Below are 44,427 nucleotides of genomic sequence, written 5' to 3'. Positions count from 1 at the left end.
CTAAGGTAAAATGTTTGTAGGGCATATTGTTTATCAAGTTAATTATTGATTGCTCAATAATCATTTTACTTGAAAACGTGTGCCCCTTTAAGTTGTCTTGATGTTTCACTTCGGAGTAGAATGCACCTATTTTTGCTTGACATTTTAAATTATTTATGATATCATAAATTAAAGTAAATAAAAATGTTCTTTTAAAAGGAGGCCAAAATTGGCTAAACAAAAGAGGACAAAAATTCCGTATGTAGTTGTTTATGGAGACTGGACAAATAGGATTGTTTTTAGAAAAAACGGTAAACCAGTAATATTTCGTTGTTGTACCGAGTGGAAAGCCAGAAAAATGGCAGAAAAACGTATGGGTATGTATCTACCGGCAGAAAAATATTGGTTTATTCCAGTTTGGGAATGGCAAAAAAATATAAAGCCAAAAGAAAAAAAGTTAGAGGCGCCAAAACCGTCATCAACACCATCAACGTCTCTAAAAGAACGGAGAAGGAAATGCATGGCCGAAGAGCCATCACTTTTCGACTAGGACTCGTAGAACGCGAGTCCTTTTTTATTTTTTTAAATTACACTTTATTATATTTTACTGTTCTTGACAAGAATTTTAATTTATGCTAAGATGTAGATAGTAAATTAAAAAATTAATCTGCACATAGTTGTCTACTAGTGACAAACACGAAACAACCCTCCTTAGTTTCGTTAGTAGTCGTAAGATAAGGTGATTTAGATTATTCTAGATTTCCTTGCGCTAGTGGACAGCTACGTGTAGATTAAAATAAAAAAAATTAAAAGAGGAGCAAGAATGAGAAATTGGATGTTCATTACAATTATTATGTTGGGTTCCGTGTTTGGAGCTAAGCCAGTTTTCGAGATTAATACCGAAACTGGCAAAAACATTCTCGACATTTACAACGTTCGAATGAAATTCGAGCGAACTGAAGATGAAAATTCTTTATACACCTGTTACCGGGTTCTTCTCGAAAAAAACGTTATAGAACGGCGTTATGTCCGTTTTACTATTGAGAAGAAAACCACCTTCGGTTATACTGAAGAAATTTTACTGGACGTTGAATTGCGCGGAAATTCTCATCAGGCTGATCAGCAAGTTGAAGGTTTTTTCAAGGTTGATCCGGGCACTCGTATTAAAGTTAGCGTAGCTAGTGCGCTTACTGACAGAGAATGGTTGAGAATAGAATCGTCGAGTAACCGAGGTAGGGGAAAAGTTTTTAGACACGAACTACCTGTTGTGGTCTATATCAATGTGGATTAAAAAATACTCTATAAATAGAGGAGGCCTAATCAGTCTCCTTTTTTAATTGAAACTGTTTTTAGTTTCTTCTAGCGTGTGGGTAATTAAAAATTCAACAGCTTGAATCGTTTTATCAAAAGCAGATTGTAAAAGTTTTTTTTCAGCACCATTAAAATTTTGCAAAACAAATTTTTCAGCTGGGATTTTTTCTAATTTATCAGTTTTAATCCCAAGTCTAAAACGAATAAAATTTTGACTATCTAAATATTGAATAATAGATTTAATTCCATTGTGACCAGCTGAGGAAATATTTTGACTAATACGGAGTTGACCTAGTGGGAGATCTAAATCGTCATGGATAATAATAATTTTATCTAAATCTAAATTATGTTTTTGCTGAAAAGATTTAACAGCCATGCCGGAATTATTCATCATGGTTTGAGGTTTTAATAATTCAACTTCTTGATTTTGCAGTTGAAGATGACAATGTTCAGCTTTAAACTTGGCGTTAGTATGCCATTTGTTTCCACCAGCCAAAAGATCAACAACCATAAAACCAACATTGTGACGGGTGTTTTGATATTGACGTCCGGGGTTGCCCAGACCAGCGATTAAAAACATATTATTTATTAACATCTTTAATAATAATTTTGATGGGCGTGCCAGATAAATTAAAATTTTGATAAAGTTTTTTTTCAATAATATTTAAGACAGCTGGTGCTAAATTTTTTTGACGAGAGACATATAAATTAAAATGTGGTGGATTGGTTTCTGTTTGGACTAAGTCATGGATTAAACTATTTTTTTTATTTTTATTTTTAGATTGAGGTTGATTAAATCTGATATTTTGAATAAAATTTTTCAGTTCATCAGCCGGAATTAAGCGTTGGCGATTATTTTTAACCATTAAAACTTTTTCTAAAACTTGTTGCAGATTAAAATTAGTTTTAGCTGAAATAAAAATCATTGGTGCAAAACTTAAATGTGGAAAATTCTTTTTAAAATATATTTCATATTTTTGAAGTATTTCGGTGTCTTTTTCTGGAATCAAATCATATTTATTGGCTAAAATAATAACACTTTTTTCTGAAGCAACAATTAAATCAGCCAGACGTTTATCTTGAGCGGAAACTTTTAAATTAACATCAACCACAAATAAAATAATATCAGCTTTTCTTAAATATTTTAAACTTTGGTGTACGCCCGCTTTTTCTAATAAATCAATAATTTTAGATTTACGACGAATACCAGCGGTATCGGCGATTAAAATTTGATTCCCCTTGTAATTTAAAAAAGCATCTTGAGGCTCGCGCGTTGTATGGGGCATGGCCGAAACAATTGCCCGATCTTCATTTAGAATTTTATTTAGCAAAGATGATTTACCGACGTTAGGTTTGCCAATAATACTAATTTTAATCGGTTTTTCAATAGATACATTTTCTGCTTCAGGCGCAGGTAATAATTTAATTAAATCATCTAACATATCACCAATACCACTGCCATTAGCAGCTGAGATTAAAAAATAATTTTCAAAACCCAATTTGCCAACTAAATTTAAATCTAGATTTTCGCGAAGTTGAGGATTATCAATTTTATTAATAGCTAAAACAACCGGCTTGTCGGTTTTGCGTAAAAGTTGAGTAACATCTTTGTCAGCGGGTAATAAGCCAATTTGGCCATCTATAACTAAAACAATTATATCCGCTTGTTTTAGGGCAGTTAAACTTTGATTTAAGATATCACGTTTGAGTTTATTTTCACTATTGATATTCATTCCGCCAGTATCGATTAAATGAATTTTTTGACCACGCCAAAAACAAATACCATAATTACGATCACGAGTGGTGCCGGAAATTTGAGAAGTAATCGCTTTACGTTTTTCAATTAAACGATTAAATAAGGTTGATTTGCCAACATTTTCTCTGCCTAAAATAGCAACAGTGGGTAAGTTATTATACATAAATATTTTTTTATGGTTGAATGTGATTTAAACCTAAAACAATAATAAAGTCAGGCTTTAAAGCAACTAAATCTTGTAAGTAAGTGGGCGTTGTGTCAGATATATTCGCTTCAAGTTCTTGTTTAAGTAATTTTAAATTTTCTGGTTTATTTTCAGAATTTAAATTATAAATAACGCTTTTTTCATAATCCCAACGATCGGCATTGCCAATTTTAACAATTTGATAACCCAAGGGGCTAAGTTGGTTGGCTACTTGAGAAGCTAAACCAGTTTGGCCAGAACCATTTAAAATTATAATTTTAGCGTTAATTTTTTCAATTTCTGGTTCAGGTGTTGATAGCGTAGATTTAGTTTCAAGTTGATCATTTACAGAATCAACTTTATCTTTTTCAATCGTAGAATTATTTTGAAAAATATTGTTAGTCATATCAGCAATTTGACGGAAATTACCAGTTACTGGAATCAAGACATAAGCACCATCAGGCGTGATATTAGATTTCAAATAACCATTTATGCCATCATCTAAAACAACATTAATTAAATTATCTTTATTAAAATTTTTAGCCAAGGTTAATAAAGAATTTATTTGATTGACCGTTAAATTAGTTTTAACGTGTTGATTAATGTTGTCATAGATTTTCCAAATTTTTTGTGGTTGGATTAAAGTATTTAAAGAAAAAACCTTATCTTTGACTGCTAAGATAACTTTTTGTTGCCGTTTACCACGAGCAAAATCGGAACCTTCGCCATTATTACCATGACGCGAACGAGCATAAATCAAAGCCGTTTCACCGTCCATTTTTTGTTTACCAACTTCAAAGCTGATAGTTTGATAATCATAATTTGGCGCTGGATATTCTTTATCAATAAAACTATTATCAACTTCTAAAGTAATACCACCCAGGTCGTCAATTAATTGAGTAAAGCCGTCAAAATCAATTCGAACATAATAATGCACAGGCAAATCTAAAATTTGGCTCACAGTTTGAGCGGCTAATTCACCACCGCCCGTGCCATCAACTTCGCCAAAAGAATTAGCGTTATTAATTTTGCGCCAACCGTAGCTTGGAATAGGCGCATACAAATCTCGCGGAATAGAAATTAAAGCTACTTGATTGGTTGAGGGTTTAATACTAACTAAAATTATTGTATCGGTCAAGTATGGTCCATCGTGTTGAACTCCGCCCATTCCGAGTAATAGAATATTAATTCGATCTTGATCTTCGCCAGATAAATCATTATCACTGGGGATAAAAATTTCTTTGATTTGATTAATAAAAGAAATAAAACCAGTCTTGGGTAAAGACTGATTGGATGAACCTAGCAAACCATTACCAGCGAATAAAATGTTGGTGAAAAATAAAATGGCAATAAATAAAAAAATAAGCGCTAATTTTAGAATAGTTTTTTTAGCTTTTAACCAACCGCTTTCTTGAGGATTAACTTGGCGACGAGAGAAATCAGTTAATAAATCTATTTTACTAACATCATCTATTTTTCGTTCCATAAATTTTTTTTGTTTCTTTTATTATAGATTAAAATCTTGAAAAAGCAAAATGGTTGTGGTAAGATGAAAAGAAGATATAGAATAAAAATGTAAGTTATAAGTTGTGGGTTGTTTGAATATATACCGCTTGGTCGACGGGAAAACAAAAAAAAAGTTGTCATGCTGAATTTATTTCAGCATCTGGGTTAGCGTATAACAGATCCTGAAACAAGTTCAGGATGACAGGTAGAAAACGAATTTAAGATGGTGCTTAAATATCTGTGGCTCAATACCGTCCCCAGACCCCAATTATTATTTATTAGATTAATTGTTTATATTTAAAATACAAATAAAATTAAAATTGGCATAGAGGGCGTATAGCTCAGTCTTGCCCTCACACTTTTATGGGCACATAGCTCAGTTGGTTAGAGCGCTGCGTTCACATCGCAGAGGTCTCTGGTTCGAATCCAGATGTGCCCACCATAAATCAGAATTTTGAATTTAAATATTGTTAAAATGTGAGGGTGAAGTTAGAGCGTTTGATTCACATTCAAAAGGTCCGTGGTTCGAGTCCACGTACGCCCACTAAAAAAACAGTTAACAATTGTTTCAATTTGTTTAGAATGTTATATTAAAGATAGATAAAATAATTTAATTTTTTAATTATAAAATTATGTTTGAAGAAAAATTTGACGAAAGTCTTCACCAAATAACGCCTGATGCTTTAAATAATAAAAAGCGATTTTCATGGCGAGTTTTGGGGATTATTTTTTTTGTTGCGATAATTTTAGGCGTGGGAGGGTATGGACTTTTTAAATATCTTAATTTTTATTTAAACAAAACAGAAAATTTAGTTGATGAAAATTTAAACAAAGAACAACCCCGCAATTTAATTGAAAATATTTTAAAACCAGCTACTGTTTTAGCAAGTAGATTTGCTGATTATGAAGAACCCACAGTTGAAATTAATCCACAGATACCTTTTTATAGTGTAGCCCAAAATTTAGATAACGTAATTAATAAAGATAGATTTAAATTTTCTGATGCAGCTCAAAATTTATTAGTCAAAAATGGATTTGTAGTTATTCCCCAAAATTACCAAGAATTTTTTTCTATCTACGAATTAAATCGCATGCGTCAAATTCCTAATTTTATTACCACTGATTCTATATTGCATAATTATCATTTAGCTTTTGATTATTTATTGAGAGATTTAGAAAAACAGCAATTATTTCAAGAGGTGACTAATTTAACTTATGAAATGCGCAAAGCATCTGAAACTCAATACGAACAATTAAAAGACACCGAATGGGAGAATGCCGCCAAGAGAAATGTAGCTTTTTTTATTGTAGCTAATAAATTGCTTTATCCAGAGGCAGTCATTCCTGATTATGTTAAAACAGAAGTTGAAACAGAATTAAATTTAATTGAAGAGCATCAAGAAATTCAGCTATCGCCAGTGATAAATATAGGTAAAGACCTAGTTCAGGATGCTTGGTTTACAACGCCTCAGGGTATTTTACCTGTCGAGGCCTTAAAAGAAGATTATTCTCAATATAATGTTCGTGGTCACTATACCAGAGATGAAAATTTGAAAAAATATTTTAAAGCTATGATGTATTTGGGGCGGATGACTTTTCGTCTCAAAAGTTTAGATGAGACAAAATCGGCCATTTTAATGAGCATAGCTTTGGAAGAAAATAATAATTTACAGAAATCATGGGATAGAGTTTATGAGCCAACGGTCTTTTTTGTGGGCAAGAGTGATGATATTACTTTTTATGATTATGATGATATTTTAAAATCAGTTTATAATACGGAAAATCTTAATTTAAGTTTAATTACGAGTGATCAAGATAAATTGGATGCCTTTTTACAACAAACTAAAAATTTAGAATCACCGCAAATAAATTCTATGCCGATTTTTGCTGCTGGTATCCAAGAGGACAGAGATCAAGAAATAAAAGGGTTTCGTTTTATGGGTCAGAGATTTACGATTGATGCTTCAATTTTTCAAAGATTAATTTACAGAGAGGTTGGAGATAAAACTCAAGTTTGTTCAAATTATGATCCCAAGCAAACCGGTTGTCGAGCTGGAGCAAGGTGTTTACCTAAAGGATTAGATATTCCCGCGGCCATGGGATCAGTTGAAGCCTTAAATATTTTAGAGCAAGAAGACGAAACAGATTATACTTGCTATTCGGAAAATATGAATAAAATGAAGCAATACGTTGCCTCATTTAATGATAACACTTGGACACAAAATCTCTATTGGGGCTGGTTAAATATGTTAAGGCCGTTATTAGAGATCAAAGGCAATGGCTGGCCGGTTTTTATGCAAAATACTGCCTGGGTTCATAAAGAATTAACTACTTATTTAAGTAGCTGGACTGAATTAAAACGCGATACTATTCTTTATGCTAAACAGGTTTATGCTGAACTAGGTGGTGGCGGAGATAACGAAAAATTAGATGATCGTGGCTATGTTGAGCCCAATCCATATGTTTATGCGCGTCTAGCAGGTTTATTAAAAATGACCAGAGAAGGATTACAGATTAGAAGTTTATTATCCGAAGAAAATACTGAGTTTTTAGATAAAATGGAAATTTTAGTTTTGCAACTTAAAGAAATTTCAGAAAAGGAATTAAATGGAGTCGCTTTGTCAGATGAAGATTATAATTTAATCCGCGCCTATGGTGGAAGCTTAGAACATTTTTGGATTCAAGCTGTTAAAGATATGGGTATAGAAAATAAAAGTCAATTATCTGAGGAGCCGGCAGCGGTGGTAGCTGATGTAGCGACTGACCCAAATGGTTCAGTTTTGGAAGAGGCCACAGGTTATATTGGAGAAATCTATGCAATTGTGCCCATTGATGGTGAATTAAGAATTACCAAGGGTGGCGTATATACACATTATGAATTCCCGTGGCCATTAAGCGATCGTTTAACTGATGAGAAGTGGCGAGAAATGTTAAAAAATGGAGAAGAGCCAGCCATGGCCGATTGGACAGCTTCTTTTGTTGCACCTCAAGAATAAAAAAAGATGAGTAAAATTTATTGGTTAATCTTTTCTATTTTGGTTTTAATTGTTGGTTTAATTTTTGCGTTGATATATTTTAAAAATACTCAATATTTTTTTGAAGATGTTGAGTATTTTTATTCAGCAACTCAAGAAAACATAGAAAATCAAGCTTTAAAAAACGATTCATTAATTAATATTAAAAAAACAGAAAATTTGATTAATCAAAATGAAATAAAAGAGTTAAAAAGACGGATTTTATTAATGGCCGTTGGGGATATTATGTTGTCGCGAGACGTGGCAACTAAAATTCGTCAACATCAAAATTATAAATATCCGTTTTTAAAAACGGCGGAACTACTTAAAAGCGCTGATATTACTTTTGGTAATTTGGAAACAGCCATTACGCCTGGGAAAATTGTTCAAACCGAAAGTATGTCTTTTAGGTCTGATCCGGAAATAGTTGAAGGTTTAAAATATGCCGGATTCGATATTCTGTCTTTGGCCAACAATCATACGCCGAATTTTGGCGAAGCCGGACTTAAAGACACTTTTAAATATTTACAAGATGCTAATATTTCATATATTGGTGCTGGCAACAATATTTTAGAGGCACGTCAACCAGCGATTAAAGAAATTAAAGGCATAAAATTTGCTTTTTTGGCTTATAATGATACAGATGTGGTACCGGATAATTATCAGGCAACACAAGATAGAGCTGGAACAGTTTTTATGGATATTGATAAAATGAAAATTGATGTTCAGCAAGCCAAACAAAAGTCAGATGTTGTGATTGTTTCTATGCATTCGGGCACGGAATATACTCCCGAACCCAGTAGTCGGCAGATAGAATTTGCTCATACGGCAATTGACGCTGGCGCGAGTTTGGTTTTAGGTCACCACCCGCACGTCATCCAAACATTTGAAAAATATAAAAATGGTTTTATTTTTTATAGTTTAGGCAATTTTGTCTTTGACCAAATGTGGTCGCAGGAAACTCGAGAGGGTTTAATAGCTGAGATTGTTTTTGAGGATAAAGATATTGTTGGTATTGAATTTTATCCCACCATTATAGAAGATTTTTCTCAACCGAGATTCGCCGATGCAGAAGAAGAAAAACGTATTTTAAAAAAATTAAAAATAGATTTTCAATCACAGCCAGTCTTTATTTGGGATGGAGAAAACTATCAAAAAAATTGGCGGCAAAATTTATCTTTTAAAAATCAAGAAAATATTTTTAAAACATCCCAAGAGGCAGATATAAATAATGACGGTCAGAATGAAAAAGTTATAATTAAAGATGGGATTTTGTATATTTATCAGGCTGAAAAAATAATTTGGCAGAGTGAAAGTGATTGGCAAGTTGAAAACGTGATTTTAGATGATATAGATAATGATCAAAAAATAGATATAATTGTTTCACTTTGGAAATTTGGGAAATATGGCCCAGATTTACCTTTTTGGTTAGACGAAAATATCAATGATTGGGCTAGTCACCTCTTTATTTATAAGTGGGACGGTGCTAAAATAAAATTGTTTTGGGGTTCGTCAAGTTTGGATGCTCCAATTAGAGAAATGGCGGTTGAGGACGTTAATAATGATCAACAAAACGAATTAATTGTTTTAGAAGGAGATTATCAAAATTTAGCTAACCCCGTGGCAGATTATTTATCGATTTGGCACTGGCATGAGTGGAGTTTTTATAATGATTTTAGAAGCGATTTAAATCAATTTTACAATCTTCAAATTAAAAATTTTGGAGATAAAAAAGTTATTTATGTTCAAAATTAACATTATTTCTAAAAATCAAGATTATGTAGTTATAAACAAGCCAGCGGGTTTATTGGTTCATCCGGCGCCACATAGTCAGGAAAAAACTTTAGTCGATTTTTTAATTCAAAAATATCCTCAAATTAAAAATGTCGGCGACGACGAACAACGGCCCGGAATTGTGCATCGTTTAGATAAGGAAGTTTCGGGTTTGTTAGTTGTGACTTTAAATCAAACGATGTTTACAAATTTAAAAGAGCAATTTCAGACTCATCAAATTTTAAAAGAATATCAAGCTTTAGTTTATGGACAAGTCAAAGACGATCAGGGTATAATTAATTTAGCTATTGGTCGTTCAACTAAAAATTTTGGTCAGATGTCAGTCAACACTTTAAAAGATCTTAAGCCAGCTTTAACCGAGTATCAAGTTGAACAAAGATTTAAAAATTATACATTATTAAAAGTCAGAATTAAAACCGGTCGGACTCATCAAATTAGATTACATTTAAAAGAGTTGGGTTATCCAATCGTGGGCGATTCAATTTATACTTTTAAAAAATTTAAAAACAAAACAGATTTAAACAGAATATTTTTACATTCATATCATCTAGGTCTAAATGATTTAAAAAATGAGTGGCAAGAATTTAAAATCGACTTACCCATTGAATTGCAAGATTTTTTAAATATAATAAAATGACACAAAATTATACCAATAAAATTTTTATAATTTCTGGCCCATCAGGAGCTGGCGAAGATAGTATTATTCAAAAATTAAAAGATTATTTTCCAATCGAAGCTGCTATTACTACCACCTCGCGTTCAATGCGACCCAAAGAATCACCGGGTCATCCTTATTATTTTATTTCTCGTCAAGAATTTAAAGCTGGAATAAAAAATAATCTTTTTTTTGAATATGCTCAACAATATAATAATGAATATTATGGCATTACACATCAAGAAATAGAACGCATTAAAAATTTATCGGATAAAATTGGTATTTGGAAAATTGATTATCAGGGAGTTATAACCGCTAAAAAGTTGATGCCAAAGATAATAGCAATTTTTATTAATGCGCCCTTGGATGTTTTAGAGCAAAGAATAAGGGGACGTAGCAATGTCACGGATGAATACATAAAAGAGAGAATGGAATATACTCGAGAATGGTTAAAATATAGAAACATATATGATTATGAAGTAATTAATCATCAAGGTAAATTAGATCAAGCTATTCAAGAAGTGGTGGAGATTATTCAACAAGAGTTGACAGAGATTAATAATTAAGCTAGGATAAAAGATAATTTTTAAATTTTAAATAATAATTTTATGACCGATCAAGATCAAACAACCGATCAAGTTGTTGAGGAACAAAATAATCAACCAGCTGAAGAAACTGCAAACGCAGAAGCGCAAAATGACACAAAATCACCTGAAGAATCTATTTCAACTGAAGAAGAAGTTGAAGAGGGGGAAAGTGTTGATAATAGTTGGCGTCAAAAAATTAAACCCGGGATGACAGTCCGAGTTTATCAATATATTCGTGAAAAAGACGCCAAGGGTAATGATAAAATTCGTCAACAACCTTTCGAAGGTATTATCATTGCTCAAAAGGGTGGTCAACAACCAGAAGCCACTTTTACTGTGCGTAAAATTGGCGCTAATGGTATTGGTGTTGAAAAGATTTTTCCTTTATATTCACCTAATATCGCTCAAGTTAAATTGATCAAGCAGGCTAGAGTGCGTCGCGCTAAACTTTTCTTTTTACGCAATCTTAAATTTAAAAAGAAATTAAAAGAGAAGAATATCGAAGAATAAAGCACAACACCAATGATACTTATTGAATGCTAATGACACTAATAATTTGTGCCCAGGTTGGAATTATGCGGATGTGGCGGAATTGGTAGACGCGCAAGCTTGAGGGGCTTGTGGGAGAAATCCTGTGGAGGTTCAAATCCTCTCGTCCGCATTTTTAGAATGTGGGTTTCAGCTAGAGGCTGACCAGCTATAGGCTGGCAAGTCCCACTCTGAGCATTTTAAATCAAGATAATTTTCGTGTTAAAAATTTGGACGATTAGCTCAGACTTGCCCTCACACCTATTAAAACTTTAGGACGATTAGCTCAGTTGGTTAGAGCGTCTCGTTTACACCGAGAAGGCCGTAGGTTCGAATCCTACATCGTCCACCATGTCCACCTTTATATTAATAGGTTAATAGGTGTGAGGGTGAAGCTAGAGCGTCTCGTTTACACCGAGAAGGCCGTAGGTTCGAATCCTACATCGTCCACCAAAATATCCATTTTTGGATATTTTTTTATTTTTTAATGAAGACAAGTTATGCACTGTTTTGCTTGACACGATTTTAAATTTATGCTATCATATAGATAGTTATTTAAAATATATAAAAAGTAAAAAATAATTTACTGAAATTCAAAGTTAAGCAACACAATAGAGGAGGTTTGCTATGCCAGACGAAGAGAATCACGAAGAAAAAAAAGGTTTTAGTTCTATCGAGAGGGGAGGTGAAAAACCTGAGCCTGAGGCGGTTGAAAGTGACAGAAAAAGACAACATTTTCTTGGTCAATTCGAATCAATGATAGAAAAAGGCATATCCGCAGAATATCTTTTGGATATAATTGAGGAGGCCGAGAAAAACGTTGCCAAGAAAAGGAAAAATCAACGCTTAGCGGATCTAGAAAAGCTTTACGCCCTTTGGAAAGCTCGGATTAAGGAGATCCTAACTATCCATGGGCAAAAAGCTATGATAGAGCTGATAGAAACCGCTTTAGAGAATTTACGAAAGGTAACAATCGAACGGATGCTGGCTTTATGGGAAGCTCGTTATCCAGACGAAACACTAGGGAGTCTAGCTGCTAAAGGGGTTTATTTAGCAATACCAGTTTTAAACTCTAATGAATGGTTTTCTTCAACAACGCTTCTCTCTTTGGGTGACTGTAATATTAGGTCAGAAATATTCAGTCGAGGGGAATCATTTGACCCACGTCGATTCGCGTTAGAGACAACAGACAATAAGGGAGCGATTTATTTTATTTACCATGTAGTATTGATAAATGAATCTCTCCAAAATGTCTCAAAAATCGGAGGTTTGTCAGTTGGAATTTTCGAACAGGCCTTAAGTTTACGGATATTCGGTTCACTTTTAAATCCGGAATTAGTAAATAAAGGCCTTGATACGGTTTCTCGCTATGGAGAGGGCGATAACGTTAAGTCACCCTTTATAGGTATAAAACCGGGCGATGCTTCAGGTAATTCCGAAGTTTGCTTTATTTTCAACCCAAGGGACAATTTACCAGAATATTATGTTGTAACTTACGGAAATAACGCCGGTCTTGCCTTGGGAGACAATAAATAAAATTTCCTAAAAGAGATAGGTGCGGATTGTTAAACGATCCGCACCCTTTTTTTAAAATATTTTTTTAACTTGTAGTTTAATTTTAAATAGTTTATAATTTAATTAACAATTAAATTTATATTATTTAAAAAATATGTCACAATTTTTCGACAAGATTTTTAGACGTCGCCAACAAATGTATTTATTGCCCCCCAGACGTATTCAAACTGGGTTAAAAATTTTTGTATGGGAACTAGTCAAAATTGTGGTTATTTCTTTGGCCATTATTATTCCAGTCCGTTATTTTTTAATTCAACCTTTTTATGTTAAAGGTGCTTCCATGGAACCAACCTTGTATGATCATGAATATTTAATTATTGATGAAATTAGTTATCGGGTGGGTGAAGTTAGTCGAGGTGATGTGATAGTCTTTAAATATCCCAAAGATCCTACGCAATATTTTATTAAACGAGTCATTGGTTTGCCAGGCGAAACAGTTATTATTAAAGATGGTGAAGTTTTTATAAAAAAATCAACTACGGCTAATGAAATTAAATTAGACGAAACGGATTATTTAGCTCCGGGCACTCAGACGCGTGGTGATATTAAAATAGAATTAAGTGAAAAGGAGTATTATGTTTTGGGCGATAACCGGAATTACAGTTTAGATTCGAGAGTTTTTGGCATTGTGCCAAAGGATTTAATTATTGGTCGAAGTTGGTTACGCGGTTGGCCAGTCGATCGTTTAGAAAGTTTTAAATCACCAATTTACAATATTATTTCACAATAAATTTAAAAATATGGCCCTAAAAAAAATAGTCTCCAAAAAGACATCAGCGGTGTCTCCCAAAAATAAATTTTTTAAAAAAGAAAAAAATAGACCCAAGGGGCGACCGGCAAAAAATTTAAATAAAAATACATCAATCAAGCTAACAAAAAAAAATCATTCCAGCAAGAAAAAACATAATGACAAAATAGAAAACTTGCGTGGCATGCGCGATATTTTGCCGCCCGAACAAAAATATTTTGATTATTTTAATTCCATGGCTTCACGTTTAGCTCAAATTTATGGCTATGAAAAAATTAATTTACCCCTACTGGAAGAAACGGATTTATTTAAAAGAAGTATTGGTGACGATACGGATATTGTGAACAAAGAAATGTTTACTTTTGAAGATCAGGGTGGTGAGTCGATTACTTTAAGACCCGAAGGTACAGCTTCAGTTTGTCGATCATATATTCAACATGGCATGTTAAATTTACCACAGCCAGTTAAACTTTTTTATAGTGGCACGATGTATCGACACGAGCGCCCCCAAAAGGGACGTTATCGTGAATTTCAACAGTTTGGCTTAGAGTCTTTGGGAAGTAAAGATTCTATTTTAGACGCCGAAATGATCTTAATTGCTTTTAAATTATATAAAAGTTTGGGCATTGACGTGACAATTCAAATTAACAGTTTAGGTTGTCAGGAATGCCGGCCCCTTTATCAAGAAGAGTTGGTAAAATATTTAAAAGCCCGTAAGGGTTTATTGTGCGAGGAATGTCAAAAGAGGTTGGACAAAAATCCTTTGCGAATTTTAGACTGCAAAGAAGAAACTTGCCAACGCATCATTCTAGAGGCACCACAAATTGTAGATTATTTATGCCAAGAGTGTAAGGAGCATTTTATTAGTGTTTTAGAATATCTAGACGAGGCGGAAGTTTTATACAATTTAAACCCGCGGATTGCTCGCGGTTTAGATTATTATACTAAAACTATTTTTGAAATTTGGCCCAAGACTGATGAAATTTTAGCTCAGAGTGCTTTGGGTGGCGGTGGCCGATATGACAAATTAATTCAAAATTTGGGCGGACAAAATGTATCAGCTTGTGGTATGGCGATTGGTATTGATCGAACAATTATAGAACTAAGAAAGGTTAAAAATTTATCAATTAATCGTAAATGTCGAGTGTTTTTAATTCATGTTGGCCAGACAGCCAAAAGGAAAATCCTAAAATTATTTGAAACTTTAAGATTGGAAGGCCTAGACGTTGGTCAAGCCTTTTCAAAAGATAGTTTACGTGATCAATTGGAAATAGCCAACAAACATAGTGTTGATTATACTTTAATTTTAGGTCAAAAGGAGCTTTTAGATAACACGATTTTAATTCGCGACATGCAAAGCGGTGTGCAAGAAATAATTGATATTGATAGGGTAGCCGAGGAGGTTAAAAAAAGATTAAAAAGAAAAAAAGTAATAAGTTATAGTGGTTGGACAAGAGAAAAGGATAAATCATCACTCAAAATTAAAACTAAATTAACGGTTAAAAATAAAAAAACATCTAATAAAATAAAAAAAATTAAGCCAGTTGCAAAGAAAAATTTATCAACCAAACCTCAACCCAAAAATAATAATAAATTTAAAACTAAAATTAAGACTAAAGTTAAGAAATTTATTCACAAAAAGAAATGAAGTTAGCGTTTTATAGTTTGGGTTGTAAGGTTAATCAAGCTGAAATTAAAAACTGGCAAAATTATTTAGGTCAAAATTTTAAAATAGTCAATTTTAATTCTCGGGCAGACATCTACATTATTAATAGTTGTAGCGTAACTCAAAAAGCTGAACGTGAATCACGCCAAAAAATTAGTCAAGCTCGGCAACAAAATTCTCGGGCCTTAATTGTAGCGTCTGGTTGTTTATTGGATCATAAATTGCCTCAAATTGATTTATGGATAGATAATTTTAAAAAAGATAATTTGCCATTAATTCTAAAAGATCATTTAAAAATAAAAAAACTTTTATCAGTTAAAAATAAAGCACAAAATTTAACTCGGGCTTTAGTTAAGATTCAATCCGGTTGTGATAATTTTTGTGCTTATTGTATTGTTCCTTTTTTACGGGGTCGACCACAGAGTTTTTCTAATCGAGATATTATTCAACAAATTAAAAACTTAATTAAAGCTGGGCATCAAGAGGCTGTTTTAGTTGGAACAAATATCGCAAAATATGATTATCAAGGCTTTAACTTAGCTGATTTAATTCAACAAATTTTAGAAGAAACGTCTTTACCACGTTTACACTTATCTTCATTATGGCCGAGTCATTTAAATTCAGCTTTAATAAAATTATTTCAGCATCCGCGTTTATGTCCACACATCCATTTATCCTTGCAAAGTGCCAGTAATCAGATTTTAAAAAAAATGGGCCGAAATTATACCCGACGGCAAGTTTTAAAAATTATTCAGCAATTACGTCAGATACAACCGCGGATAAATTTTACAGCCGATATTATAGTCGGTTTTCCCGGTGAAACTGAAAAGGATTTTCAACAGACGTATGATTTTTGTCAGCAGGTTGGTTTTTATAAGATACATGTTTTTCGTTATTCTGTAAGACAGGGAACGCGCTCAGCGGATTTTAAAAATCAAATTAGTTTAGAAACCAAAAAGGCTCGGAGTTTAGAATTAAGACAATTAGATCTAATTTTACGTCAACGAGTAGTTAATAATTTTTTAAACACAAATAGTGAAGTGCTATTTGAAAATAAAATTGGCGATACTTGGCAGGGTTGGACAGATAACTATATTAAAGCTTATTTTAAAACAGACAAAGATTTACATAATCAAACTATTAAAGTTAAGTTAATTAAAAATTTTAAAAACGGAGTGTTAGTAGAAGAAAATGGCTTGACTTAAATTATAAATATAACTATAATGGGAATAGAAATTATTTTAAAGTAATTTATTAATTTTTTTAAATTTTAAAGAAAAGGAGGTGTTTTAAGTGTCCATAGAAGTAAAGAAAAAAGATAACGAGTCAATTAATAATTTATTGCGTCGATTTCGTCAGAAAGTCGAAAGTACTCGCCATTTAATTACTGTTAAATCTGGTCAATTTTATACCAAAAAACCTAACAAGCGAGCTCAAAAAGAGTCAGCTTTAAAGCGCAAACAAAGCCGAGACAAAAGAGAATATCTTAAAAAAATTGGTCAGATTGAAGATGAACCGCGTGGTTATCAATATAAAAAATAAATTAGATTAATATGACTCTTAAAGATAATATCGAACAAAATATTAAAAACGCTATGAAATCTGGCGATAAGTTTTTAGTTTCAACTTTACGCATGGTTAAAAGTGCGATTGCTAATTACGAGATAGAATTACGTAGCTCAAAAAAAGAATTAACTGAAGATGATGTTTTGGGCGTTATAATTAAAGAAGCTAAAAAACGTCAGGATTCAATTCAAGCTTATGAGCAGGGCGGACGTCAAGATTTAGCCGATCAAGAAAAAAAAGAATTAGAAATTATTCAACAATATTTACCAGCACAATTATCTGAAGATGAAGTCAGAAAAATTATTCAAAATACAATTGAAAGCTTGGGCAATGTGAGCTTACAAGATTTCGGTAAAATTATGGGAGCTATTATGCCCAAATTAAAAGGTCAGGCTGATGGTAATTTAGTTAATCAAATTGTAAAAGAAATTTTAGCTGGTAAATAGTATATTTAAATAATAATTTTTCTAGTATTTTTAATATTTTATAATTTTTTAAAACCCCCATGCTTGTCAAAAAATTACCATTTTTAAAAGGTTTATTGGTTAGTTTTGTTTTATCCAGTTTATTAATGCTGGCCTTTTTTATTTTTACGCCGATTGGCCAAGTTTTAGCACAGGAATTACCGTATTTACCTGATTCTAAATATGCAATCTCGGATGACGTCGATATTATGGAAACAATTGAAAAAATTATTGATGGCGTTTTGGCTCTCTTGGGTTTTATCGCAGTCGTTATTATTATTTATGCCGGTTTTCAATGGATGACGGCAGGTGGCAATCAAGATAAAGTTGATAAAGCTAAAAAAACTTTAATCAATGGAGTGATTGGTTTAGCAATTATTTTATTAGCTTGGGTAATTGTGATGGTGGTGTTTAATATTTTAACCGGACAAGGTCCGTGGGGGCCAGATGACCCTCCCGGAGATTGCGAATGTGACATTACTCTAAGTTGTGATCCTGGATGTAGTTGTGACCCCGATTGTACGCCGGTTCATCACTCAACACAGTTGCAAATAACATATAAAGATCCGACAGGTAATAATATAAAGATGTGTCAATATATTAGTCGTCCTGTTCAAGTTGTTTTTGATAGAAATATAGAAAGATCAACCGTAGAAGATAACTTTAGCGTTTTAAAATGCGAAGAAGATTTAACCGGAGATAATACGATCATGGAACATGTTTGCAATACAACTTCTTTGGTTGGTAATTTTGAAATTAATAATAATTATTTTATTTTTCAGGCAGACACTGGCTTATATCAACCTAATTATTGGTATAAGGCAATAGTTGGATCTGGTTTAAGTGGTGTCGATGGAAAGAGTCTAATTGATGACGAAGAGTGGTATTTTAGGTTTTCTGATGAGGTAGATGGGGAAGGTCCAATGGTGGAATCTACTAGTCCGGAAAATTTAGCAACGGATATTCATTTAAGCTGTCCTTTGGATGTAGTTTTTAATGAGTCAATGTATATTAGTACTGTAAATGAATCAAATTTTATTTTAAATCCACCCAGAGAAATTGCAAATATTTTATTTTCGGGTGGTGATGGTTTTACTTTTAGCTTCGGTGAAAATTATTTCGAAAACACTCCCTATGATGTAAAAATAAGAGGAGGAGGGAGTAGGGCAGATGAGTGGAAGGATGCCCGTTTCCCGATGGGTGATGGCGTTAGAGACGTGTGTGGTAATCCATTGGTTAGTGACTATAGTTGGAACTTTGAAACCGGAACTGGAGTAGAATGTTATCCAAGTATTACTAGCGTAACTAACGAAGGTTATCATAATGATGAAATAGTAATTCAGGGAAATTATTTAGGTGCGACCGGCAGATTGATTTTGAATAATGGTATTACTATAGATTCGAGCACAAAATATTGTTTTGATAATGGTATGAGTGGATACTATAAAATAGATTTAAGTTTGCCATGTTTGAATAATTGGGGGCCTGGAGAGATAAGGGTTAAGGCACCAGCGGCTGGTGGGACTTCGAACGGTGTTGTGTCTGGCAAAGTTAAAGTTGTGCGAGGTGATGGCATGAGCATTGTTTCAAATAATTCATTTAAAATTTTAAGTCCACACATTACAGATGTAAGTGGTAGTGACGGAGCTAGAGGCGGTCCAGGTCAATTAATTACAATTTTTGGTTATAATTTTGGAGCGGACGGTGTAGTAAAGTTTATTTCAAATGGAAGTGTATATGATGGAGTTACCCCACCTATCGAATGTGGAAATACTTGGACGGATAAAAGAATAATTATTCAAGTGCCAACCGGTGTTGCTCCCAATACAATAGGAGAAATACAAATTAAACGGGCTGATTTGAGTGGTGCCAATAGTCACAGTAATCTTTTTACGTTTAATTATTTAACAGATGCTGGGCCTGGAATTTGTTATGTTGATCCGGAATGTAATTCGGCCGGAGAAACAGTTAATATTATTATAGGTACACATTTACCGACTAGTGGCCAGGTTTATTTTGGCAGTTTTAATTCGAGCTACAGTGGTGCCACTACGACACGTATTGCGGGAGTAAGTATTCCTAATTCAAGCGTGATTGCTGCGAATGGGTATTACCCAATTAAGGTTGAAGACAGTAATCTTTTAGATTTTTATATTCCGTGTGGGGTAGCACTTTCGTGTGATGGTACCCCAACAACGCCAGGAAGTTGTGATCCGATGCATGACATGTGTCCAGATGGCACTTGTCAGATTCCTGGGTGTACTTGTCTAAATAATCCAAAGGTGATAAATAAATGGCCCAACTGTGGATGTGACGATGGTAGTTGTGATAAACTTGCTTGCACAAATACAGCTTTTAAAGTTAAATTCAATGAAGACATGAATGCAGATATGTTTAATAATTCAAATATTAAATTATTAGATTGTACGACTTTTGACTGTTTATCTCCTACAGAGCTTAGTTTGACTAATTTTAATCCAAGTAGTGGTGAGGGTAATGAAGTAATTTTTGAGCCCGTTGATACATTAAACCCAGATCATTATTACAGAATAGTATTAATGGAAAGCTTAGAATCATCAATGGATTCTATAAGAACTTTAGGTGATTTAAATTATCAATATGGAGCGACTTTTAATAATTCATATTCATGGATTTTTAAAACAAAAAGTGATCCAACTCCCTGTGAAGCAGATGGGGTAGATCTTTCACCCAACAGTAGAACGATTTTTATTGGAAAAAATTATAATTTTCATGCCACACCAACATCGTCGGGAAATTGTAATAATGCGCCGATTATTATTTCGGGATTAAATTATATTTGGGACGTTTTAGATATGTCCATCGCTAACCCAATTTCGTCAGGAGATGAGTGTGAAGTAGAGGGTTTGAAAGTAGGTAGTACCAAAATTAATGTTGAAATTGATGGTACAATTTATAGTGATACAAGTAATATTGATGTGGTGGTTGGTAGCGACATTTTTGATCCAAACGAAGATTGTTCTATTGAGGGTATGTGTGTTGGTGACTGTAGGGGGGATGCTTATAATTGTATGTCTTCTGGCGGTAATTGTAATTGTTGTTGTGAGATTGGAGCTAATACTTGTCCCAACCCATTGGTTTGTACTGAAGCTGGCGAATGTATGGGAGATAACCGAGGCTTGTGTTGTGGTTGTACTCGAGATGATCAATGTGCTTCAGGTGGTAGTGCAGATTTGGGCTGTAGTTTGTTGGATAATTGTTGTTATTCGGCGCCTAGGTTAATTAGTACGCCAAATCCAGCCTTAGAACAATGTAAAAATTCAACTTGGTATTTTAATTTTGATCCTAGTATTTCCATGGATCAATCGAGTTTAAATTCGACCAATATAGTTATTGATGGTCCGGACTCGGGTATTATTATTAGAACAAATTCTTCTGGTTTTTCTATATCAGCTGATGATTGTTTATTGGAACCTGGAGATTATAGTATAACCTTAATTGGAGGTAAAGAAGGCGGAGGTATAAAAAATATTAAAGGGATTTCTTTTAAGGAGGGTGGTTGTGAAGATGCTACATCAAGAGGTGTGACAGGTATTGGTGAGGGAATCAATTGTATTTATGAATTTACGGTGAATGATAGTTTGTGCGAAATAAATAATATTGAAGTTATTCCAACATCAAAAGAATATACAACGGTTGACGCTGGTAGAACATATAATGATGTTTTTAGAGCTGAAGCTTACGATGTTGATGGTGGCGGTGTGTGTGTAGATAATTATAATTGGAGTTCAACCGATCTTTCGGTTGCTAATGTTATTTCCAATATTGATTTGGAAATGGGTATTTCTTTAGCTAGTTCGTTAGATGATGGTGATACAACTAATATCGAGGCCGAGACTAATGGAAAAATTGGCACTGCTTCGGTGAATATTTCTTCTTTTGCCGGTCCGATACCTGGCACATGTACTGATGAGTGGAATAGTTTTCCATTAAATAATATGAATTTTAGCACTTCATATTGTAAAGATGGTGATTTACCGGTGCCAACGAGCGTGCAAACGCCACCTAGTAATACGACAGTCGGTATGTTAGCAAACTATTTAATGCCTTTTGCCTATTGCAGTAATGATCCAACTATAAATTGTAATAATACAATCTGTACCGAAGAACAGGGAGAATGTATTCATAATAGTATTGGTATTCAGGTTTGGAAAAATCCTCTACATTTATCACCTATTAAATGGTCACAACGACAAGAGGGTATTTATACTACCCCAGATTCACATATGCCAGTTGATGGTTATCCATCTGTCCAAATCGGTCGAACAGTTTATATTAATAGTGCTAATGATACTGGATCAAATTTATATACTAATATTTATTTAATTTCTTATTCTGAAGGAGCCTCTGAGCTGGTGATAAATATTTTTAATCAAATGTTAAATAATTTTAAATTAAATACAAATTTAACTAGTTTAGAAGATAAACAAAAGTTAGCTCGTGATGTAATTAGGTTGGCCGATTTAAATGACATAGCTGAAGCTTTAGAAAATTACAGATTGGAATATGGTTATTATCCAAAATTAGAATCAGGTTCTTATATTAAAGGCCAAACTTATAGTAAATGGCCATCATGGCAAAATAATTTAAGTAGTCAGCTGGGCATTAACCTTCCAACAGATCCCAACAATCAGTGGATTTGTACTGCCGTGGGTGATAATTGGAATGAAGAAACCTGTTGGAACAATCTCAGTGAAAAATTTAGTAGCGTTGCTGATGTAAATGTTTATGGTTATCGGATTGAGGGTAGGTGTAAGGACGCAACTGGTTGGGTAGGAACATGTCTTAGTACTACAAAATGTCCGATTTCTTGTTGGAATGATAGCGAATGCTCCTCTGGAAATTGTGATAAAAATTCAAGCTATGGTTTGTTTGTTGTTTTGGAATATAATAACATAACAAAATGGTTGGATCCCAGTGGTAGAATTCTTTATCAGACTGAAGCAATAGATCATGATTATGTCGGAGATTTTAATTTAAAAATTACCCCAGAGGGATGTAAATATACAGGTCCAGCAAGTTAGGATTATAAAATATTTAATTTTTAAAAAATAATTTTATGTTTAATGATAATTTAAACCAAGAACCGGAGGATATTTTTTCACAGCATGATCCGGTTAAAGAAAAAAATAGACCGCAACCAGTCAAGCTTCAAAGCGCAAATCAAAATTCAAATCAATTTTCGTCCCAACCGCAAGTGCAACAAAGGGCAGATGACTTGATTGAAATTCGCGATGAAAATAAGAGTGGTGTTATAAAAAAAATTATCCTAATTGTGGGAGTAATTTTAATTGTCGCTGGTTTAAGTTTCGGGGTTTGGTATTTTTTAAAACACAAATCACCAGTAACTCAAAAAGATTTAGATAATATAAATATTCAAGCTGAAGAAAATTTAATTCCAGATAATCCAATTGCAATACCATTACAAGCGGAAACGCAAATTAGTGATCAAGATCATGACGGTTTAAGTGATGAAGAAGAAATGGCTTTAGGCACAGATTTAAATAATGTTGATTCTGATGGAGATGGTTTGTTTGATCGGGATGAGGTTAAAATTTATGAAACTAATCCGTTAAATTTAGATACAGACGGTGATGGTTATTCAGACGGAGAAGAGGTTAAAAATAATTATAATCCACGGGGCGAAGGTAAATTAAGGGATTTTGAAAAAGAGCTTCAAAAACTCAAAGACACTCAGGGATTTTAAATAATTATTAAATCATTAAGATAATTTAAAAATAAATTAATTTATAATTTATGAAAGAAAATAAAAAAACACCTAAAATTGAAGAATCAGCTTGGCAGTCTGAAATTGATAAAATTAAAACCATGCCAGAACGTTTTGTGGATGCTGGTTATCAATCAGTCGCTAAAGAAAAAGACACCAATATAGGACGTTTATTTTTGTATATAGTTATTGGATTAATAATTTTAGGTTTAATAGCTGGTGGGGTTTATTTTCTTTTCTTTTATAATAAATCTGTTATACCAAAACCATCTTCAAAAGAAGAAATAGAACAAATAGAAAATAATCAAGAATTACCTCAAGAAGAAGTTGAGACGCAACCAGTCGGACCGTTAGAATTATCCTATAATGTTGAGAGCGAAGGAGCTTTTCAGGGTAAGGCAGAATTAAGGTTGAATTTAACCGACAAAATTTCTTCAGATGAAGTTAGTTTGAGTGGACAAATACCTAGTGAGGTTATGCAAAATATTGATTCTAAATATAAAATTATTGGTCCAGTTTATACTTTAATGCCACAAAATATATTTTTAAGTGATCAGTCTGATATTATTTTAACTTATTTACCAGATGAAAAAATAACTGAAGAATTAGAAACAAGATTAAGTATAGCTTTTTTAGTTGAGGGAGCTTGGTTAAAAATTAATTCGAATATAGATACGATTAATAACTCAGTGAGCGCCAGCGTGAGTGCTTTTCTTTCTAATAATTTTTCTTTAGTTATCGATCGGTCTTTATTGGTAGAAGATATGAATATGGAAGGAAAATTACCAGCAACTACTGATTCGGATGGCGACGGTTTAACTGATACGGAAGAAGAGCTATATAACACTGATAAATTAATGGCTGATACTGATGGTGATAGTTATCCTGATGGAGAAGAATTAATAAATCTTTATAGTCCAGTTGCGGGTAATGGAGCTAAATTAGCGACCTCAAGTTTAATTAACATTTATACTAATTTAGTTTATAAATATACTGTTTTTCATCCAGCGGGTTGGCTAGCTAGACCATTAGATGAAACTAACCAAGAAGCTTTAATAACTTCAGCAACCGGCGAAACAATCGAAATTATTATAATGGATAATCCGGACAATATTTCAATTGAAACTTGGTACCGAAATCAAATGGCGGGCATGGATATAGATGAACTTGAGCGTGATAAAATAGATGGACAAGATGCAGTTTGGAGTATTGATGGCCAAACTCTTTATACGGCCTATGCTGGTAGAATTTATAGTTTAACCTATCATCACGGCAGTCACGAAAAACTTAATTTTAAAACGACTTTTAAAATGATGATTAAGAGTTTCAAGTTTCCTAAATTGTCAGATTTAGAGCTCCAAAGTCAATATGACGCCGTGCGTTTAGAACATATAGATCAGATTCAATCTGCTTTAGAAATGTATTATCAAGATCATGGAATATATCCTGGAAGTTTAATTACTGGCGAGAGTTTACGGAGTTTAGATGATGTTTATTTGCCAAGCATTCCAGCTAACCCAGAGCCAGGTGGCATGTATTATGAATATCAGGTTAGTCAAGATGATCAATCTTATGAGTTAAGATTTAGGTTAGAAGTCGGAGCGGGCGATTATGATGTTGGTTATTATTTAGCTACTCCCGGTGGAATAAGTCGAGAATAAAACATGCAACTTGAAATTAACAATTTAACGTCTTGTAGAATTAGCTCTGGTTTTTTCAAAAAAACTATGGAAAAAATTTTAAAGATTCTAAAATTATCTTCACAGACACACATTTCTTTAGCCATAGTTAATGATCAAGAAATTAAAAAAATTAATAAATTATATCGTGGACAGAACAAAGTCACAGATGTAATTAGCGTGCCAGTTGAGAAAAGAATAAAATTAGAAGATAAAAACTATTGGGGTGAAATTATTTTAAATTATTCACAAGTTAAAAAACAGGCCGAGGATAATAATCATTCAATCCAAAAAGAATTAACAATTTTAATTGTTCACAGTATATTACATTTAATAGGTCATGACCATCAGACTGATGAAGAGGCTAAAAAGATGTCGACAAAAGAAGAAATGATTTTAAAAAAGTTATAAACATTGGACGGGTTTTAAAAAAGAGTTATAATTAATATATTATAAAGTTTAATTTTTAAATTTAACTTTCATGAAAGAGGAAACTTTTATTGGATTAGATATTGGTTCTGAAAATATTAAAATAGCCGTGGGTCAAAGAGATGCCCAAGGTAAAATTAAAATTATTGGCGGAGTTGAAAATTCTTCTGAGGGAATTTCTAAAGGGGTAATTAATAGTTTTGAAGATACCGTGGCCAGTATTTCTAAAACATTAGAAAAGGTTGAGCGCATGACGGGCTTGCCTTGTGAAGAAGTTATTTTGGGCGTGACAGGTACACATATTTTATCTCAAGACAGTAAGGGTGTGGTTGCCGTAGCTAAAGCTGATGGTGAAATTAAAGAAGGTGACGTGGAACGAGCGTTAGAAGCGGCACAAGCCGTAGCTACTCCACCGAATTATGAAATCGTTCATGTTTTACCTCAAGTTTTTTCAGTTGATAATCAAAATAATATTAAAGATCCGATTGGAATGACAGGGGTGAGACTAGAAGTTCAGGCTAAAATTATTGAAGGCTTATCTTCACAAATTAAAAATTTAACTAAATGTGTTTATCGAACTGGTTTAGAAATTAATCAATTGGTTTTTAATATTTTAGCTGCCTCTGAAGCCGTTTTAACTAATCGACAAAAAGAATTGGGTGTAGCAGTGATTGATATTGGTCACACAACTACTAGCGTGGCAGTCTTTGAAGAAGGAGATTTATTAACGGCTAAAGTTTTACCAATTGGTTCGGCGCATATCACTAATGATATTGCTTTAGGATTAAGGGTTTCGGTTGACATAGCTGAAGTCGTTAAATTAAAATTTGGATCAGCCTTACCAGATGATTTTTCTAAAAGAGATGAAATTGATTTGCATAAAATTGACGAAAAAGAGGAAGAAAAAGTATCTCAAAAACACGTCGCTGAGATTATCGAAGCGCGAGTAGAAGAAATTTTTAAAATGGTAGACAAGGAATTAAAAGAAATTGATCGGAGTGGTAAGTTGCCAGCAGGAGTAGTCTTGTGTGGTCAGGGCGTGAAATTAAAAGGTTTGGGAGATGTGGCGAAAAGAGTCTTAAGGTTATCCGTTGGTTTGGGTTATCCTCAAGATATGTTAATAGCGATTGATAAATTAAACGATCCTGGTTTTGCTGCGAGTATCGGTTTAGTCGTTTGGGGGGCACAAAGCCAAGCGATGGGTAGTAAAAATAATTTAAACAATTTGATCGGCTCGTCTGTTAATAAAATTTTTGCTATAATAAAGAAACTTATAAAAAAATTTATTCCTTAGTTATATTTTATAAATTTATTAAATTAAATATATATGCCAGAAGTAAAACCTAACATAGAAACTTTTGCCAGGATTAAAGTTGTAGGAGTCGGTGGGGCTGGAGGATCGGTTATTTCAAGAATGATTGAATCTAAAATTCGTGGAGTTGAATTTGTAGCTGTTAATACAGATGCCCAAGCCTTACTTCGTATTTCGGCGCCCAAAAAGTTACATATTGGTAAAAATTTAACCAAAGGCTTAGGAGCTGGTATGGATCCAGACGTTGGAAAAAAGTCAGCCGAAGAAAACCAAAACGAAATTCATGATTTATTAAAAGGATCTGACATGGTTTTTGTGACTTGTGGTCTGGGCGGAGGAACTGGGAGTGGCGCAGCACCAGTAATAGCTGAGATTGCTCAAGATTGTGGCGCTTTAACTGTGGCAATTGTAACAAAACCATTTGCTTTCGAAGGTTTACAGCGTGGCAATATTGCTGATCGAGCCTGGGAAGAACTAGCCGGTAAAGTAGACGCTATTATTACAATTTCTAATGACAGATTGTTACAAATTATTGATAAAAAAACAACCTTAATCGAATCTTTTAAAGTCGTTGATGAAGTTTTAAAACAAGCAGTCCAGGGTATTTCAGAAATTATTAATGTGCCAGCTTTAATTAACATTGATTTTGCTGATGTTAAAGCCGTTATGAAAGAAGCCGGCACGGCTTTAATGGGAATTGGCAAAGCTAATGGTGAAAATCGGGCGGTTAGTGCAGCCAAATTGGCCATTACTAGCCCGTTACTTGAAAGTTCGATTGAAGGTGCTCGGGGCATTTTATTTACTATTACTGGCAGTCCAGACATGGCTATGCACGAAGTTAATGAAGCTTCTAAAATTATTACTGAATCGGCCGATACTAACGCTAAAATAATTTTTGGTGCCGACGTAGATGAAAAACTTAAGGATGAAATTAGAATTACAGTGATTGCAGCTGGTTTTGAAAAAATAAAATCAGCTGGTAATCGAAATTATTTATTGGATAATAAAACCCAAACGGTTCCTTATCAGACCAAAAAAGATCATTTTTTTGAAAAGGGTTACAGGGATGAAGAAAGTGGCATAAAAAAAATTGATAAATACACCAGCGATGAAAAAGATTTAGACGAACCAGCTTTTTTGCGTAAATCTGACGAAGAAAAAGAATTAGAAATTCCAGCTTTTTTGCGTAAAAAAATAGACTAAAATAAAAATCAAAATAAAATTATCAACTTTTAGCAGATTTAAATCATTTTTTAGATAAGTTATAACTAGATTTGACAGATAATAAAAAATAAGACTTTTTATGAGTGTCTTATTTTTTTGCTCTCTTTGAGTCTTAATTTTTTAAAAAATAAATAATAAAATATTTTAAAAATATGGTTTACAAAAAAAATAAAATTGAACAAGTTCGCAAACGTGATGGTCGAATTGTTGATTTTGACCAAAGTAAAATTACTCAAGCTATTTTTAAAGCTTTAAAAGCTGTTGACTTGGAAGACGAAAAAAAAGCTGAAAAAATTTCTGATATAGCGATGGAAACTTTAAATAAAAAGTTTCATCCAAGATCAATTCCAGCGATTGAAGAGATTCAAGACGTGGTTGAAGAGTCTTTAATAAAAGATAAACAGATTAAAGCAGCCAAAGCTTATATTTTGTATCGTGAACAGCATGCGCGGTTACGTGATTTACAACAATTTATTGATTCTGATAATTTAATTGAAGGTTATTTAAAAAATACAGACTGGGAAGTAAAAGAAAATGCCAATATGGGTTATTCTTTGCAGGGTTTAAATAATCATGTTGCCTCAGCAGTTTCTAAACATTATTGGACGGGAAAGATTTATCCTCAAGAAATTCGCGATGCTAATGAAAATGGCGATTTGCATATTCATGATTTACAAACCTTAGCGCCTTATTGTTGCGGTTGGGATTTGGAAGATTTAATGCTTAAGGGTTTTGGTGGCGTTTGGGGTAAATTACAATGTTCTCCTCCAAAACATTTACGATCTGCCTTGGGTCAAGCAGTTAATTTTTTCTACACTTTACAAGGTGAGGCAGCTGGAGCACAGGCTTTTTCGAGCTTTGACACATTATTGGCACCGTTAATTAGATACGATAATTTAGATTATAAACAAGTTAAACAATCTTTGCAGGAGTTTATTTTTAACACAAATGTACCGACTCGGGTTGGTTTTCAGACGCCATTTACAAATATTACCTTAGATTTAAATGTTCCTTCGACTTATAAAGATAAGCCGGTTATTCTTGGTGGTCAACCCCAAAAAGAGACTTATGGTGAATTTCAGGCCGAGATGGATATGTTAAATATTGCCTTGGCAGAGGTTATGACTGAAGGCGATTCGGCCGGTCGGGTTTTTACTTTTCCTATTCCAACATATAATATTACTAAAGATTTTGATTGGAACTCCCCAATAGTTGATAAAATTATGGAAATGACTGCCAAATTTGGTATTCCTTATTTTGCCAATTTTATCAATTCAGATATGGACCCATCAGATGTTCGTAGTATGTGTTGTCGTTTACGTTTAGATAATCGAGTTTTAAGAAAGCGTGGTGGTGGTTTGTTTGGCGCTAATCCTTTAACCGGGAGTATTGGTGTGGTGACGATCAATATGCCTCGGATAGGTTATTTAGCTAAAACTGAAAAAGATTTTTATGAACGCTTGGTTAAATTTATGGATATAGCAAAAAATAGTTTAGAAATCAAACGAGAAGCTTTGGAAAAATTTACCAGTGAAGGTCTATATCCTTATTCAAGATTTTATTTATCAAGTGTCAAGGAAAGATTTAATGAGTATTGGAAAAATCATTTTAACACCATCGGTTTGGTTGGTTTAAATGAGTGTTGCTTAAATTTTTTAGGCAAAGATAAAAGCATTGATACGCCAGAAGGTCATGATTTTGCGGTTAAGGTTTTAGATTTTATGCGTGATAAATTAATTAAATATCAAGAAGAAACCAGCAATATTTATAATTTAGAGGCGACGCCAGCTGAAGGCACTTCTTATCGTTTAGCACGTAAAGATAAAAAATTATATCCAGATATAATTTGCGCCAATGAATTAGATTACAAAGAAAATCAAGTGAGTCCTTACTATACCAATTCATCTCATTTGCCGGTTGACAAAACTGATGATATTTTTGAAGCTTTAAAACTTCAAGATGATCTCCAAACTAAATATACTGGTGGAACAATTTTGCATGGTTTTATTGGCGAAAAAATGCCCTCAATAGAAGCAACTAAAAAATTAGTCAAAAGAATTGCTGAAAATTTTCATTTACCTTATTTTACTTTAACGCCGACTTTTAGCGTTTGTGCTGAGCACGGTTATATCAGTGGGGAGCATTTTGAGTGTCCTTCATGCGGTCGACCATCAGAAGTTTATTCTCGGGTGGTGGGCTATTTAAGACCAGTACAACAATGGAATGAAGGCAAACAAGCCGAATATCATCAGAGGAAAGAATATGACAAACAACTTAATGTAGCCGAAAAATTAGATGAAAAACAAATTAAACCAGAAAATTAAATTATGCAATTTAATGGTTTTCAAAAAACTTCTTTAATTGAATGGCCGGGTAAAATTGTGTCAATTGTTTGGGTAGCGGGATGTAATTTTCGCTGCCCATTTTGTTATAACCGGGATTTAGTTTTAAAAAATACTAATTTAAAGATTTTTGAAGAAAGTAAAATTCTAGAGTATTTAGAAGAAAATAAAAATTTAATTGACGGTTTAATGATTACCGGAGGCGAGCCGACTTTACAGCCGGAATTAGCTGATTTTTTAGCAAAAGTGCATCAATTAAATTTAAAAGTTGGTGTTGAGTCTAACGCTACAAGGCCAGAAATTATTGAAAATTTATTAAAAAATAAATTGGTTGATTATTTGGCAGTTGACATTAAAGCGCCCTTAGAAAAAGATAAGTATAAAAAATTAACCGGCGTTGAAATTGACGTAGAAAAAATTAAAAAAAGTATAAAATTAATTAAAGATTCAGATATTGAATATGAATTTAGAACAACCATTATTCCGGGTTTATTAAATAAAGATGATATTTTAGAAATTAGTCAAACATTAAAAGGTGCACAGCGTTATGTTATCCAACGGTTTATTCCACAGGAAACCATGATTAACCATGATTTGGTTGAGATTAAGCCGTATTCCAAAGAAGAACTATTAGCCATAGAACGAGAGATTAAAGATAATTTTCAAGAGTGTTATGTGCGTGGATTAGATTAGATTTTTGAGTTTTATTTTGTTATAATATAGATATATATTTAATTTTTTTAAAGCATTATTTTATGTCTGAAGAAAAACAAAAATTAGAGGATTTGTTAGAAAAAAATTTACAAATTTCTCAAGAGATTAAAGTTATGACTAAAAGAACTAGAAAATGGATAGTTTTCCAGCAGATCTGGTTTGGTCTTCAGGTTGTAGTTATTCTTTTGGTAATTGCCTCGGCTTTAATTTATGTGCCACCTTTTATTAAATCCTTGGGTAATTTATATGAAAATTTTACAAAATCAAGTCCAAGCAATTTAATTAATTCTCTTTTTCAAGAAAATCAAACAAAAAATTTACAAGATTTATCTCAAGAAGAAATTGATAATTTAATTCAACAATATACAAAATAACCATTAAATAAAAACTAAATGGAAGTTAGAGATTTATTAATAATGGGCAGACAAATTTGGGGTGAAGAAAAGCTCAATTTAAATCAAATCATAGTAAGAATGGGTAAAGTTTTTGGAGATATTTGTCGTTATGAAAGAGACGCTATAAAAGATAAAAATCTTCATACAGACGAAGAATTAAAAAAAGAAATGGGCAATATAATTTTTTCAACTATTCGATGGTGCGATGATTTAAATTATGATCCAAAAGAGTGTATTGAGATAGCTATTCAAAGTCAAAAGAAATTTTTAAAATAGTTTATGCAAGACTTAATCAATCAAATTGAGGAGCTTCAATCTCGGATTTCCCGCACATGGAGGTTTCTTTGACCTTGCTCAAAAAGAAAATAATTTAATTCAATTAGAAAAACAAATGAGTCAGCCGAATTTTTGGCAGGACAGGGTTAAGGCAACTCAAATTAGTCAACAAGCAGCTGATTTAAAGCAAATAATTGAAGATTGGCAAAAAATAAAAAAAGAGACCCAAGATTTATTAGAAATAACGCAACTAGACAAAGAGGATCAAGATGTTAATTTACGTCAGGAAATTGAAACAAAATTAAATAAACTGGTTCAAAAGTTCGAACAACTCGAATTTTTTGTTTTATTATCGGGCGAATATGACAAATATAATGCCGTAATGACCTTGCATGCTGGTGCCGGTGGTGATGATGCCCAAGATTGGGTAGCTATGTTGCTGAGAATGTATTTACGCTATACTGAGAGTCAAGGTTGGCAAACTAAAATTATCGATCAATCGGTTGGCAGTCAGGCCGGTTTTAAAAGCGTACAAATTGAAATTAAAGGTAATTATGCTTATGGCTGGTTAAAAAATGAAGCCGGGGTCCATCGTTTAGTGCGCATCTCACCTTTTGACGCTGAGAAAATGCGTCATACCTCTTTTGCCTTGATAGAGGTTTTGCCAGAGATGGATGAAATTGATGAAAAAGAAATTCAACTTCAAGACAAAGATTTACGCATTGATACTTTTTTGTCATCTGGTCCCGGCGGTCAAGGTATGCAAAAAAATGAGACAGCCGTGCGCATAACACATTTACCAACTAAAATATCAGCCTCTTGTCAAAGTGAACGGTCGCAATCTCAAAACAAAGAAACCGCTTTCAAAATTTTAAAATCAAAGCTTTATCAATATTATCAAACCCAAGAAGATGAGGAAAAAAGAAAATTGCGTGGAGAATTTAAATCAGCTGAATGGGGCAATCAAATTCGTTCTTATGTCTTACACCCTTATCAATTAGTTAAAGATCATCGGACTAATTATGAAACTTCAGATGTCGAAGGAGTTTTAGGCGGTGATTTAGATAAAATTATTGAAAGTAATTTAAGAAAAAAAAATGACTAGATTTGAAAAAATAAAAAATAATAAATTAGTTGTGAATAGTGGTATTTTTTTTGTGGGTAGTTTTGCAGTCAATCTAGGTAATTATATTTTTCATTTTTTAATGGCGCGCATGTTAGATGTTCAAGTCTATGGCGAGTTGCAGTCTTTAATTGCTTTAACGGCGATTTTCAGTATTCCTTCGGGAGCATTATTAACACTAATTGTTAAATATGTAGCTAATTTTAAAGCTGAAGAAAATATTAACAAAATTTATACTTTATTTATTAAATCAGTTAAATTATTTGGTTTAATAGCCTTGGTTTTAATTTCGATAATTATTATTGCTAGTCCGCATTTGGCTGATTTTTTACAAATCAATTCAAGCGTTCCAATTTTAATTTTGTCGTTGAGTGTGCTTTTAGCTTTTTTTAATTCTATCAATCACGGTGTTTTACAGGGTTTGCAAAAATTTAAATCTATTACTTTAATTAATTTGTTAACCGTCGCTAGTAAAGTGATTTTAGCGGTTATTTTAGTTAAATTAAGCTTGCGGGTAAATGGAGTTTTGGGCGCAATTGTTTTATCGGGCATAATTGGTTATTTAATTACTTTTATGCCATTAAAATTTTTATTTAAAAAGACACAAACAACGGACATTAATACTAAAGAAATTTTTAAATATATCTGGCCGGTTTTTTGGACGGTTTTATTTACTACCTTATTATACAATTTAGATGTAGTTTTAGTTAAACATTTTTTTAGCCCCGAAATTGCTGGGCAATATAGTGCCTTAGCTTTGATTGGCCATATTATAATTTTTATAGCCGGACCAATGGCCACCGTGATGTTTCCAATGGTGGCGCACGCTCATACTCGAGGAGAGAAGCATTATGCTATTTTCAAACAAACTATTGGTTTGACCCTAGGCATGGGTTTATTGGGAGTTTTGGGTTATTTTATTTTACCTAATTTAATTATTAAGATTTTAGTTGGTAATAAATTTTTAAATATGGCTCCGTATTTAGGCTGGTTTGCGATTTCGATGTTGTTATATTCATTAATTAATACTTTGAGTCGATATTTATTATCAATTTACTCAGTTAAATATATTTATGTGCTTTTAGTTGGAATTTTATGCCAAGTCGCAGGTATTTTTATCTGGCACGAAAATTTGTGGCAAATTGTGTGGGTGATGAATGCCAGTATGGCCATTATTTTAATTAACTTGTTGATTATTTATTCAAGAGGTAAAATAAAGAGAGTCAAAGAATTGTTAGTTTATAATGATTTATAGTTAATAAAAGTATGCAATTAATTTCTTTAGTTATTCCAATTTATAATGAAGAGCAAAATGTGGAGCTGATTTATCAGGCTATAATTCAGGTTTTTAAAAATTTACAAGATAAATACCAATATGAAATTATTTTTATTGATGATGGCAGTCAAGATCAAAGTAGCCATGAAATAAAAAAAATTTATCAACAAGATTATAAGGTTAAATTTTTACAACTCAGTCGTAATTTTGGCAAAGAAATTGCTCTAACAGCTGGTTTACATTATACCCAAGGCGATGCGGTTATAATGATTGATGCTGATTTACAGCATCCGCCGGAATTAATTCCAGAGTTTTTACAAAAGTGGCACGATGGCGCAGATATAGTTATTGGCATTAGAAAAAAGAACAAAGGTGAGGGTTGGACAAAAAAAATTGGCTCATTCTTTTTCTATAAAATTATGAATCAGATTGGTCGCAACAAAATTACTCCACGAGCAACCGATTATCGTTTATTAGATCAAAAAGTGGTTAGAGAATTCAAAAAATTTACTGAACGAGACAGAATGACACGGGGTTTAATTGACTGGTTGGGTTTTGATAAAGACTATGTCTATTTTACAGCTAATGAAAGAAAATTTGGTAAAGCGACTTATAGTTTTCCTAAATTAATTAAATTAGCTTTATCATCTTTTGTGACGTATAGCTTATTTCCTCTTAAATTAGCTGGTTATTTAGGGACTTTTATTGTTATAACTTCCGGACTGTTGGGTTTATATATAATTATTGTTCAATATATTATTAGTCCACAATCAATGGTTTTTTCTTATGTAGCTCAGTTAGCAGTTTTAAACATTTTTTTAATTGGGGTGGTTTTGTCGTGCTTGGGTTTAATTGCTTTATATGTGGGTTGTATTCATAAAGAAATTATGAATCGACCATTATATATTTTAAAAGATAAACAAGGTTTTAAAGAATAAAAATGAAAATTTTGTGGTTAACATGGAAAGACTTAAAAAATCCTTTAGCTGGCGGGGCCGAGGTAGTTAATCAAGAATTAGCCAAGCGATTAGCACAGGATGGACACGAGGTTATTTTTATAGTTGGGGGGTTTGATGGATGCGCAAAGGAAGAAATTATTGATGGTTATAAAATAATTCGTTTGGGTGGTCGTTGGACGGTTTATTGGCAAGCATATAAATATTATAAAAAAAATTCAAAAGATTGGCCGGATTTAGTGATTGATGAGATTAATACTATTCCATTTTTAGCTAAGTTTTATGTTTCTCCTCGCGTCATTCCCGCGTCCTGCCCGCCGAATCGGAGGGAGGCGGGAATCCAGAAAAAAAATTCGAAAGTTATCCTGTTTATTCACCAACTGTGTCGACAAATTTGGTTTTATCAGATATGGTTTCCATTAAATTTAATTGGATATTTATTAGAACCAATTTATCTTTGGTTATTAAATGATCGAGAGGTAATTACAGTTTCTCAAAGCACGCAAAACGATTTATTAAAATATGGATTTAAAAAAGATGATATTAAAATTATCAGCGAAGGAATAGAAATTCTCCCCCTGCCTGAAGGGGAGATTGAGAGGGGGTGGGAGAATGTTAAGTTTGATCAGCCGAGTATTTTAAGCTTAGGAAGTTTGCGAGCCATGAAAAGAACTTTGCACATAGTGAAAGCTTTTGAAATAGCTAAAAAAGAAAAACCAGATTTACAATTAATTATAGCTGGCGATAGTCAAGATAAATACGGTCAAAAAGTTTTAAAATATATTCAGCAATCAAAATTTAAAGAATCAATAAAATGTCTCGGCCGAGTTTCAAAAGAAAAAAAGATTGAATTAATGCAAAAATCACATTTAATTTGTGTGACATCGGTTAAAGAGGGTTGGGGTTTAATAGTCACCGAGGCCAATTCACAGGGCACGCCAGCCGTGGTTTACAATGTTGATGGTTTAAGAGATAGTGTTAAAAATCAACAAACCGGTTTAGTTTGTCAACAGAATACACCCCAGAATTTAGCAGAAAATATAATTAAATTGTTAGAAAATAAAACAGAATACGACAGATTAAGAAAAAATGGTTGGCAGTGGAGTCGGGAGATTAATTTTGAAAAAAGTTATCGGGATTTTAAAAAAGCTCTAAACTCTAGATAATTTTTAAAATTATTTATTTTAATGGTATATCTGATAGATATTTGATATATTAAATATATAATCTATTTCATATTATTATAAAAATTTATAAAAAAAAGAAATGAAATATATAGATTTTATTAATATTTTTAGAAAAATATATTTAGCTATATGTTATCTCGTCGTTTATAAAGTGTTATAATGTTTCATATAGTTCCGTTTTTTAGGAATAATTTTAAACAAAATCATTATAATTTTAAAATATGGAGAATAAGCCACTAGTTTCAATAATTGTGCCAACCTACAATTCTGAGCAATTTATTAACCAATGTTTGGAGTCAATTCAACAACAGAGTTATAAAAATATTGAAATTATAGTGGTTGATAATAATTCAAAAGATAAGACTAAAGAAATCGCTCAAAGATATACTGACAAGGTTTTTAATCAGGGTCCAGAGAGATCGGCGCAAGTTAATTTTGGAGTAGAAAAATCCAATGGTGAATATGTCTATAAAGTTGATTCAGATTTTATTTTAGATAAAGATGTTGTAAAACAATGCGTTGAAAAGGTAGCCGAAGGTTTTGAGGCTGTGGTGGTGCATAATTCTCCAGATGTGAGAATTTCGTGGATAGCAAAAATTAGAAAATTTGAAGTTGATATGTATAAATATGATATTACGCATTCATCAGCCAGGTTCGTAAAAAAAGAAGTTTATCAAAAAATAGGGGGGTTTAATGGAAAAATAACCGCTGGCGAGGATTATGATTTTCAAAATAAATTAAATAGGAATAATTATAAAACCGGATTTATAGAGGCAGAAGCGTTGCATTTGGGCGAGCCAAAGAAATTTTGGAAACACATGAAAAAGTATTATATTTATGGCAAGGACTTTGTGAATTATAAAGAAAATAATCAAGATGAGTCAAAAAAACAATTAGGTTTTTTTAGAAATGTTTATTTTAAAAATTGGCAAAAATTTATAAAACATCCAATTCTCGGAACCGGATTTATAATTTATAATTTTTGTAAATTTGGATTTGGAGGGTTGGGGTATATAATTGGTAAAAAATAAAACATGAATATAGAAAAATATGCAAAAATAGCTCCTCAGTTTTATTCTGATAAAATTCCAGAATTATTAAAAAAATATCTAAAAAAAATAAATTGGCAAAATTATTTAGATTGTGGTTGCGGCGATGGATCTTTGTTGTATGCTTTAAAAATAAATAAATTTTTTGATAATAAAAATATTTTTGCGATAGATTTGTCAAAAAATAGAATAGAATTAGTTAAAAAAATAAATCAAAATATTATTGCGAACATAGATGATGCAGAAGAAATGAAAACAATAAAAAATAATAGTATTGATTTTTTTGTATCAACTCAGGTCATTGAACACGTCAATGACAAAAGAATGATAAATAATATAAACCGAATAGTTAAAAGTAATGGGATTATATATATTGCGACTGTTTTTAAGAAACGGTATGGGTGGTATTTTTATAGAAATAATAAAAAATGGGTAATAGATCCTACACATTTAAGGGAATATAAAAAAGACAGCGAATTGTTAAATTTGTTTAGTCGAAGTAAATTTAAATTATTAGAGAATAAAAAAACAATTTTAAAATTTCCAATTATAGATTTTTTCATTAAAAGATTTGGAATTAATAATAGAAATTTCTATGATAATAAGTTTTTTAAAATTTTAAGAAAAATTCAAATACCAATATTAGGTTATTATAATTGGGAAATTATATTAATAAAAAAATGAATAAAAAAGTCTCAATAATAATTGTTAATTATAATGGTAAGAAATGGATTAAAAAATGTTTTGATTCTTTGCATGAGCAAAATTATAAAAATATTGAGATTATTTTTGTTGATAATGCCTCTATAGATGGCTCGGTTGAATTAATAAAGAGGTTTTATCCAGAAGTTAAAATAATAATTAATAAAGAAAATTTAGGCTTTGTGGGTGGAAATAATATTGGATATCAGAATTCTACAGGAGATTATATTTTGCTTTTAAATAACGATACAATTGTGACTAAAGATTTTTTGGAGGTTTTAGTAGCTTTTTTAAATAAAAATAAAGATGTTGGGGTTGTTCAGCCTAAAATATATCTAACAAAAGAAGATGGCTTACTTGATTGTACTGGATCTTTTTTAAATAAAACTGGTTTTTTACAACATGTTGGTTTTTTAGAAAAAGATAGAGGACAGTACAACAAAGAAAAAGAAATTTTTAGTGCTAAGGGAGCCTGTATGCTTATAAAAAGAGAATTAATAGAAAAAATTAATTTATTTGATGATGATTATTTTGCTTATTTTGAAGAAACAGATTTTTGTTGGAGGTCATGGCTGGCTGGCTGTAAAACTATTTTTTTACCTCAATCAATAATTTATCATGACATGGGATTGACTAGTCGTAATTTACCATCTCCTTTTATTGATTATCATTCTTTTAAAAACAGAATTTGTACTTTAATTAAAAATCTAGGAATTAAAAATTTAATTTTTATTTTACCACTTCATTTATTTTTATGTGTTATAATAAGCTTCTTGTTTTTTATTAAAGGAAGGACCAAAAATGGTTGGGCAATAATTAAAGCTATAAAATGGAATATAATAAATATTAGAAATAATTTTCAAAAAAGAAAATATATACAACAAAAAATTAGAATAATAAATGATAAGACTATTTTTAATATAAATAATAATCAATTTTCACTTAAAAAGAATCTTAAAAATTTATTTTTATATTTAAAGAGATGGTAGATATTTATAAAAAAGAATATTTTAATAATTATTATAAAAATTTGAAAAAAAATACAAATTATGAAATTAAGCGTAACATTAATTGGTTTTGGGGTTGGTTTAAATATCTTAATAGGTTTATTGATTTGCGAGATGGTAAAGGTAGTAAAGTATTAGAGGTTGGTTGTGCGATTGGAGCATTCTCCTCTATTTTATATAATCATAATTTTAATGTTTATGCTTCAGATTTTTCTAAATATATTTTAAGTGTTGCAAAAAAAGAACATCCAAAAATTAAATTTTATAATTTTGATGTGCAAAAAGAAATTTTAATTAATGAAAAGTTTAATTATATTTTTTCATTTGAAGTTTTAGAACATCTGCATAGTCCTATTTTGGCACTGAAAAATATGTATGACAAGCTTTTGTTAAATGGAATTTTGGTTTGTTCGACCCCCCCTCCATATAAAAAATTTGTTGATATAAACGGACATATAAATGTAAAATCGGCACAGGATTGGGCTAATATTTTACAAAAAGCGGGTTTTCAAAAAAATAAAATTAAAATAAAGCAGGTTCTTTTTTTACCGTTTTTTTATAGATATTCTAAAAAGTTTAGTTTCGTTATTCCCATAAAAATTAATTTACCGTATTTTAATTCTACTTATTTTATAATTGCTCAAAAATGAAATATTTAAAAGAAAAAAATAAAAGATATGTAATTATCCCTAAATTATTAGGATTAAAGACTAATGTAATTGATTTTATTCCTTATTTTTCTTTAGGTGCTTTTATGCATAAAACTTATGAAGAAGATACGGAAGTAAATTTAACTTTTAAGGTTGTAAAATATATTGATAAACCCAAAGAACTCAATAAAAAATTAGAAAATTTTTGGGGAGAGGATAATATACCTAAGGTTTTCTATGAAAAAATATTTTCTAATAAAATTAAATTTCAATTATTAATAAATAAGATTGGTAATAATTTTGAGTTTATTTGCAATAAAAACTATATAAAATATTGTCCATTTAGGATTGATAGAATGTATCCTCCCGGAGGGCATTTACAAAATTCTGCAATTTTTTCTTTAGCAGAAATAGGATGTTCAGTGTTGCACTGTTCTTGCATATCTAGGGATAATGATGGGATATTAATAGTCGCAAGTTCAAATACAGGCAAGAGTCTAACATCATTTTTAAGTATTAAAAGAGGTTATAAATTTATATCAGAAGATATGGTTGTATTAAAAGATAATTATGCCTATTCTGCTCCTTTAATATCTTATAGGTCTTGTTATGAAAATTTCGAAAGGAAAGATAGAATTATTAAAAAAAATAAAAAAATACTGGATGAGATTATCGATATTCTAAAATTATTTTTAAGTTTATTTAAAATATTTAAATTTAAAAAAGTACCTTCCTCAGAAAGATTTGATAATTTTATTAATAGCAATAAAGTAATGAAAAGAGTTAATATTAAAAAAATAATCATTTTGGAAAAAGGGGGAAATGGTATTAAAAAATTAGACAAAAGAGAATGCCTAAGAAAAATTTTAATACTTAATAGGGGAGAGTTTACATATTTTCATGATACTTTTTTAAGAGCTATGTCATATTTTAATGTGAATATAAATATAAATAAAATTATTCAAGAAGAAGAAAAAAATATTAAAAATGTCATAGAAAATTCCGACTGTTATTTGTTTAAAAGTGATAATCCTTTTAAATTTATTGATTATTTAGATGAAATATAAAAATTTTTTAAATAAAAATTTTTTTTTAGTAATAATTTTAATTATTTTATTTTTTTTACCATTTTTTTGGAGTAAAAATAGTTTATATAATTTGGGCGGAGACGATTCAAGACTTTATACGTATTCTCCTGTACATTGGATTAAAAATGTTTCTTTGTATTCTTGGTTTAATAATGGTTTATCGGGTGGATTTAAAAATTATAACCCACAATATTTTTATTTACCTTTTAATATAATTACGGTATGTTTAAAATTTTTGTTACCCTTTATAAATTTACAAAAAATAATTTATGGATTAATTATTGTAATATCTTTTTTATCAATTTATAAAATCTTAGATGAATTAATAGAAACTAATAAAAAGGGTAAATTTTTTATTCAAATATGTGCAGGGTTATATTATATTTCTTTTCCTCTGTTTTATTCTCTAATTTGGCCAAACGCCTTAAAAGGTTTTTATTGTCTATCGCTTTGTCCTTTGATTTTTTTATTCTTTTTAAAAGCCGTTAAAAATGATAAAATAATATATTTATTTATAGGTGCTGGGTGTAGTTTAATTTTTAGTATCGCATTGTTTTCTATTCCATTTTTAATACCCTTTTTTATCGGGTATTTTTTATTTTTTATTTTTTATTTTTTACTAATTAAAAATAAAAGGAAAAGTATTATAAAATTTTTTATTTTTTATTTTTTATTAATTTTTTTGTTAAATTCTTTTTGGTTAATACCCTTTATTCATTCCTCATTTTATGAAAATCATCAGGTGTCAGTTTCTTTGGCTACAGACAGTAAAGATAATGCAATGCAAACAATAGAATGGGTATTGCCTAAAATTAGTTTAATAAAACATTTCTGTGGAACATCAAGCGATAATTTTGGTGACATAGATGGGTTTTGGGGCATGGTTTCAAAAGAATATTTTAATTTTATAAATATAAGTATACTTTTCCCAATAATTATTTTTATTGGTATTTTTATTAAAAATAAATATTTCTTTAAAGAAAAAAAATATTTATTAATGACATCAATTGTTTTTTTAATAATTTTGTTTTTAATGACAATAAATATTGGGCCCTGGGGTAAAAAAATATTTTTCTGGTTAATAATGCATATTCCTGGTTTTGTTTCTTTAAGAAACTTTTGGCACAAATCCGTGTTTGCTTATGGTTTATTTTATTCTATTGGCTTTGGTCTTGGTTTTTATATATTATTTGAAATCATAAAAAGAAAATGGATCAAATGTTTTTTAGGTGGAATAATATTTTTAGTATTATTTATACAGGGTGTTCCGTTTTTTTGGGGCTATGCTAATAATCGTTCGATTTTATCAGAAAATCTAAATGGTTTTAATTTTAATACTTCTTTTAATAATGAATTTAAATCTACAATTAGATATTTAGAAAAAATAGAAAGAGAAGGAAGAGTTGTTACGATTCCTTTTACTACGGGTGGTTGGTCTATAATTAATGATCAGAATCAAGAAGGGCTTTTTATAGGAGGCTCTCCTATAAAAGTATTGACGGGAAAAGATGATTTTAATGGTAAAACTTCTTTTAGGAGTTTACGTTTTGATTTATCAAAAGATGTTAAAATAATGTTTGAAAGAAATAATTATAATTTAATTAGTAATTTTTTGGGAATATTAAATATTAAATATCTTGTTTATAATTCCGAAATTTATAATGAGCATGAATATGACTTTGATCAAATAAGAGAAAAATATATTTGGATTTATCCTTTAGATGGAGAAATTAGATATAAAAATTTAATTGATAATTTGCCAGTAAAATTAGAAAAAACATTTGGAGAATGGCAGATTTATGAATTTGATGATAATTATTTTTTACCCCATATTTATGTTCCTCAAAAATTAAATTATATTAAGGGAGATTTTAGTAATTTTGAAGAAGTAATTTCTTTTAATGATTATAATATTAGAAATGGAATTTTATTTAAGAATTCATTTTTGGAAAACAATTTTATAAAAGAAAAAGTTAATGATATTTTTATCCCCATAAGTGTTGACGAAGTTAGTGTCGAAAAAATTAGATTACTTATAGAACAAACGGAAGATGAAAAGATAAAAAAGGAATATGAAAAAGAGCTTGATTTAATAGAAAATAGGGTTGTTTTGGGTGATGAATACTTAATTAATATACCAAGTGAAAACGAATATAAAGTTTTTGTTAAAAAGGGAAGCGTTTTGAACAATAATAAAAATTTAATCATTAAGATCGGGGATAAAGAGGTGACAGGTGGACTTGTTGATATAGAGGAAAATTGGCGATCAATGGGTAGTCTTAAATTAAACGAAGGAAATTATAATGTGAAAGTTTTTAATAATAATTCACAAATTTCTGTTGTTAATCCTGGAGATATAATTTTACGAGCAACTAATTTATCACAGGTAACCGTATTGCCAAAGATTGAATTTAATAAAGTTAATCCGGTTAAATATATTGTTAATGTCAAAAACATGACAGAGTCTTTTCCTTTAGCTTTTTTGGAAAGTTTTCATGATGGATGGAAAATTTATCCAAGGTTATCAGATGAACAAAAAATAACAAATGATAAATTCGTTAGCAATGAAATAGCTGGAACAACTCAAAACAATAATTTATCAGAGGGAAAATTTTACGAAAATTGGTTTAAAAAAGATTTATTTAGTGATGAACATTTTTTAATTAATGGTTATGCCAACGCCTGGTGGATTGATATTGATCAGCTTAAATCTCAAAATTTAGATTTTAAAACCAATCCTGATGGGAGTTATGATTTTCAGATTATTTTAGAGTTTGAGCCCCAGAAATTTTTCTACATCGGCCTGTTTGTCTCGGGCATAACTTTAATCGGGTGCATCGGGTATTTGGTGTATGATTTTAGAAAAAGAAAAATTTCAAGAAATTTATAAATTATTTTTTCATGTTTTATTATGTATATGTTTTATTGAGCGATAAGGATAAGCAAAGATATATTGGTTGCACAGATAATTTACAAAGACGTTATGCAGAACATAATAGTGGATTAGTTTTTTCTACTAAAAACAGAAGACCTTTAAAATTAATTTATTACGAAGCTTGTCTCAACAAGAAAGACGCTTTTATGAGAGAAAAATATTTAAAAGGTCAGTGGGGATATAAATACGTTAATAAAAGATTAAATAATTTTTATAATAATTTATAAATTTCGGGGGTGAGCCCCAGAAATTTTTCTACATCGGCCTGTTTATCTCGGGCATAACTTTAATCGGGTGTATCGGGTATTTGGTGTATGATTGGAGAAAAAGAAAGGTTGTTGGGGTTGAAAGTGTGAGGCGTTGATTTACGGGATTGCCGCGTCGTCGTCTGCCGAGTCGGCAGACTCCTCCTCGCAATGACACTTTGGGAACGGGATTGCTTCGTCGCCCGCCGACTTGGTGGGCTCCCTCGCAATGACACCTCGGAGACGGGATTGCGTTTCTGCCGGTCGGCGGGCAGGCGTCATCGCCAATTCGGTGGATTCTTTCGCAATGACACTTTTTCAGGGTCATTGCGAGCCCTCTTCTTTTACTAAAGGAGAGGGACGAAGCAATCTCGTAAAAATATCCTTATGACTTCTAAAAAACAAAATTACGTTTATATTTTAACTAACAAGAGTCGCCAAGATTGAAAGCGTGAAGTGAGTGTCATGCTGAACTCGTTTCAGCATCTGTGATCAAGTCGAACGTTTCATTTAAATAAACGGAGTGAGCGCCAACAGATCCCTGAACTGAATTCAGGGCAGGCTCTGAAATAAATTCAGGATGACAACAGGGGATTTAGGATGACAACTCCGTGAGCGCCAACAGATCCTACCGTAGTGTCATGCTGAACTCGTTTCAGCATCTGTTAACGCTTAAAACATTTTTTTAATTAATACGTTTATCTTGACTACAGATCCTGAAATAAATTCAGGATGACA

37 protein-coding genes and 3 tRNA genes are annotated in these 44,427 nt (G+C 31.6%); 37 read left to right on the top strand and 3 right to left on the bottom strand.

Annotated features, from left to right (window positions below):
- The first annotated feature begins 208 nt into the window (after positions 1–208).
- Both PHS07_01435 and PHS07_01430 read left to right on the top strand, forming a co-directional pair.
- Complete coding sequence (locus PHS07_01435) at positions 209–529, top strand: hypothetical protein (GenBank protein ID MDD4606988.1); 321 nt, start codon at positions 209–211, stop codon at positions 527–529.
- Between the two features lie 285 nt (positions 530–814).
- Positions 815–1,270, top strand: coding sequence for a hypothetical protein (locus tag PHS07_01430; protein ID MDD4606987.1), 456 nt, complete (start codon positions 815–817; stop codon positions 1,268–1,270).
- Positions 1,271–1,312: 42 nt separating this feature from the next.
- Here the strand turns inward: PHS07_01430 and pth are convergent, their stop codons facing one another.
- Genes pth through PHS07_01415 form a run of 3 tightly spaced genes read right to left on the bottom strand, consistent with a single transcriptional unit; the run spans position 1,313 to position 4,716 of the window.
- Complete coding sequence (gene pth, locus PHS07_01425) at positions 1,313–1,870, bottom strand: aminoacyl-tRNA hydrolase (GenBank protein MDD4606986.1); 558 nt, start codon at positions 1,868–1,870, stop codon at positions 1,313–1,315.
- A gap of 1 nt (position 1,871) precedes the next feature.
- The gene (der, locus tag PHS07_01420; GenBank protein MDD4606985.1) at positions 1,872–3,209 is read right to left on the bottom strand and encodes a ribosome biogenesis GTPase Der; all 1,338 of its coding nucleotides are present in this window, start codon (positions 3,207–3,209) and stop codon (positions 1,872–1,874) included.
- A gap of 10 nt (positions 3,210–3,219) precedes the next feature.
- Positions 3,220–4,716, bottom strand: coding sequence for an LCP family protein (locus PHS07_01415; GenBank protein ID MDD4606984.1), 1,497 nt, complete (start codon positions 4,714–4,716; stop codon positions 3,220–3,222).
- Positions 4,717–5,101: 385 nt separating this feature from the next.
- On the opposite strand from PHS07_01415, the gene PHS07_01410 reads away from it, so the two are divergent.
- The 35 genes from PHS07_01410 to PHS07_01240 all read left to right on the top strand — a co-directional run bounded on the left by PHS07_01410 (position 5,102) and on the right by PHS07_01240 (position 43,671).
- Positions 5,102–5,178, top strand: a tRNA-Val gene (locus PHS07_01410).
- Between the two features lie 190 nt (positions 5,179–5,368).
- The gene (locus PHS07_01405) at positions 5,369–7,732 is read left to right on the top strand and encodes a DUF3160 domain-containing protein (protein MDD4606983.1); all 2,364 of its coding nucleotides are present in this window, start codon (positions 5,369–5,371) and stop codon (positions 7,730–7,732) included.
- Between the two features lie 6 nt (positions 7,733–7,738).
- Positions 7,739–9,505 (top strand): CapA family protein, encoded by a 1,767-nt coding sequence (locus PHS07_01400; GenBank protein MDD4606982.1) that lies wholly within the window; start codon positions 7,739–7,741, stop codon positions 9,503–9,505.
- Positions 9,492–10,181, top strand: a complete 690-nt coding sequence (locus PHS07_01395; GenBank protein ID MDD4606981.1) for an RNA pseudouridine synthase — start codon at positions 9,492–9,494, stop codon at positions 10,179–10,181. The genes PHS07_01400 and PHS07_01395 overlap by 14 nt, the downstream gene beginning before the upstream one ends.
- On the top strand, positions 10,178–10,765 hold the full coding sequence (locus tag PHS07_01390) for a hypothetical protein (protein MDD4606980.1): 588 nt from the start codon (positions 10,178–10,180) through the stop codon (positions 10,763–10,765). Before PHS07_01395 ends, PHS07_01390 begins: the two co-directional genes overlap by 4 nt.
- 156 nt (positions 10,766–10,921) lie before the next feature.
- Entirely contained in the window at positions 10,922–11,296 is a 375-nt protein-coding gene (rplS, locus tag PHS07_01385; protein ID MDD4606979.1) for a 50S ribosomal protein L19, read from the top strand.
- A 67-nt stretch (positions 11,297–11,363) separates the two neighbouring features.
- Positions 11,364–11,447, top strand: a tRNA-Leu gene (locus PHS07_01380).
- Between the two features lie 142 nt (positions 11,448–11,589).
- Positions 11,590–11,666 (top strand) — tRNA-Val (locus tag PHS07_01375).
- Positions 11,667–11,941: 275 nt separating this feature from the next.
- Positions 11,942–12,850, top strand: a complete 909-nt coding sequence (locus tag PHS07_01370; protein ID MDD4606978.1) for a hypothetical protein — start codon at positions 11,942–11,944, stop codon at positions 12,848–12,850.
- 133 nt (positions 12,851–12,983) lie between these two features.
- Positions 12,984–13,619, top strand: coding sequence for a signal peptidase I (gene lepB / locus PHS07_01365; protein ID MDD4606977.1), 636 nt, complete (start codon positions 12,984–12,986; stop codon positions 13,617–13,619).
- A gap of 10 nt (positions 13,620–13,629) precedes the next feature.
- Positions 13,630–15,285: a histidine--tRNA ligase gene (gene hisS / locus PHS07_01360; GenBank protein ID MDD4606976.1), complete on the top strand. Its 1,656-nt coding sequence runs from the start codon at positions 13,630–13,632 to the stop codon at positions 15,283–15,285.
- Positions 15,282–16,508: a tRNA (N(6)-L-threonylcarbamoyladenosine(37)-C(2))-methylthiotransferase MtaB gene (mtaB, locus tag PHS07_01355; protein MDD4606975.1), complete on the top strand. Its 1,227-nt coding sequence runs from the start codon at positions 15,282–15,284 to the stop codon at positions 16,506–16,508. Before hisS ends, mtaB begins: the two co-directional genes overlap by 4 nt.
- Before the next feature lie 88 nt (positions 16,509–16,596).
- Positions 16,597–16,845, top strand: coding sequence for a 30S ribosomal protein S21 (rpsU, locus tag PHS07_01350; GenBank protein MDD4606974.1), 249 nt, complete (start codon positions 16,597–16,599; stop codon positions 16,843–16,845).
- Positions 16,846–16,856: 11 nt separating this feature from the next.
- Positions 16,857–17,315 (top strand): GatB/YqeY domain-containing protein, encoded by a 459-nt coding sequence (locus tag PHS07_01345; GenBank protein MDD4606973.1) that lies wholly within the window; start codon positions 16,857–16,859, stop codon positions 17,313–17,315.
- 59 nt (positions 17,316–17,374) lie between these two features.
- Entirely contained in the window at positions 17,375–22,396 is a 5,022-nt protein-coding gene (locus tag PHS07_01340) for an Ig-like domain-containing protein (protein MDD4606972.1), read from the top strand.
- 35 nt (positions 22,397–22,431) lie between these two features.
- Positions 22,432–23,079, top strand: a complete 648-nt coding sequence (locus PHS07_01335) for a hypothetical protein (protein MDD4606971.1) — start codon at positions 22,432–22,434, stop codon at positions 23,077–23,079.
- Positions 23,080–23,129: 50 nt separating this feature from the next.
- Positions 23,130–24,761: a hypothetical protein gene (locus tag PHS07_01330; protein MDD4606970.1), complete on the top strand. Its 1,632-nt coding sequence runs from the start codon at positions 23,130–23,132 to the stop codon at positions 24,759–24,761.
- A gap of 3 nt (positions 24,762–24,764) precedes the next feature.
- Positions 24,765–25,190, top strand: coding sequence for an rRNA maturation RNase YbeY (gene ybeY, locus PHS07_01325; GenBank protein MDD4606969.1), 426 nt, complete (start codon positions 24,765–24,767; stop codon positions 25,188–25,190).
- A 70-nt stretch (positions 25,191–25,260) separates the two neighbouring features.
- Positions 25,261–26,502, top strand: a complete 1,242-nt coding sequence (ftsA, locus tag PHS07_01320) for a cell division protein FtsA (protein ID MDD4606968.1) — start codon at positions 25,261–25,263, stop codon at positions 26,500–26,502.
- Positions 26,503–26,535: 33 nt separating this feature from the next.
- The gene (ftsZ, locus tag PHS07_01315; GenBank protein MDD4606967.1) at positions 26,536–27,723 is read left to right on the top strand and encodes a cell division protein FtsZ; all 1,188 of its coding nucleotides are present in this window, start codon (positions 26,536–26,538) and stop codon (positions 27,721–27,723) included.
- Between the two features lie 173 nt (positions 27,724–27,896).
- Positions 27,897–30,068, top strand: a complete 2,172-nt coding sequence (locus PHS07_01310) for a ribonucleoside triphosphate reductase (GenBank protein MDD4606966.1) — start codon at positions 27,897–27,899, stop codon at positions 30,066–30,068.
- A gap of 3 nt (positions 30,069–30,071) precedes the next feature.
- The gene (locus tag PHS07_01305; protein MDD4606965.1) at positions 30,072–30,779 is read left to right on the top strand and encodes an anaerobic ribonucleoside-triphosphate reductase activating protein; all 708 of its coding nucleotides are present in this window, start codon (positions 30,072–30,074) and stop codon (positions 30,777–30,779) included.
- Positions 30,780–30,841: 62 nt separating this feature from the next.
- Entirely contained in the window at positions 30,842–31,174 is a 333-nt protein-coding gene (locus PHS07_01300) for a hypothetical protein (GenBank protein ID MDD4606964.1), read from the top strand.
- A gap of 18 nt (positions 31,175–31,192) precedes the next feature.
- The gene (locus tag PHS07_01295; GenBank protein MDD4606963.1) at positions 31,193–31,471 is read left to right on the top strand and encodes a hypothetical protein; all 279 of its coding nucleotides are present in this window, start codon (positions 31,193–31,195) and stop codon (positions 31,469–31,471) included.
- A gap of 3 nt (positions 31,472–31,474) precedes the next feature.
- Positions 31,475–32,576 (top strand): peptide chain release factor 2 gene (prfB, locus tag PHS07_01290; protein ID MDD4606962.1). Its coding sequence is split into 2 segments (ribosomal slippage): positions 31,475–31,540 and positions 31,542–32,576, totalling 1,101 coding nucleotides; the frame shifts between segments, so codons are not numbered across the junction.
- Complete coding sequence (locus PHS07_01285; protein MDD4606961.1) at positions 32,569–33,849, top strand: oligosaccharide flippase family protein; 1,281 nt, start codon at positions 32,569–32,571, stop codon at positions 33,847–33,849. Before prfB ends, PHS07_01285 begins: the two co-directional genes overlap by 8 nt.
- Positions 33,850–33,860: 11 nt before the next feature.
- Complete coding sequence (locus PHS07_01280) at positions 33,861–34,808, top strand: glycosyltransferase family 2 protein (protein ID MDD4606960.1); 948 nt, start codon at positions 33,861–33,863, stop codon at positions 34,806–34,808.
- A gap of 2 nt (positions 34,809–34,810) precedes the next feature.
- A complete protein-coding gene (locus PHS07_01275; protein MDD4606959.1) occupies positions 34,811–35,992 on the top strand; it encodes a glycosyltransferase family 4 protein in 1,182 nt (393 codons plus the stop codon).
- 242 nt (positions 35,993–36,234) lie between these two features.
- The gene (locus PHS07_01270; GenBank protein ID MDD4606958.1) at positions 36,235–37,044 is read left to right on the top strand and encodes a glycosyltransferase; all 810 of its coding nucleotides are present in this window, start codon (positions 36,235–36,237) and stop codon (positions 37,042–37,044) included.
- 3 nt (positions 37,045–37,047) lie between these two features.
- Positions 37,048–37,746, top strand: a complete 699-nt coding sequence (locus tag PHS07_01265; GenBank protein ID MDD4606957.1) for a class I SAM-dependent methyltransferase — start codon at positions 37,048–37,050, stop codon at positions 37,744–37,746.
- Positions 37,743–38,753, top strand: coding sequence for a glycosyltransferase family 2 protein (locus PHS07_01260; GenBank protein MDD4606956.1), 1,011 nt, complete (start codon positions 37,743–37,745; stop codon positions 38,751–38,753). The genes PHS07_01265 and PHS07_01260 overlap by 4 nt, the downstream gene beginning before the upstream one ends.
- A complete protein-coding gene (locus tag PHS07_01255; protein MDD4606955.1) occupies positions 38,747–39,421 on the top strand; it encodes a class I SAM-dependent methyltransferase in 675 nt (224 codons plus the stop codon). The genes PHS07_01260 and PHS07_01255 overlap by 7 nt, the downstream gene beginning before the upstream one ends.
- The gene (locus tag PHS07_01250) at positions 39,418–40,488 is read left to right on the top strand and encodes a hypothetical protein (protein MDD4606954.1); all 1,071 of its coding nucleotides are present in this window, start codon (positions 39,418–39,420) and stop codon (positions 40,486–40,488) included. The genes PHS07_01255 and PHS07_01250 overlap by 4 nt, the downstream gene beginning before the upstream one ends.
- Positions 40,478–43,399: a hypothetical protein gene (locus PHS07_01245; protein ID MDD4606953.1), complete on the top strand. Its 2,922-nt coding sequence runs from the start codon at positions 40,478–40,480 to the stop codon at positions 43,397–43,399. Before PHS07_01250 ends, PHS07_01245 begins: the two co-directional genes overlap by 11 nt.
- An 11-nt stretch (positions 43,400–43,410) precedes the next feature.
- Complete coding sequence (locus PHS07_01240; protein ID MDD4606952.1) at positions 43,411–43,671, top strand: GIY-YIG nuclease family protein; 261 nt, start codon at positions 43,411–43,413, stop codon at positions 43,669–43,671.
- The last annotated feature ends 756 nt before the right edge of the window (positions 43,672–44,427 follow it).

This window comes from Patescibacteria group bacterium (assembly GCA_028707495.1).
Lineage (GTDB): Bacteria > Patescibacteriota > Patescibacteriia > UBA2591 > JAQWAS01 > JAQWAS01.
The sequence above is the reverse complement of the archived record's forward strand: the minus strand, read 5'-3'. Positions and strand labels throughout refer to the sequence as shown.

What these genes read in the sequence shown, in the direction of transcription:
- PHS07_01430 (MDD4606987.1), top strand. Translation starts at nt 815, where the DNA reads ATGTTCATTACAATTATTATGTTGGGTTCCGTGTTTGGAGCTAAGCCA.
- pth (MDD4606986.1), bottom strand. Translation starts at nt 1,870, where the DNA reads ATGTTTTTAATCGCTGGTCTGGGCAACCCCGGACGTCAATATCAAAAC.
- der (MDD4606985.1), bottom strand. Translation starts at nt 3,209, where the DNA reads ATGTATAATAACTTACCCACTGTTGCTATTTTAGGCAGAGAAAATGTT.
- PHS07_01415 (MDD4606984.1), bottom strand. Translation starts at nt 4,716, where the DNA reads ATGGAACGAAAAATAGATGATGTTAGTAAAATAGATTTATTAACTGAT.
- PHS07_01405 (MDD4606983.1), top strand. Translation starts at nt 5,369, where the DNA reads ATGTTTGAAGAAAAATTTGACGAAAGTCTTCACCAAATAACGCCTGAT.
- PHS07_01400 (MDD4606982.1), top strand. Translation starts at nt 7,739, where the DNA reads ATGAGTAAAATTTATTGGTTAATCTTTTCTATTTTGGTTTTAATTGTT.
- PHS07_01395 (MDD4606981.1), top strand. Translation starts at nt 9,492, where the DNA reads ATGTTCAAAATTAACATTATTTCTAAAAATCAAGATTATGTAGTTATA.
- PHS07_01390 (MDD4606980.1), top strand. Translation starts at nt 10,178, where the DNA reads ATGACACAAAATTATACCAATAAAATTTTTATAATTTCTGGCCCATCA.
- PHS07_01370 (MDD4606978.1), top strand. Translation starts at nt 11,942, where the DNA reads ATGCCAGACGAAGAGAATCACGAAGAAAAAAAAGGTTTTAGTTCTATC.
- lepB (MDD4606977.1), top strand. Translation starts at nt 12,984, where the DNA reads ATGTCACAATTTTTCGACAAGATTTTTAGACGTCGCCAACAAATGTAT.
- hisS (MDD4606976.1), top strand. Translation starts at nt 13,630, where the DNA reads ATGGCCCTAAAAAAAATAGTCTCCAAAAAGACATCAGCGGTGTCTCCC.
- mtaB (MDD4606975.1), top strand. Translation starts at nt 15,282, where the DNA reads ATGAAGTTAGCGTTTTATAGTTTGGGTTGTAAGGTTAATCAAGCTGAA.
- PHS07_01345 (MDD4606973.1), top strand. Translation starts at nt 16,857, where the DNA reads ATGACTCTTAAAGATAATATCGAACAAAATATTAAAAACGCTATGAAA.
- PHS07_01340 (MDD4606972.1), top strand. Translation starts at nt 17,375, where the DNA reads ATGCTTGTCAAAAAATTACCATTTTTAAAAGGTTTATTGGTTAGTTTT.
- PHS07_01335 (MDD4606971.1), top strand. Translation starts at nt 22,432, where the DNA reads ATGTTTAATGATAATTTAAACCAAGAACCGGAGGATATTTTTTCACAG.
- PHS07_01330 (MDD4606970.1), top strand. Translation starts at nt 23,130, where the DNA reads ATGAAAGAAAATAAAAAAACACCTAAAATTGAAGAATCAGCTTGGCAG.
- ybeY (MDD4606969.1), top strand. Translation starts at nt 24,765, where the DNA reads ATGCAACTTGAAATTAACAATTTAACGTCTTGTAGAATTAGCTCTGGT.
- ftsA (MDD4606968.1), top strand. Translation starts at nt 25,261, where the DNA reads ATGAAAGAGGAAACTTTTATTGGATTAGATATTGGTTCTGAAAATATT.
- ftsZ (MDD4606967.1), top strand. Translation starts at nt 26,536, where the DNA reads ATGCCAGAAGTAAAACCTAACATAGAAACTTTTGCCAGGATTAAAGTT.
- PHS07_01310 (MDD4606966.1), top strand. Translation starts at nt 27,897, where the DNA reads ATGGTTTACAAAAAAAATAAAATTGAACAAGTTCGCAAACGTGATGGT.
- PHS07_01305 (MDD4606965.1), top strand. Translation starts at nt 30,072, where the DNA reads ATGCAATTTAATGGTTTTCAAAAAACTTCTTTAATTGAATGGCCGGGT.
- PHS07_01300 (MDD4606964.1), top strand. Translation starts at nt 30,842, where the DNA reads ATGTCTGAAGAAAAACAAAAATTAGAGGATTTGTTAGAAAAAAATTTA.
- PHS07_01295 (MDD4606963.1), top strand. Translation starts at nt 31,193, where the DNA reads ATGGAAGTTAGAGATTTATTAATAATGGGCAGACAAATTTGGGGTGAA.
- PHS07_01285 (MDD4606961.1), top strand. Translation starts at nt 32,569, where the DNA reads ATGACTAGATTTGAAAAAATAAAAAATAATAAATTAGTTGTGAATAGT.
- PHS07_01280 (MDD4606960.1), top strand. Translation starts at nt 33,861, where the DNA reads ATGCAATTAATTTCTTTAGTTATTCCAATTTATAATGAAGAGCAAAAT.
- PHS07_01275 (MDD4606959.1), top strand. Translation starts at nt 34,811, where the DNA reads ATGAAAATTTTGTGGTTAACATGGAAAGACTTAAAAAATCCTTTAGCT.
- PHS07_01270 (MDD4606958.1), top strand. Translation starts at nt 36,235, where the DNA reads ATGGAGAATAAGCCACTAGTTTCAATAATTGTGCCAACCTACAATTCT.
- PHS07_01265 (MDD4606957.1), top strand. Translation starts at nt 37,048, where the DNA reads ATGAATATAGAAAAATATGCAAAAATAGCTCCTCAGTTTTATTCTGAT.
- PHS07_01260 (MDD4606956.1), top strand. Translation starts at nt 37,743, where the DNA reads ATGAATAAAAAAGTCTCAATAATAATTGTTAATTATAATGGTAAGAAA.
- PHS07_01255 (MDD4606955.1), top strand. Translation starts at nt 38,747, where the DNA reads ATGGTAGATATTTATAAAAAAGAATATTTTAATAATTATTATAAAAAT.
- PHS07_01250 (MDD4606954.1), top strand. Translation starts at nt 39,418, where the DNA reads ATGAAATATTTAAAAGAAAAAAATAAAAGATATGTAATTATCCCTAAA.
- PHS07_01245 (MDD4606953.1), top strand. Translation starts at nt 40,478, where the DNA reads ATGAAATATAAAAATTTTTTAAATAAAAATTTTTTTTTAGTAATAATT.
- PHS07_01240 (MDD4606952.1), top strand. Translation starts at nt 43,411, where the DNA reads ATGTTTTATTATGTATATGTTTTATTGAGCGATAAGGATAAGCAAAGA.